General features: G+C 43.6%; 47 protein-coding genes and 1 pseudogene (2 of these 48 running past the window's edge). 31 read left to right on the forward strand and 17 right to left on the reverse strand.

Annotated elements, in window-relative coordinates:
- Positions 1 to 1,198 carry the 5' portion of a Tex family protein gene (locus tag AC1EK4_RS02820; protein ID WP_480356940.1) on the reverse strand. The gene continues 932 nt to the left of window position 1, outside the view, so only the first 1,198 of its 2,130 coding nucleotides appear in the window; it begins with the start codon at positions 1,196 to 1,198; its stop codon lies beyond the left edge, outside the window.
- Positions 1,199 to 1,326: 128 nt separating this feature from the next.
- On the opposite strand from AC1EK4_RS02820, the gene abc-f reads away from it, so the two are divergent.
- Together abc-f and AC1EK4_RS02830 are read left to right on the forward strand one after the other, a co-directional pair.
- Complete coding sequence (gene abc-f / locus AC1EK4_RS02825) at positions 1,327 to 3,282, forward strand: ribosomal protection-like ABC-F family protein (RefSeq protein WP_036895808.1); 1,956 nt, start codon at positions 1,327 to 1,329, stop codon at positions 3,280 to 3,282.
- Positions 3,283 to 3,320: 38 nt separating this feature from the next.
- Positions 3,321 to 5,354 carry a M13 family metallopeptidase gene (locus AC1EK4_RS02830; protein WP_036895982.1) on the forward strand — a complete coding sequence of 678 codons (2,034 nt, stop codon included), beginning with the start codon at positions 3,321 to 3,323 and terminating at the stop codon, positions 5,352 to 5,354.
- Between the two features lie 254 nt (positions 5,355 to 5,608).
- Here the strand turns inward: AC1EK4_RS02830 and AC1EK4_RS02835 are convergent, their stop codons facing one another.
- Complete coding sequence (locus tag AC1EK4_RS02835; protein WP_480356941.1) at positions 5,609 to 7,087, reverse strand: alkaline phosphatase family protein; 1,479 nt, start codon at positions 7,085 to 7,087, stop codon at positions 5,609 to 5,611.
- A 542-nt stretch (positions 7,088 to 7,629) separates the two neighbouring features.
- On the opposite strand from AC1EK4_RS02835, the gene metA reads away from it, so the two are divergent.
- The 3 genes from metA to AC1EK4_RS02850 are packed head-to-tail and all read left to right on the forward strand — an operon-like array spanning position 7,630 to position 11,403.
- Entirely contained in the window at positions 7,630 to 8,547 is a 918-nt protein-coding gene (metA, locus tag AC1EK4_RS02840; RefSeq protein ID WP_480356943.1) for a homoserine O-acetyltransferase MetA, read from the forward strand.
- An 8-nt stretch (positions 8,548 to 8,555) separates the two neighbouring features.
- The gene (locus AC1EK4_RS02845) at positions 8,556 to 10,406 is read left to right on the forward strand and encodes a peptidase U32 family protein (protein WP_036895980.1); all 1,851 of its coding nucleotides are present in this window, start codon (positions 8,556 to 8,558) and stop codon (positions 10,404 to 10,406) included.
- A complete protein-coding gene (locus tag AC1EK4_RS02850) occupies positions 10,396 to 11,403 on the forward strand; it encodes a hypothetical protein (RefSeq protein ID WP_036895801.1) in 1,008 nt (335 codons plus the stop codon). The genes AC1EK4_RS02845 and AC1EK4_RS02850 overlap by 11 nt, the downstream gene beginning before the upstream one ends.
- Positions 11,404 to 11,416: 13 nt before the next feature.
- Here the strand turns inward: AC1EK4_RS02850 and AC1EK4_RS02855 are convergent, their stop codons facing one another.
- Entirely contained in the window at positions 11,417 to 12,070 is a 654-nt protein-coding gene (locus AC1EK4_RS02855) for a hypothetical protein (RefSeq protein ID WP_052052700.1), read from the reverse strand.
- A gap of 191 nt (positions 12,071 to 12,261) precedes the next feature.
- Between AC1EK4_RS02855 and AC1EK4_RS02860 the strand changes: the two genes are divergently transcribed.
- Together AC1EK4_RS02860 and AC1EK4_RS02865 are read left to right on the forward strand one after the other, a co-directional pair.
- Positions 12,262 to 13,710, forward strand: a complete 1,449-nt coding sequence (locus AC1EK4_RS02860) for a hypothetical protein (RefSeq protein WP_197421713.1) — start codon at positions 12,262 to 12,264, stop codon at positions 13,708 to 13,710.
- The gene (locus AC1EK4_RS02865; RefSeq protein WP_036895794.1) at positions 13,707 to 14,222 is read left to right on the forward strand and encodes a DUF6646 family protein; all 516 of its coding nucleotides are present in this window, start codon (positions 13,707 to 13,709) and stop codon (positions 14,220 to 14,222) included. The genes AC1EK4_RS02860 and AC1EK4_RS02865 overlap by 4 nt, the downstream gene beginning before the upstream one ends.
- 276 nt (positions 14,223 to 14,498) lie before the next feature.
- Here AC1EK4_RS02865 and AC1EK4_RS02870 read toward each other — a convergent pair whose 3' ends face one another.
- Positions 14,499 to 16,022, reverse strand: coding sequence for a DUF438 domain-containing protein (locus AC1EK4_RS02870; protein ID WP_036895977.1), 1,524 nt, complete (start codon positions 16,020 to 16,022; stop codon positions 14,499 to 14,501).
- A 197-nt stretch (positions 16,023 to 16,219) separates the two neighbouring features.
- Here AC1EK4_RS02870 and AC1EK4_RS02875 point away from each other — a divergent pair, with 197 nt between their 5' ends.
- The 9 genes from AC1EK4_RS02875 to folD all read left to right on the forward strand — a co-directional run bounded on the left by AC1EK4_RS02875 (position 16,220) and on the right by folD (position 25,555).
- Complete coding sequence (locus AC1EK4_RS02875) at positions 16,220 to 16,810, forward strand: Tat pathway signal sequence (protein WP_480356945.1); 591 nt, start codon at positions 16,220 to 16,222, stop codon at positions 16,808 to 16,810.
- Position 16,811: 1 nt separating this feature from the next.
- Positions 16,812 to 17,693, forward strand: coding sequence for a tetratricopeptide repeat protein (locus AC1EK4_RS02880; protein ID WP_036895791.1), 882 nt, complete (start codon positions 16,812 to 16,814; stop codon positions 17,691 to 17,693).
- Positions 17,694 to 17,997: 304 nt separating this feature from the next.
- Positions 17,998 to 18,828, forward strand: coding sequence for a prephenate dehydratase (locus AC1EK4_RS02885; protein ID WP_036895789.1), 831 nt, complete (start codon positions 17,998 to 18,000; stop codon positions 18,826 to 18,828).
- Between the two features lie 58 nt (positions 18,829 to 18,886).
- Positions 18,887 to 20,068, forward strand: coding sequence for a pyridoxal phosphate-dependent aminotransferase (locus AC1EK4_RS02890; protein WP_084589693.1), 1,182 nt, complete (start codon positions 18,887 to 18,889; stop codon positions 20,066 to 20,068).
- A 13-nt stretch (positions 20,069 to 20,081) separates the two neighbouring features.
- A complete protein-coding gene (locus AC1EK4_RS02895) occupies positions 20,082 to 21,149 on the forward strand; it encodes a bifunctional 3-deoxy-7-phosphoheptulonate synthase/chorismate mutase type II (protein ID WP_036895787.1) in 1,068 nt (355 codons plus the stop codon).
- Entirely contained in the window at positions 21,146 to 21,931 is a 786-nt protein-coding gene (locus tag AC1EK4_RS02900) for a prephenate dehydrogenase (protein WP_036895786.1), read from the forward strand. The genes AC1EK4_RS02895 and AC1EK4_RS02900 overlap by 4 nt, the downstream gene beginning before the upstream one ends.
- A 2-nt stretch (positions 21,932 to 21,933) precedes the next feature.
- Positions 21,934 to 22,887 (forward strand): endonuclease/exonuclease/phosphatase family protein, encoded by a 954-nt coding sequence (locus AC1EK4_RS02905; protein ID WP_036895784.1) that lies wholly within the window; start codon positions 21,934 to 21,936, stop codon positions 22,885 to 22,887.
- A 387-nt stretch (positions 22,888 to 23,274) separates the two neighbouring features.
- Positions 23,275 to 24,624: a signal recognition particle protein gene (gene ffh / locus AC1EK4_RS02910; RefSeq protein ID WP_036895782.1), complete on the forward strand. Its 1,350-nt coding sequence runs from the start codon at positions 23,275 to 23,277 to the stop codon at positions 24,622 to 24,624.
- A 52-nt stretch (positions 24,625 to 24,676) separates the two neighbouring features.
- Positions 24,677 to 25,555: a bifunctional methylenetetrahydrofolate dehydrogenase/methenyltetrahydrofolate cyclohydrolase FolD gene (folD, locus tag AC1EK4_RS02915; RefSeq protein ID WP_480356947.1), complete on the forward strand. Its 879-nt coding sequence runs from the start codon at positions 24,677 to 24,679 to the stop codon at positions 25,553 to 25,555.
- Positions 25,556 to 25,682: 127 nt separating this feature from the next.
- Here folD and cobC read toward each other — a convergent pair whose 3' ends face one another.
- From cobC to cobU, 4 genes are read right to left on the reverse strand one after another with little or no spacing between them, the layout of a single operon-like run.
- Positions 25,683 to 26,219, reverse strand: coding sequence for an alpha-ribazole phosphatase (gene cobC, locus AC1EK4_RS02920; protein WP_036895778.1), 537 nt, complete (start codon positions 26,217 to 26,219; stop codon positions 25,683 to 25,685).
- The gene (gene cobS, locus AC1EK4_RS02925; protein ID WP_062432696.1) at positions 26,216 to 27,013 is read right to left on the reverse strand and encodes an adenosylcobinamide-GDP ribazoletransferase; all 798 of its coding nucleotides are present in this window, start codon (positions 27,011 to 27,013) and stop codon (positions 26,216 to 26,218) included. The genes cobC and cobS overlap by 4 nt, the downstream gene beginning before the upstream one ends.
- A gap of 3 nt (positions 27,014 to 27,016) precedes the next feature.
- A complete protein-coding gene (cobT, locus tag AC1EK4_RS02930; RefSeq protein ID WP_062432699.1) occupies positions 27,017 to 28,060 on the reverse strand; it encodes a nicotinate-nucleotide--dimethylbenzimidazole phosphoribosyltransferase in 1,044 nt (347 codons plus the stop codon).
- Position 28,061: 1 nt separating this feature from the next.
- The gene (cobU, locus tag AC1EK4_RS02935; protein WP_036895772.1) at positions 28,062 to 28,589 is read right to left on the reverse strand and encodes a bifunctional adenosylcobinamide kinase/adenosylcobinamide-phosphate guanylyltransferase; all 528 of its coding nucleotides are present in this window, start codon (positions 28,587 to 28,589) and stop codon (positions 28,062 to 28,064) included.
- 487 nt (positions 28,590 to 29,076) lie between these two features.
- Here cobU and AC1EK4_RS02940 point away from each other — a divergent pair, with 487 nt between their 5' ends.
- From AC1EK4_RS02940 to ilvC, 6 genes are all read left to right on the forward strand, one after another.
- Positions 29,077 to 30,252: an OmpA family protein gene (locus AC1EK4_RS02940; RefSeq protein WP_036895770.1), complete on the forward strand. Its 1,176-nt coding sequence runs from the start codon at positions 29,077 to 29,079 to the stop codon at positions 30,250 to 30,252.
- A gap of 322 nt (positions 30,253 to 30,574) precedes the next feature.
- Positions 30,575 to 32,377, forward strand: coding sequence for a dihydroxy-acid dehydratase (ilvD, locus tag AC1EK4_RS02945; protein WP_036895972.1), 1,803 nt, complete (start codon positions 30,575 to 30,577; stop codon positions 32,375 to 32,377).
- Positions 32,378 to 32,393: 16 nt separating this feature from the next.
- Positions 32,394 to 34,109, forward strand: coding sequence for a biosynthetic-type acetolactate synthase large subunit (gene ilvB / locus AC1EK4_RS02950; protein ID WP_036895767.1), 1,716 nt, complete (start codon positions 32,394 to 32,396; stop codon positions 34,107 to 34,109).
- A gap of 28 nt (positions 34,110 to 34,137) precedes the next feature.
- Entirely contained in the window at positions 34,138 to 34,680 is a 543-nt protein-coding gene (gene ilvN / locus AC1EK4_RS02955; RefSeq protein ID WP_036895970.1) for an acetolactate synthase small subunit, read from the forward strand.
- The gene (locus AC1EK4_RS02960) at positions 34,667 to 35,437 is read left to right on the forward strand and encodes an acyl-[acyl-carrier-protein] thioesterase (protein ID WP_036895764.1); all 771 of its coding nucleotides are present in this window, start codon (positions 34,667 to 34,669) and stop codon (positions 35,435 to 35,437) included. The genes ilvN and AC1EK4_RS02960 overlap by 14 nt, the downstream gene beginning before the upstream one ends.
- 123 nt (positions 35,438 to 35,560) lie before the next feature.
- The gene (ilvC, locus tag AC1EK4_RS02965) at positions 35,561 to 36,604 is read left to right on the forward strand and encodes a ketol-acid reductoisomerase (RefSeq protein ID WP_036895761.1); all 1,044 of its coding nucleotides are present in this window, start codon (positions 35,561 to 35,563) and stop codon (positions 36,602 to 36,604) included.
- Between the two features lie 73 nt (positions 36,605 to 36,677).
- Here ilvC and AC1EK4_RS02970 read toward each other — a convergent pair whose 3' ends face one another.
- Both AC1EK4_RS02970 and recJ read right to left on the reverse strand, forming a co-directional pair.
- Positions 36,678 to 38,585, reverse strand: a complete 1,908-nt coding sequence (locus AC1EK4_RS02970) for a RecQ family ATP-dependent DNA helicase (RefSeq protein ID WP_480356948.1) — start codon at positions 38,583 to 38,585, stop codon at positions 36,678 to 36,680.
- Between the two features lie 13 nt (positions 38,586 to 38,598).
- Positions 38,599 to 40,329 (reverse strand): single-stranded-DNA-specific exonuclease RecJ, encoded by a 1,731-nt coding sequence (gene recJ, locus AC1EK4_RS02975; protein WP_036899980.1) that lies wholly within the window; start codon positions 40,327 to 40,329, stop codon positions 38,599 to 38,601.
- 585 nt (positions 40,330 to 40,914) lie between these two features.
- On the opposite strand from recJ, the gene AC1EK4_RS02980 reads away from it, so the two are divergent.
- Together AC1EK4_RS02980 and AC1EK4_RS02985 are read left to right on the forward strand one after the other, a co-directional pair.
- Positions 40,915 to 43,341 carry an FAD-dependent oxidoreductase gene (locus AC1EK4_RS02980; protein ID WP_480356949.1) on the forward strand — a complete coding sequence of 809 codons (2,427 nt, stop codon included), beginning with the start codon at positions 40,915 to 40,917 and terminating at the stop codon, positions 43,339 to 43,341.
- Between the two features lie 8 nt (positions 43,342 to 43,349).
- Positions 43,350 to 43,706, forward strand: coding sequence for a MarR family winged helix-turn-helix transcriptional regulator (locus tag AC1EK4_RS02985; protein WP_036899982.1), 357 nt, complete (start codon positions 43,350 to 43,352; stop codon positions 43,704 to 43,706).
- Positions 43,707 to 43,799: 93 nt separating this feature from the next.
- Here AC1EK4_RS02985 and AC1EK4_RS02990 read toward each other — a convergent pair whose 3' ends face one another.
- Together AC1EK4_RS02990 and AC1EK4_RS02995 are read right to left on the reverse strand one after the other, a co-directional pair.
- Entirely contained in the window at positions 43,800 to 45,005 is a 1,206-nt protein-coding gene (locus AC1EK4_RS02990; protein WP_036899983.1) for a C1 family peptidase, read from the reverse strand.
- Between the two features lie 68 nt (positions 45,006 to 45,073).
- Positions 45,074 to 46,474 (reverse strand): aminopeptidase P family protein, encoded by a 1,401-nt coding sequence (locus tag AC1EK4_RS02995; protein WP_480356950.1) that lies wholly within the window; start codon positions 46,472 to 46,474, stop codon positions 45,074 to 45,076.
- Between the two features lie 108 nt (positions 46,475 to 46,582).
- Here AC1EK4_RS02995 and AC1EK4_RS03000 point away from each other — a divergent pair, with 108 nt between their 5' ends.
- Positions 46,583 to 47,425 (forward strand): patatin-like phospholipase family protein, encoded by an 843-nt coding sequence (locus AC1EK4_RS03000; protein ID WP_480356951.1) that lies wholly within the window; start codon positions 46,583 to 46,585, stop codon positions 47,423 to 47,425.
- Between the two features lie 5 nt (positions 47,426 to 47,430).
- Here the strand turns inward: AC1EK4_RS03000 and trmD are convergent, their stop codons facing one another.
- Complete coding sequence (trmD, locus tag AC1EK4_RS03005) at positions 47,431 to 48,111, reverse strand: tRNA (guanosine(37)-N1)-methyltransferase TrmD (protein ID WP_480356953.1); 681 nt, start codon at positions 48,109 to 48,111, stop codon at positions 47,431 to 47,433.
- 160 nt (positions 48,112 to 48,271) lie between these two features.
- On the opposite strand from trmD, the gene AC1EK4_RS03010 reads away from it, so the two are divergent.
- A complete protein-coding gene (locus AC1EK4_RS03010) occupies positions 48,272 to 49,015 on the forward strand; it encodes a nucleoside-specific channel-forming Tsx family protein (protein ID WP_036899990.1) in 744 nt (247 codons plus the stop codon).
- 53 nt (positions 49,016 to 49,068) lie between these two features.
- Here the strand turns inward: AC1EK4_RS03010 and ligA are convergent, their stop codons facing one another.
- The 3 genes and pseudogenes from ligA to AC1EK4_RS03025 form a co-directional block, all read right to left on the reverse strand.
- A complete protein-coding gene (gene ligA / locus AC1EK4_RS03015) occupies positions 49,069 to 51,042 on the reverse strand; it encodes an NAD-dependent DNA ligase LigA (protein ID WP_480356954.1) in 1,974 nt (657 codons plus the stop codon).
- 109 nt (positions 51,043 to 51,151) lie between these two features.
- Positions 51,152 to 51,319 (reverse strand): hypothetical protein, encoded by a 168-nt coding sequence (locus tag AC1EK4_RS03020; protein WP_156958405.1) that lies wholly within the window; start codon positions 51,317 to 51,319, stop codon positions 51,152 to 51,154.
- Between the two features lie 338 nt (positions 51,320 to 51,657).
- Positions 51,658 to 51,940 (reverse strand): annotated as a pseudogene (locus AC1EK4_RS03025) (PaaI family thioesterase).
- Positions 51,941 to 52,132: 192 nt separating this feature from the next.
- Here AC1EK4_RS03025 and AC1EK4_RS03030 point away from each other — a divergent pair.
- Positions 52,133 to 52,798 carry a B3/B4 domain-containing protein gene (locus AC1EK4_RS03030; RefSeq protein WP_480356955.1) on the forward strand — a complete coding sequence of 222 codons (666 nt, stop codon included), beginning with the start codon at positions 52,133 to 52,135 and terminating at the stop codon, positions 52,796 to 52,798.
- Here the strand turns inward: AC1EK4_RS03030 and AC1EK4_RS03035 are convergent.
- Positions 52,795 to 53,697, reverse strand: a complete 903-nt coding sequence (locus AC1EK4_RS03035) for a YitT family protein (protein WP_036900011.1) — start codon at positions 53,695 to 53,697, stop codon at positions 52,795 to 52,797. The genes AC1EK4_RS03030 and AC1EK4_RS03035 overlap by 4 nt on opposite strands.
- 395 nt (positions 53,698 to 54,092) lie before the next feature.
- Between AC1EK4_RS03035 and coaW the strand changes: the two genes are divergently transcribed.
- The 4 genes in view from coaW to cobM are tightly spaced (at most 26 nt apart) and all read left to right on the forward strand, a layout consistent with a single transcriptional unit that may run on beyond the window.
- Positions 54,093 to 54,923 (forward strand): type II pantothenate kinase, encoded by an 831-nt coding sequence (coaW, locus tag AC1EK4_RS03040; RefSeq protein ID WP_036900001.1) that lies wholly within the window; start codon positions 54,093 to 54,095, stop codon positions 54,921 to 54,923.
- 5 nt (positions 54,924 to 54,928) lie between these two features.
- Positions 54,929 to 56,338, forward strand: coding sequence for a precorrin-3B C(17)-methyltransferase (gene cobJ / locus AC1EK4_RS03045; RefSeq protein WP_480356956.1), 1,410 nt, complete (start codon positions 54,929 to 54,931; stop codon positions 56,336 to 56,338).
- 26 nt (positions 56,339 to 56,364) lie between these two features.
- Positions 56,365 to 57,570: a bifunctional cobalt-precorrin-7 (C(5))-methyltransferase/cobalt-precorrin-6B (C(15))-methyltransferase gene (locus AC1EK4_RS03050; protein ID WP_062434764.1), complete on the forward strand. Its 1,206-nt coding sequence runs from the start codon at positions 56,365 to 56,367 to the stop codon at positions 57,568 to 57,570.
- On the forward strand, positions 57,567 to 57,671 hold the start of the coding sequence (gene cobM / locus AC1EK4_RS03055; RefSeq protein ID WP_480356957.1) for a precorrin-4 C(11)-methyltransferase. The gene runs 1,656 nt beyond the window's last position; only the first 105 of its 1,761 coding nucleotides appear in the window; its start codon is at positions 57,567 to 57,569; its stop codon lies beyond the right edge, outside the window. The genes AC1EK4_RS03050 and cobM overlap by 4 nt, the downstream gene beginning before the upstream one ends.

Consider the following 57,671-nt stretch of genomic DNA (forward strand, 5'->3'; position numbering starts at 1 on the left):
CAGGCAAGTCTGAGCGATAAAACTCTGTGTGCTTAATAATATCGCTTGTCTCTCGGCTGGCCGTCCCATTACCAACAGCAATGGCCTCACATGAGAATTTCTTGGCGACTTCTGCGAACTGTTTCGAAGCCGAAAGTTGATTACCTTTGGGTGGTAATATGTCTACAACCGTGTGATAGAGAAGATTTCCTTGAGCATCTAGACAAACTACTTTACAGCCAGTCCGAAAGCCCGGATCAACTCCCATGACTTTCTTTTGCCCTAAAGGCGCAGCTAATAAAAGTTGCCTCAAGTTGCCCACAAACACCTTGATAGCCTCTTGGTCGGCCACCTCTTTGCTTAAAGCCGTAAACTCATTCTCCATAGCAGGTTTGAGTAGGCGCTTATAAGCGTCCTCTACAGCCTTCTCAACGAGCTTTTGACATGCCCCAAAACCTTTGATATATAGTCGTTTTAAACGGCTCAAACATTCTTCGTCATCGGCCGAAATGTTAACTCGCAGAATCCCTTCGTTCTCGCCTCTACGCATTGCTAACAATCTATGACTGGAACAACGCTTTAGCGGTTCTTGCCAATCGAAATAGTCACTGAACTTTTGTGCTTCCTCTATATCTTTCTTTGTTTTGACCACTTTCGATGTAATGACCGCTCCACGGCGGTAAAGTGAGCGTAGTTGTTGGCGCGAACGCTCGTCCTCATTCACTGTTTCGGCGATGATATCTTGTGCCCCTTTGATAGCTTCTATACTGTTTTTGATGTCTCCTTTGACGAATCTAGTTGCGGCATGGTGGGGATGTTGCTCTCTTTGTAACAGGATAATAGTGGCCAAAGGCTCCAATCCTTGTTCGCGAGCTATTTGGGCTTTCGTCCTACGCTTGGGTTTATAGGGTAGGTAAATATCCTCCAATTCCGTGCCATCCCAACAATTGTTGATGCGCGACAGTAGGTCGTCGGTCATCTTCCCCTGCTCTGTGATGGTCTTACTGATGGTCTCTTTGCGTTTAACGAGTTCTTTGTATTTGTCATTTAGTTCGCTGATGGCAGCTATTTGCACTTCGTCTAATGAACCGGTCTGTTCTTTACGATACCGCGAGATGAACGGGATGGTACAGCCCTCATCCAATAGTTGAAGTGTATGCTCGACACTTCTTGCAGATAAAGAAAGTGCTTGGGCTATGATATTTGTAAATAGATTCATGTCTAATTGTTTTTTATAGTATCTGCAAAGATACTTCAATGCAACAGATAAAGGGAACTTTCAAACTATTTATTTTGTAATATTATTATTTCAGCGTAACTTTGCAATATAATAAGGTGTACTAAATAATGATTTCAGTAGAAGGTTTGAAGGTTGAATTTGGTGTGAAACCGCTATTCACCGATGTTAGTTTTGTTGTGAACGATCATGATCGTATTGCCCTTGTAGGTAAGAATGGAGCAGGCAAGTCTACCATGCTTAAGATTCTATGTGGCATTCAGAAGCCCACTGACGGGACTGTCTCTGTGCCTAATGATTGCACGATAGGCTATTTACCGCAGGTTATGAAGCTGCAAGACGACACCACTGTGCGCGAAGAAACACGCAAAGCTTTCGCGAGTACGACCAATCTTCAGGCTCGTATAGAGAAGATGCAACAAGAGATGGCCGACCGCACCGACTACGAAAGTGAGAGCTATGCTGCCTTGGTTGATAAGTTTACGCAGGAGCATGAACGCTTTATGATGCTTGGAGGCGAGAACTATGAGGCTGAAATTGAGCGTACTTTAGTGGGCTTAGGCTTTGAACGTAGTGATTTCGAACGACCTACTCGCGAGTTCTCTGGGGGATGGCGAATGCGTATCGAACTTGCTAAAATCTTGTTACAGAAGCCTGATGTATTGCTATTAGACGAACCGACCAACCATCTTGATATTGATTCTATTCAGTGGCTCGAACAGTTTTTGATCCAAAGTTCAAGTGCTGTGGTACTTGTAAGTCACGATAGAGCGTTCATCAACAACGTCACTAATCGCACCATAGAGATTACATGTGGTCGTGCCGAAGACTATCGTGTTAAGTACAATGAGTACGTTACGCTCCGAGCTGAGCGCCGAGAACAGCAACTTCGTGCCTATGAGAACCAGCAAAAGGAGATAGCCGACATCAAAGACTTTATTGAAAAGTTTCGTTATAAGCCCACGAAGGCTGTACAAGTGCAGAGCCGTATCAAGCAATTAGAGAAGATTGTGCCCATCGAAGTAGACGAAGTCGACAACTCTGCGCTCCACCTCAAGTTCCCACCATGCTTACGTAGTGGTGATTTTCCCGTTATTTGTGAGGATGTACGTAAGGATTATGACGCTCATACTGTGTTTAAGCATGTTAACCTAACCATTCGACGAGGCGAGAAAGTTGCTTTTGTTGGCAAGAATGGTGAGGGCAAGTCAACGCTTGTTAAATGTATAATGGGCGAGATACCATACACAGGTAAGCTTAAGGTCGGACACAATGTGCAGATTGGTTATTTCGCTCAGAATCAGGCACAGTTGCTTGATGAGGAACTGACGGTGTACGATACGATAGAACATGTGGCTAAAGGCGAAGTGCGTCTGCGTATCAACGACATTCTTGGAGCATTCATGTTCGGTGGTGAGGCTTCTGATAAAAAGGTGAAATTCCTTAGTGGTGGCGAGCGTAGCAGATTAGCCATGATTCGCTTATTGCTCGAACCTGTCAATTTGTTGATTCTCGACGAGCCTACCAATCACCTTGATATGCCTTCTAAAGATGTGTTGAAAGAGGCTATACGTGCCTTCGACGGTACGGCTATCATTGTGAGTCACGACCGTGAATTCCTTGATGGATTGGCCGAGAAAGTATATGAATTCCGCGGTGGACAGGTGAGAGAGCATTTGGGAGGCATCTATGATTATCTGCAAGCATACCAAGCCGAGACCGTAGGAGAGGCTTTGCAAAATGCTTCGATGGCTGAACGAACGGTTTCAACTAAAGCAGATACAGCAGTTACTACCCCTATTCTGTCTAGCGGTAAAGAGAGTTACGCTGAGCGTAAAGAGCTACAAAAGCGACTTAATAAAGCAGAAAAAGCCGTTAAGGAAAGCGAGTCGAGAATAGTATCCATGGAGAAGCGTATTGCCGAGTTGGATACTTTGCTTTGCGATCCAGCTAATGCTTCCAACATGGAGTTGGTTACTGAGTACACGGCAGTGAAGCGTAAGCTCGACGAAGAGAATGAGAAATGGTTGGAACTCTCCGAGAAATTGGAGGAATTGCAAGCATGATGATTAACGAATATATCAATAATCCAAATAACGAAATGATGAATTTAAAAACGATTGTTCCCATGTTGGCTTTCGTGGCCATGCCCGAATTGAGTATGGCACAGAATGCTACGGGACTTAAAGCAGCCAATCTTGACAAGACCGTGCGTCCTGCCGACGATTTCTATGAGTTTGCAACAGGTGGTTGGCAGAAGAATAATCCACTGCCGGCAGCCTATAGTCGTTACGGAAGTTTCGACAAGTTGCAAGAAGATAACAACAAACGTATCAACTCTATCTTGGATGAACTCCTCAAGAAAAAGTTCAAGCAGGGTACTACTGAGCAGAAGTTGAGCGATCTTTATAAGCTGGCTATGGACTCTGTTCGTCGTAACAAAGAGGGCGTTAGTCCTGTGATGCCCCGTATGAAGGAGTTTGAAAGTGCCAAGACTATTGCCGATTTGAAGGCTTTGCAACTCAAGTATGCTACTTTCGGATATGGTGTTCCATTCAGTACATGGTTTGGTGCTGATGACAAAAATGCCAAGATGAATATTCTGAGCATCTATCAGGGTGGTCTTACTTTGGGTCAGAAAGATTATTATGTAGACAACGATGCGGCCACAGCCGATATTCGTGAAGCTTATAAGAAGCACATTGTGCGTATGTTCCAGCTCTTCGGATTCTCTCAGACAGAAGCCGAAAGTCGCCGAGATGCTATCATGCGTTTTGAAACGGCAGTGGCTTTGATATCCAAAAGTAATACAGAACTGCGCGATCCACAGGCTAATTACAATAAGATGACATTAGCCGAGTTCAAGGAAAACTATCCCGGTATCGATTTGGAAGCCATGTCTAAGGCTCGTGGTGTGAAGGTCGACTATATCCAAGAGATGGTTGTAGGACAGCCAGCATTCATGGCCGGCGTCGATAAATTGACCGCAGTGCTCTCTGCCGACGACCTTCGTGCCCTCATGGAGTGGGATCTTATTCAATCGTCAGCTTCTTATTTGAGCGACGAGGTGATTGCTGCCAATTTCGATTTCTTTGGTAAAACCATGCGTGGACGTAAGGTTGATTATCCTCGTTGGAAGAAAGCTACTAATCAAGTAGAGAGTGTTCTGGGCGAGGCGTTGGGCAAAATGTATGCTGAGCGTTACTTCCCGGAATCAAGCAAGAAGCGTATGAAGGAACTTGTTCGCAACTTACAAATCTCTCTCGGACAGCGTATAGATGCACAAACTTGGATGAGCGACACAACAAAGGCTGCTGCTCATGAAAAGTTGGATGCCTTCTATGTGAAGATAGGTTATCCTGATAAGTGGGAAGATATGTCAAGATTGATCATTGATCCGGCTAAGTCTTACTACGAAAATATGATGGCTTGTACCGAATTTTGGAGTGTTCGCCATATCGAAAAGAGAGCCGGCAAACCGGTAGACCGTGACGAATGGGGTATGACTCCGCAGACAGTGAATGCTTATTACAATCCTACGACTAACGAGATTTGCTTCCCCGCTGGTATTTTGCAGTATCCGTTCTTCGATCCTAAGGCCGATGATGCCTTTAATTATGGTGCTATCGGGGTGGTTATCGGTCATGAGATGACTCACGGATTCGATGATCAGGGACGTCAATATGATAAGGATGGTAATATGAAAGACTGGTGGACAGCCAGCGATGCAGCCAATTTCAAGGAGCGTACAGATAAGTATGCCGACTTCTTTAGCAATATTAATGTGTTGCCAGACCTTAAAGGTAACGGTCGATTAACATTGGGTGAGAACCTTGCAGACCACGGAGGCCTTCAGTTAGCTTACTATGCTTACAAGAATGCTACAGCCAAGAAGCCTTTGAAAACTAAAGAAGGATTCACCGCAGATCAACGTTTCTTCATTGCTTATGCCGGTGTATGGGGACAGAATATCACTGAGAAAGAAATTCGTAACCGTGTGAAGAGCGATCCTCACTCACTGGGCGAATGGCGTGTAAATGGTGCTCTTCCTCATATTGATGCTTGGTATAAGGCTTTCGATGTGAAGCAGGGAGATAAGATGTTTATCCCTGAAAGCGAGCGTTTGCAGCTTTGGTAAGATATACCTACTATAATATAGCTCAAGTATGACATGTTCGGGAGTCATCAGGAGTTAGTAGAAGTAAAAGCCTCAAAAAGCCTTGGAGTAAACAGACAAATGTCTATTAACTCCCCTTTGTAACTCCAACGCCTGACAGGCGTTTTACTCCAAATAATGCTGAAGTTGAGCATGATAGCGAAACTTCAACAATATAATAAAACCGACATCCCTTGTTGAGATGCCGGTTTTATTCTTTATATACCGTAAGATTCTTATTCTACAATTTTCAATATAGCGTTGCCAACACAAGCATTAGGCATTTGTATGTGAAGCATCTGGCAGACAGTGGGTGCAATATCGGTGATATAGGTCGGCGTAGAGGTCTGGCCATGTTTCACGTTCCATCCCATGAATACAAGTGGAATGTGGGCATCGTAGGGATTCCATGCACTGTGTGACGTACCGATGTAGTCGGCTGCAACCTTGAAAGGTAGCATGTTAGGACGTTGGATAACTAATAGCTCACCACTTCTACCGCGGCAATAGCCATTAATAGCACGTTCGCGCACAATGGAATTGATAGGAGCTGAGGCAATGTTATCCATATCTACCACATATACAAATTGTGAATCGGCCTTCAAATAGTCTACTGCTGCAGCCTTAACAGCCTTTTCGTCAAGGCCGGCTTTCTTGGTAACATCGTGGTTTAGATACATCGCTGTGGAGTAAATGTCGTTGAAGAGGTCGGCTACACCGAATTTCTGTTGCAGATGATTGTTGAGTGCTGTCATGGTAGCTTTATAATCCCAACCACCAGCAGGAATGTTGTGACTGCGTGATACGTTTGGATTGTGAGCACCGGCATGGTCGGCCGAGAGGAAGAAGAGGTAGTTGCCACGACCAATTTTGCGGTCTAGATAATTGAAAAACTCTGCTAAATCCCTGTCTAAGCGCATATAGACATCGTGGTTTTCCTTGCCACGTGTGCCGTATTTATGCCCGATGATGTCGGTCGATGATACACTTACACAGAGCATATCGGTCTGTCCACGCATACCCATCTGCTCGTTTTTGATGATAGCTTCGGCCATTTTGAACGTACTGGTCACTCCATCGGGAATGCCGGTAATGTCTACATCCTTAGCCGGGCGGTTGGCCTTGTTGAACTTTTCTACCCATGCTGGCAGTTGCTTCATATAATAGGTGCTGGTGATATAGCCTCTAGAGCTGTGGTCCCACCAATAAGCGGCATCGGCAGCATGACCGGCTGGGAATATGGCAGCGCGGTCTTTGAGTGCTACGCCTATCACTTTCGACTTGGCATCGGTAGCCATTTTGAGCATGTCTCCGATAGTTGTAGCCCACATATTGCGTGGCGACATCATCCCTTCCTTGCTATTGCTACCCACGGTTTGCACAGTTTTGTCTTCGCAACAATACACTTTTTTATTACCTAGATGGAAGTTGTTGCCGGCAATACCATGAAGAGCAGGCACAGAACCTGTATAGATGGATGTATGGCCAATGGCTGTTACTGTCGGGATATAGTTTATCATAGTGTTTTCGCAACTAAACCCTTCGTTGAGCAAGCGCTTCAATCCGCCCTTACCATATTGGTCGTAATAATAGTAAAGGTAGTCCCACCGCATTTGATCGATAGCAAGTCCCACCACAAGTTTCGGTCGTGCAGGTTGTGCCAACGATAGAAGTGTGGCGCAACATGCTAATAATAAAATAGATAGTCTTTTCATTTGATATTGATTTTTAGAATTACTGATAATCATGATATGTTTACAAAGGAAGTGCAAACGAGCGCAATGAAAATGTATTCCCAGATTGTCGAGTGCAGTCTTTGCTTCTACAAAGATAGTTATATTTTGTTTTTGTCCAATACATAGCTTCTGTTTTTCATATTTTCAATTCTCTATTGAGGTGAAACATTGGCACGGTGCAGTCAAAGATTGTTGCTTCCAGCATATGGTGTTTGCTGTCAATCAAGGCGATGGAGCATCCAATGAGTGGCTCGAACCAGTCTCCCTCTCCTTGCGAGAGGGACGGGGTGAGGTTACTGCAAGGCTACGGCAGGACTGCTGGCAAGTCGAGGCAGTCTTGCTGTTTGGTTTTTGCAGCATCGCTGATGTGCCTCTGCAACGAAGTAATGGATAAGTTACTAAGTAGACTAGTAAATGAGTTTGGATTGTAATATGCGCTTTCAGATGCTGCAATTTTATTTGGTTATATCTATGAATAGCACTATCTTTGCGAGGAGTTTTATAGATTGAAAGGAACATAAATGCCGTTACGATTACCAGACAGACTGCCTGCGATAGAGATATTAAAGCAAGAAAATATCTTTGTGATGGATGAGACGCGTGCGCACAATCAGGAAATCAGACCTCTAAAGATTGTGGTACTCAACTTGATGCCGCTCAAGATAACGACCGAGACCGATTTAGTCAGGTTGCTATCAAACACACCTTTGCAGCTTGAAATCTACTTCATGAAGTTGAAAAGTCATACTCCGAAGAATACGCCGGTGGAACATATGATGATGTTTTATCGTGATTTTGAAGCTCTGTCTCGTGAGAAGTTCGACGGAATGATAATTACCGGAGCACCCATTGAAACCATGCCTTATGAGGAAGTAGAGTATTGGCCGGAAATAATTCGTATCTTTGATTGGGCTCGTACGCATGTTACGAGTACGCTATACCTATGTTGGGGGGCAATGGCAGGGCTATACCATTTCTACGATGTGCCCAAATATGGGTTGGATAAGAAAATGTTCGGTATCTTCAAACAGAAGACGATAGCACCGCAATTGCCTATCTTTAGAGGCTTCGATGAAGAATTTAACATGCCTCAAAGCAGACATACAGAAGTGCATCGTGAAGATATAGAGAAGTATCCCGAACTGGATATTATCGCGGAATCGGCCGAGAGTGGAGTTAGTGTGGTGATGGCGCGTGGCGGACGGGAATTCTTTATCACCGGACATTTGGAATATGCACCCGACACTTTGGACAAAGAATACAAGCGAGATAAGAATATTCGAGATGATGTAGAGTTACCCCGGAATTATTATCATGATGATAATCCGGCACTAGAGCCTATTGTGAGCTGGCGTGCACATGCCAACTTGTTCTATAACAATTGGATAAATTATTACGTATATCAGGAGACTCCTTATAATATAGACGATATTCGCTGATGGAAAAAATACGTACGTTGGAACTCTTGGCACCTGCTAAGAACTTGGAGTGTGGCTTGGCTGCCATTGCACATGGGGCCGATGCCGTCTATATCGGAGCCACTCACTTCGGTGCGAGGGTTGCTGCCGGCAATGCTATAGACGATATTGCACAATTATGTAGGTATGCCCATCAGTTTGGGGTACGTATTTATGTGACAGTCAACACCATTATTTATGAACAGGAATTAGCCGATACAAAGTCGCTTATCCGCGAATTGGCTCGTATTGGAGTAGATGCTGTCTTGGTGCAAGATATGGGAATGGTAGAGATGTTCCGACAATTACATGAGGAAGAACCCGATTTGAGGTTGCCGGCATTGCATGCCAGTACACAATGTGATACTCGTACGGCCGAGAAGGTGAAGTGGTTGCAGGCTATTGGGTTCGAGCGTGCGGTGCTAGCACGCGAACTTTCGGTGGCCGAAATAGTCTCTATTCATGAACAGAATCCCGATGTAGAGTTGGAAGTCTTTGTACATGGTGCGTTGTGTGTGAGTTATTCGGGTGTTTGTTATGCCTCTCAACATTGTTTTAATCGTAGTGCTAATCGTGGCGAATGTGCACAATTTTGTCGTATGAAGTTTGATTTGGTAGATGCGACAGGTCGTGAGATAGAGCATCAGCGGTATTTGTTGTCGCTTAAAGATATGTGCCAAATCGAGCAACTTGAACCTTTGGCTGAAGCTGGTGCATGCTCGTTTAAGATAGAAGGACGCTTGAAAGATGTGGGATATGTAAAGAATGTGGTCTCTGCCTATAGCAAACGACTCAATCAATTGGTACAGAAATATCCTGAAAAGTATTGTAGGGCGTCAAGAGGTGAGGTGAGTTACAACTTTGAGCCCAACTTACAAAAGACTTTTAATCGTGGTTTTACCAACTATTTCTTGAATGGCCGAAAGTCTGCTATAGCTAGTTTTGATACGCCCAAAGCTATGGGGGAGTTTGTCGGGACGGTGAAAGAAATACGTCATAACAGCTTCAATGTGGCTGGAACGGCCAACTTTGCCAATGGAGACGGATTCTGTTTCATCAATACGAATAGGGAATTGGAAGGTTTCCGAGTAAATCGAGCAGAGGGAAACAGGCTTTACCCGTTGAAGATGCCGACTCATTTAAAGCCCGGAATGCGGTTGTATCGCAACAACGACGTGGTATTTGAGAAGACATTATCGGGACAAACAGCCGAGCGGAAAATCAAAATAAAGATGTCGTTTGGACTTACTGAGAATGGTTTCTCGTTGATGGCCGAAGGTAAAACCGTTACAGTAGACTTCGCACATCAGGAGGCTCAGAAGCCACAACGAGATAATATTATTCGTCAACTATCCAAGTTAGGCAATACACCCTATCTTTGTGATGAGGTGACAGTGGCCGATGGAGTCGATCGTTACTTCTTGCCTTCGAGTGTATTAACTGATATGCGTAGGCAATTGGTAGAACAGTTATCAGTTGCCGAAGTGCCGATTGCTGCAAAAAATAAGAAAAAGCAAGAAGTAGGAATAGGCTCTTTGGCGTGGACACCGGAATATAAGAAGCATTTATATTTATATAATGTGAGCAACCACTTGGCTCAACAATTTTATGAAAAGCAAGGAATGACAAGGGTAGGGAAGGCCTTTGAAGTGGAGCCAAAGTCCAATGCGCTGATCATGCAATGCCGTCATTGCATTCGTTTCTCGCTTGGTTATTGTGTCAAGCATGGCGGACGAAAACCCGAATGGAAAGAACCGCTCAAGTTGGTGTTGGGAGATGGCCGACGGTTTGAGTTGGAGTTTAATTGTAAGGAATGCCAAATGAACATCTATGCAGAATAAATCGGTACATCGAATCATTGCCAGTGTATTACCATTATTATTGATAATGATGGTCTCTTCGTGCTATCATAAGAAGAGAACTAAGCCCGATGCAATGGTACAATACAGTGCGCGACAACTGGATTCGCTCTCTTTTCAGAGCACACACCACTATACCAACAACTATAACTTCGTAGTTAAGAGCGATTCTATCGTCTTGATACAGCAGCAACCTGAAGAGTCTATGTCCGATTTGATGACAGATTCAGTGGTCGTATATAAGCATGACCATTTGGTTGTAGCTGATATTCGGGTGCTGCCGAATGATTCTGTCGACTCGGTATGGGTACAGTTGGCACGTGATCAGAATACGTTTGGATGGATACATGAGTCGAAACTCATGCCAAAGGTGGTGCCCGATGATCCCATTTCACAATTTATCTCCACTTTTTCCGATGTCCATTTGCTCATATTCTTGGTCGTCATCAGTATCATCGGAGTCGTTTATTGGTTGCGGAGGATACTTCGTCAGCGAGCACGTATCGTACATTTGCGTGATATTAATTCGTTTTATCCTACATTGTTGACACTTGTTGTGGCTACAGCTGCGACTCTGTATGCAAGTATTCAACTCTTTGCGCCCGATACATGGAGGCATTTCTATTTCCATCCCACGTTGAATCCATTCTCTGTTCCGCCTATCCTTGGCATCTTTCTTGCTTTGGTTTGGGCCATGTTGATAGTGGGATTGGCTGCTTTTGACGATACTCGTCACCAGTTAAAGTTTGGAGCTGCGCTCACATATCTAAGTGGATTGGCTGCAGTTTGTGCTGCCGATTACATCGTGTTTAGCATTACTACCTTATATTATATAGGCTATCCACTGCTTGTACTATACTTCTATTTCGCCCTCAAATGCTATTTGAAGACGGGATATGTGCGTTATACGTGCGGGAATTGTGGTGCTCTGATGTCGAAGAAAGGGCGCTGTCCGTCTTGTGGAGCGATGAATAATTGATATTATTTTGGCTTTAAGGCTTGCTTAAAGGGTAGTTGTATTGGTCGAAATACTGGAAGTCTTTGTTGTTGTAATGCGCTCCTTCCACATTCACTTGGATAGAAATGTTTGGATTGATGTTGTATTTCACAGCTGCTCCAACTACATCTGCGTCACCGGTAAACATTCCCATGCCGCCCATGGGACCATGATACCAATAGCCGGGATGGTAGAATGAAGAGTAACGATTACCATAATTGTTGGCTATATTCTTCTTTGCATACACCCAAGCTTCCCAATGTTCGTTGAAACGGTAGCCTAATGCAGCATAAAGAGCCCCATCTCTATAGGAGTCGCTACCCCAGTTGATGTTCTGAACATAGCCTCCTGCTGCCAGCCAAAGTTTATTATTCTTGGTCAGCGGAGTCAGGTAAGTTGCACTCAAGCTTTGTGTGAAGCCTCCACGATGGGGTACATTTTTGCCAAAAGTAGCAAAAGCGGAAAGGCCTAATTGGACGTTCAGTCCCTTATGGAGGCCCCACCCATAATAATGATAAGGTGTCATGGCGTATGACATTGGTACAGGCGGCTGCAGCACGGTGGCTGTGGTGTCTGCGGTCTGTTGGGCTTTGCTAATAGTACAAAGTCCAAGTAGGATAGTTACTATGAGTACCTTTCTTTTCATCATGGGCAAAGTTAGACTTTTAGAAAATAAAAACCAAGACCTACAAACAACTTTAGTGATAATTTGCACTTATTTGGAACTAATCATACGACATTTAGATGAAGATGTAAATTATTGTTTTAGAATTGCTTGGATGCAATTCTTTTATTTCCTATATTTGCCAATGAAATTTATAACTAAATCAAAGTGTAGACATGAAAAAGGTTTTATTGTTGATGTGTATGGTGCTGTTTGGCTCCTTGGGCTGTAGCTTTGCGCAAATAACAGGGCGTTTGGAGTTCAGCGCAAAAGATGATTATGAAGACGAGAACATTGTCCCGATGGAGGATAAGGGATTGATGGTACAGTCTTTTGCCAAAGATTCTAAAGATGGGAAGCGATTTTTTAAGATGCAATTTTTCTCTACAGCAATGAAGCCAATCAGCACTGATTCGCTGTTGGTAGATAAGCGTATGTACATCCACTCTAATATATTTGATGCCGGAACTCTCTATACGGTGTTGAGAGAACGTAGTGGTGAATTTGCCATCTTGGCTTTTGATGCTAAAACGCGTAAGGTTAAAATGACTGAAGGTGAGTATGCTAAGAAGGGTACCATGCGTAATATACAGATTGTCGACGGCTATGCGGTGTTCAGTTCTACCGTGAAGAAACTGGAGCGTGTGGGTATTATCGATATGAAGACGGGTGATTGCAAGTATGCCGATATTCACTTTGAGGGAGTAAAAGACAAGAATGTGTTTATCTTGGAGACGCAGGTGATAGATGGAATCGTCTATGCTTTCGTGCGTGCGGAACGCGAAGTGTATCTTTCACGTATCGATATGCAAGGTAAACAGTTGGGTGCTACGCTGCTTACAAAGGATATCGACCAAGAGCTAGTGTCTGCTTCTATCTCGAAAGTCGGTAACAAATACTTTGTTACAGGAACCTATGCTACGAAGAAAGTGGGCTCGCAGGGTATCTATTTCGGTGAGCTGAAGGACTGGAATTTTAGCTTCTTGAAGTTCTATAACTATCTTGATTTGAAGCATTTTGCTGATTATATGAGTGAAAGGGCTCAGAAAAAGATAGAACGAAAGAAAGAGAAGAAAGCTAAAGAGGGTAAGGAATATACGCGGAACTACTTCATGGCATCGCACAAGATTATGAGCGATGGGAAGGATTATTTCTATCTTGGTGAGGCTTATTACCCCACTTATCGAATGGTGATGATTGGTAGGACATGGGTTCGAGAGTTCGATGGCTATGCCTATACGCATGCTATTCTTGTGAAATTCAATCCTCAAGGTGATGTGGTGTGGGATAATAGCTTTGAGATGGCACCTCGTACCAAACCATATTACGTCAAGAGATTTATTTCGACTAGTCTGAGTGATGCCGGAGCTAAGATGCTATTTGCTGATAAGAAACGCATTGTGATGAAGCTGTTTAATAACCAAACCGGTGCGGTAGTCAAAGATCGTACGGAGGAAGTCATCGAAACCGACAATGAAGACGAAAAAGTAAAGAAGGGCAAATATGCTAATTCGAGTCACTGGTATGGCGACAACTTCTTGGTATACGGCACACATGTGGTTAAAAATACGCAGACCGGGGATCGTCGTAAGGTTGTTTACGTGAATAAATACACCATCAAATGAGAACTTGGTATAGATATATAGCTTTCATCATACTGCTTTTAGGAATCTCGATTTCTGCATCTGCCCAAGCCTATGATGGCGATTTGGACAGAAAGATTTCGGCCGGTTATCTCAATGTAGGTGGCCGTTCGGGTGTAGAATTGTGCTATGATTGGGGCATGAGTGATTGGGTATCAGTGGGTATGAAAGGCTCTGTGTTGTTTATAGGAAAGTCTGAATCTGACGACGAACCAGACTTTGTTAATGGTGTTGACCTGTCTTTTCCTGTCGATATACATTGGGACGATGCACTCAAGCTGCCTTCCACAATAGATTTCTATACCGGTGTGGGCATAGGGTCTCGTGTATTTGATGTGCACAGTGGGCTTCGTTATAGTCTCAATGAAACTTTTGGACTGTATGCACAAGCGCAATATAATATACTAAGAACGTTTGAGCGCATAACTGATTTTCCAAGTTTATATACGCGTAAGATACAAGTTTCTTTGGGATTGACTATCAATATAGATTAAGAAGAATAAGGACTGAATGTCCAAAAACAGTGAGGGAGCTATGCCGGATGCTTGGTAGCAAATGGCAAAGCCCCCTCTTTTTGTTTTTATCATTTCTTATATCGTAATCTCGGCTAGGTCGTCTTGTTGCCCCGAATCGTTAATTCGTCAGCTTGTCAGCGCGTCTGTTAATTCTCTGCAGAGCCTTGGCAGCATCGCCGTCTAGCCTTGGCGGCATTGCTGTCAGGCTCTTGCAATGACGCTGCATGGCCTTTGCAGCCGACCAAGTGTGAGAAACTATTGTTTCAATTCGCTTGTGAGACGTTCCAATTGGGCTATCAAGTAGTCTAGTTTCAGACCCGAACGGTCGCTCATCATCTGTACATCGGCCTTGGCGGCGATAATCTTTCCGAGCGGCGAACTGAGCATTTTGAACTCCGGTGCAATCTCCGGTAAGCGTTTTTTCAAGCCGGGATACTGTTTCAGCAGGTCTTTGAGTCTGGTTTTGCGAGTGATTTCGTCCACCCCTTCTGTGTCGTCTGCCTCATCTTCCACGGTTTGTGTAGTAGGTTCAGGCGTCTCTCCGGCCCATGTAAGCAGTGTCTGAGAACCCTCGAGCGAGCGTATGTGCGTGCAGTCTTGCATCATCTCTAGCACGCCACGAAACATTCCTTCTTTGTCTCTCACAGCTATGTATATGATGTAGATAAACAAATCGGGCTTGTTAATCCAAAACTCTGCGCGGTCTTGCTCGCCGCTCCGCAACTTGTCTATCACCTCTCTTACGATGTGGGCACTCTTGCGTGGATGGCAATTCATCACTTCTCGGCCTATCACATTCTTACTTCTAGGGAATATGCGGTGGTCGGTGTCCGAGTAGAAACAAACCAATTCGTTCTCGTCGACAAACGATATGTCGATGGGCAAATGCTTATAGATGAGGTTGATTTGGTCGAGTGTGAGCTTTCCGGTAGTCACGTCAAGCTTGTCATTACTCCCCGAATTGTAGCCATATTTGCCCAAGAGTTGCTGTAACTCGGCTGCGAATCCGTCGGCAGCGGCGTGTCTCGGCTCTGCTTTTGCAGTAGGATGTTCCACTTGGAAGAATGCAAACCCAATCTCTTGGTCGCCCTCTTTCATCTCTTCGAACTCTGTTTCGGTAATCAGAGCCTGCGAAGTGGGGTAGAGGATGGCCTCTTCTTTCTCCATCAAGTCGCGACAATGGTCGATGAGCGTGCGCTGCAGTGCGATGAATTTATCCTCGTCTGTTTCGTTAAGGAGCTTCTGTGAGTCGCGTATCTCGTCTCTTACGATATCGTCGAAGTTCCACATGGTGGTTGTAGGGCGTGTGAATCCCTTCTTCTCCAACATCGGGTAGAGCTGGTTTTGTTTACGTTTGTAGTGAATAGGGTACTGCCCTATCCGGTCGTAAAGTTCCAGCCATTGGTTCTTAATCATCGGATATTGAATCAAATCTTCTACAGCCAAGAGTAGTTTGCGCATCTCGTCGTTCTCCCGATAGTAGTGCATGAGCGGATGAGAAGGTGGAAGTTTGGGGCGCGAAGTGTCAAGGATGCCATCTAGTAGTTGCAGTGTCATGCGCATATCCACGCGTACGCATTCGTCATCGTCGGCTTCCATCATGTTCTGTTCTACGAAGGCGATGTGGTAAGGGCGTATTTTACCCACGCGCAAAGCCAGTTCTTTTCTAGCCTCTTCGAGCGATAATGCACCGGTTTCGTATTTCTCCTCGATGTCGAGCAACGCCTTCATCCTTTCTTGTTCAATCTCCGGAAGATGTTCTTTCATTGAATTTGCCATACGGTTATATTCCTTTTTTTGACGTTTATGATGTTTGATGATGCAAATATAAGTATAAAGTTGGATAGGAATGAGTAACAAATGTGACTCCGAGGTGTTAAATTTATACAAATGAAGTTTTTCCTAATAAAATTGAATAAGTTTGGTGTATCAGGTGGATTTTGCTATTTTTGCCCAACTAACTAATAAGCATAACAATGATGAAGAAAACAGTGATGGAATTTTTAGCAGCACTTTTACTGATTGGTATGCCGGTGCATGCACAGAATACGACGCAGAAGGAGAACTTTGGTAAGAAGGTTTCAAAGTTCTGGAAGAAAACAAAGACGACAATGGTAAATGCCGGACACGAGTTGGGTGACGCCATTGGATTTGATGATAGAGTGGATAAAGATGCTGATTTGAAGGAAATTGATGGCGTAAAATATATGCCAATCTATACCACCGACCTCTTTGCGAAGGGTAATCCCAGTGATGATAAGACCTTGATAGACTTGTCAACGGCTGCCTTTAAGAAGAAATATCCCAATGCAACAATTGTTAGCGCTGTCGTTCCACAGATGGAATGGTTGAATACGGCGGTAAAAGAAGGAGGCAAGATAACGGGATATCGCAAGCGTGCTTATTGTTATGTACTGGCTAAGGATGGCACTGATGGCTATATCAATGCACGTTTCTTCTTTATGTCGTACCGTAAAGCAGGTGAAAAATATATTGAGAGTAGCAGTTGGCCTAAGTGGGAACGCACCGATATTGTGCCTGTAAGTGCTTATGAAAAACTAAAATAGAATGAATTTTTTAAGGGCTTTGTTCGGTGGAAAGACCGAAGATAGTGAGGAAGAAAAGAAGCACCAAGAAGAGAAAGATTTCGAGGTGCTGAAGTATGATGGTGTTCGTGCTATGAAGACAGGGAATGCTTCGTATGCCATTCGTTGTTTCGAGCATGCGCTGGAGAGACAGGAAGACTTGGAGATAAGGGATTACCTGTCGCAGACTTTCATGATGGTCAATGAGCCATTACAGGCTTATGAGCAATTGCAAAAGATGGCTGAGAAGGCGCCCGACAACCAAAAGATTCTTTTGAGAATGGCAAATGTGGCCTATATGATGGACGATTATCAGGCTATGGGTGATGCCTGTGAGAAGGCATTGTTGATAGATAACGACAGTGCAGAGGTACATTATCTCTATGGACAGGCTTGTATGGGACAGGGAGATAGCTCAAACGCGGTGGCTATGTTGACCAAGGCTATTGGTCTGAACGATAAATATGGCGATGCTTACTTGCTTCGTGGCGAAATACATTTGAAAGAAGATGCACTCACCGAAGCCGATGAAGACGTGCAATGGTTGCTGGAGCATGTGGCTGAAAATGAAGATGTGTTGCTCTTGAAAGCTAGAATAGAGGCAAAGCGAGAAAATACCGAGGATGCTATTATTTATTATAATAAGGTAATAGGAGTTAATCCTTTCTGTCAAGCAGCATTCCAAGAACGTGCAGGTATGTTTCGATTGGTAGGTAAGATAGCTGAGGCTGAAGCCGACGAACAGCAGGCTCAGGAACTGGCAGTAGCATCGGGAATATCCCAGCAAGCTGATGAAAATGAGCCGGGAACACTTCAACAGAAGATGGAAAATAAATATCGGGCGAACAATCCGTATGGCTTCTAAATATCGAATTGTAGTTTGTGTGCCATATTTTTGAGCATTTTTCTTGGATAGATAAAATTATTATTCTACTTTTGTAGGCAAATATAAACACAACAGAATAAAGAAATAAAGCATGAATAAGTCTTATGCATCTTTTTATTACTTTTATTTTTACTTTGCAAGAATTTGTGAAGCGGGAAGTTGCGTGTAGATTTTAACTTAAGAAAAAAGACAAACGAAATAACGAAACGGTCCCGCTTATCAGAGTGAGGACCGTTTTTGTTTTACCGGAATAAACTTATCCGGAGTATAGAGAAAACCAGATATGAAGAGAATAGCAATACAAGGAGAGCGTGGTTCGTTTCATGACATTGCCGCACATCAATACTTTGAAGGCGAACAGATACAATTAATATGTTGTGGAACGTTTGAAGAAGTGTTTGAAAACATTCGTCGTGACCCTACTGTTATTGGTATGTTGGCTATCGAAAATACCATTGCCGGCAGTTTGCTACATAATTATGAACTTCTTCGTAACTCAGGTGTGACGGTTGTTGGTGAGCATAAGCTGCACATAGAACATGCTATATGTTGTTTGCCTGACGACGATTGGAGCAGCATAACAGAGGTTCATTCCCACCCGGTTGCCCTTGCTCAGTGTCGACAATTCCTTGCTAATCATCCTGAAATGAAAGCTGTTGAGGCGGAAGATACCGCAGGCTCGGCTGAATATATAGCCAAGCATCAAGTCCATGGATGGGCTGCTATCTGTTCAACGTATGCTGCCAAGCTGTACGGAATGCGTATCTTACAAGAAGATATTCACGATAATAAGCACAACTATACGCGCTTTTTGGTTGTGAGTACGCCACAGAAGGCTGATTTCCTACGCTCTTTGGAGAAGTCGAACAAGTCGAACTTGGTATTCTCTCTGCCTCATGAAGAAGGTAGTCTGAGTAAGATACTGACGATATTGAGTTTCTATAACATCAATCTTACGAAGATACAGTCGTTGCCAATTATCGGTCATGAGTGGGAATATTTGTTCTATATAGACCTCACATTCAACAATTTGACACGATACCGACAGTCGATAGATGCCATAACTCCCTTGGTAAAAGAACTCACCGTGCTGGGAGAATATTGTGAAAGTTAGGAGTTAAGAGTGAGTAGTGAGAAGTTTTATGTGATAAAAGAATAAAAATATAGAGACAATGATACAACTGGCAGATAGATTAAACGAAGTACAAGAATACTATTTCAGTCGTAAACTGAAAGAAGTTGCAAAGATGAATGCCAATGGTGAGGATGTTATCAGTTTGGCAATCGGTTCTCCCGACATGCCACCATCGAAGCAAACGGTGGATAAACTGATAGAGGTAGCACAACAACCATCGGCACATGGTTATCAACCTACGGTGGGAATACCGGAGCTACGCAACGCTATGGCTGCCTTTTATCGCAAATGGTATCATGTAGAATTAGACCCAGTAACCGAGATTCAGCCTTTGATAGGTAGTAAAGAGGGGATACTTCATACCACGTTGGCGTTTGTCAATCCAGGTGATTCGGTGCTCGTTCCCGATCCGGGATATCCCACTTATACCTCATTGAGCAAACTGTTGGGTGCCAACGTCATCAATTATAATCTGCGAGAAGATAATGGTTGGCAGCCCGACTTTAATGAGTTGGAGCAGATGAACCTTGAAAGTGTTAAGTTGATGTGGGTGAATTATCCGCACATGCCGACAGGTGGAAATGCTCGTCGGGAAACTTTTGAGCGTTTGGTCGCTTTTGCTAAGAAGCATAATATCGTCATTGTGAACGACAATCCTTATTCTTTTATCTTGAATGAGGGTGAGAAGTTGTCCATACTTCAGGTTCCCGGAGCAAAGGATTATTGCATAGAATTCAACTCTATGAGTAAAAGTTTCAACATGCCGGGGTGGCGTGTAGGGCTCTGTGCAAGCAATTCTACGTTCATCAATTGGATACTTAAGGTGAAAAGCAATATCGATAGCGGCACCTTTCGAGGCATTCAAATGGCAGCAGCCGAGGCTTATCAGACTAACGATGAGGCTTGGCATCAAGAATATAATATAGATGTTTACCGTCGCCGTCGCCATATTGCCGAGCAAATCATGACCACGTTAGGTTGTGAGTTCGATTCTCAACAGGTGGGAATGTTTCTTTGGGGCAAGATACCTGAGACGTATCAGGATGTCGAAGAACTCACTGAAAGAGTACTACATGAGGTAAAGGTGTTTATCACTCCGGGCTTTATCTTTGGCAACAACGGTAAACGTTATATTCGAATCAGCCTTTGTGCGAAGGACGAAAAGATACAGGAAGCATTGGAAAGAATCCAAAGAATATCATTATCAACAACGAATTAAAATACAATAGAATATGGAATTAGAATTAGAACCCCTTACATTGCCTAGTGATCAAGAACGTCCGATAGTGATGGCTGGTCCTTGTTCGGCCGAGACAGAGGAACAAGTGATGACCACTGCCAAGCAGTTGGCTGCCAAAGGTTGCCACATGTTCCGTGCCGGAGTATGGAAACCTCGTACCAAACCGGGTGGTTTCGAAGGATGTGGAGAGCAAGCTTTGCCTTGGTTGAAGGCTGCTAAGGAAGAAACCGGTATGTTGATAGCAACCGAAGTTGCTACACCTGAACATGTAGAATTGTGTTTGAAGTATGGTGTAGACATTTTGTGGGTAGGCGCACGAACCAGTGCCAATCCTTTCGCTGTGCAAGCTTTGGCCGACAGTTTGAAAGGTATTGATATCCCGGTGTTTGTTAAGAATCCCGTAAACCCCGACTTAGAACTATGGATAGGAGCTTTACAGCGTATCAATCAAGCTGGTATTAAACGGTTGGGAGCTATCCATCGTGGTTTTTCCAGCTATGATAAGAAGATTTATCGCAATCTTCCGATGTGGCAAATCCCCATCGAACTCCATCGTCGCATACCTGCATTGCCAATCGTTTGCGACCCCAGTCACATCGGAGGACGCCGCGATTTGATTGCTCCTTTGTGCCAACAAGCTATGGATTTGGGCTTCGACGGCTTGATAATAGAAAGCCATTGCACGCCGGATACGGCTTGGAGCGATGCATTGCAACAGGTTACGCCCGATGTACTCGACTATATTCTGAACTTGTTGGTTATCCGTGACGAGCATACTACGACCGAAGGAATACGCCAACTACGTAGTCAGATAGACGATTTGGACAACCAATTGATGGAACTTTTGGCCAAACGACTTCGTGTTTGTCGCGAGATAGGACAGTATAAGAAGGAACACAACATGACAGTATTGCAGTCTAATCGTTACAACGAAATCTTAGAGAAGCGTGGAGCACAGGGTGTTTTGTGTGGATTGAGCGCTGAAAGTGTGGCTCATATCTTTGAAGAGATACATGAAGAGAGTGTTCGTCAGCAACTTGAAATAGTCAATCAGAAATGAGAATATTAGTCATGGGTGCAGGTAAGATGGGGAGTTTCTTCATCGACCTGCTTAGTTTTGAGCACGAGGTTGCTGTATATGAGCGCGATGCGCAACGTATGCGCTTCACTTATAACTGTCAACGGTTCACTCAACTGGATGAGGTGAAGGCGTTTAATCCCGAACTTGTCATCAATGCGGTGACCGTAAAGTATACCATCAGTGCTTTTAAAGAGATATTACCTTACCTGAATGATGACTGTATCATTAGTGATATAGCTAGTGTTAAGACCGGACTGAAAGAGTTTTATGAGCAGTGTGGGCGCCCGTATGTGAGCACTCACCCGATGTTCGGACCTACTTTCGCCAACCTTAATCAACTGAGTGAGGAGAACGCCATCATCATTAGCGAGGGCGATTACATGGGACGTATCTTCTTTAAGGATATGTATCAGCGACTGGGACTCAATATCTACGAGTACACTTTCCAAGAACATGACGAGACGGTAGCCTATTCTTTGAGTATTCCTTTTGTGAGTACGTTTGTCTTTGCGGCTGTGATGAAGCATCAAGATGCACCGGGTACTACCTTTAAACGCCACATGCGCATAGCTCGTGGAGTGCTCTCTGAGGACGATTATCTATTACAAGAGATTCTTTTCAACCCTTATACACACGACCAAGTGTCGCAAATTCGCACGGAATTAAAGGAATTATTGGAGATAATAGATAAGAAAGATGCGAGTGGAATGAAGTCCTATCTCACCAAGATTCGTAAAAATCTGAAGCAAGATTTAGCATAAAGATGGCGTTGTTGACCCTCTTACTGAGCATTTTCACATTTGTAGAGCTGAATACGGAGAATCTTTTCGATACGCAACACGATTCTCTCAAGAACGACACGGAGTTTTTGCCGGATAGTTATCATTATTGGAACAATGCTCGATACTGGCGTAAACTTAATCACATTGGGCAGGAAATCATTGCTTGTGGAGGCGATTCGGCAGGTTGGACGTTGCCCGATATGGTGGCATTGTGCGAAGTTGAGAACGATACGGTGATGCGCGACCTCACCAAACGGTCACTTTTGCGCAAAGCACGCTACGAATATATTATGACCAATTCGCCCGATGAGCGAGGTATTGATGTGGCTTTGATGTATTCACCTTTTGCGTTTCGTCCCATCAATCACCATTCTATCCGCATCCAACCAATAAAGAATATGCGTCCGACACGCGACATTCTTTATGTTTCGGGGCTATTGATAGACGATGATACGCTCCATGTGTTCGTAGTACATGCACCTAGTCGGTCGGGTGGTGAGGTGCATTCTCGTCCGTTTCGCATGGCTGTAGCTGAGCGATTGATGGCTTCTGTAGATTCCATTCGCGTTCTGTCTCCTCGTGCACGTATCATTGTGGCAGGCGACTTCAATGACTATGTGGGTGATAAAAGTCTGATGTATATCGGTGAACGAGGGTTACAAGACGTGTCAGAGAATGTTATCGGCATGCACGGAGCAAAAGGAACATACCGTTATAAAGGCAAGTGGGGGAGTCTAGACCATATATTTTGTAGCCTCTCGATGCAGTTGTTGTTGGATAGTTGTTATATCTTTGATGCCCCGTTTTTATTGACCGATGATGAGAAGTATGGCGGACTGCAACCTCGACGTAATTTCAATGGGGGCCAATATAACAATGGTTTCAGCGACCATCTGCCTTTGATAGCTCGCTTTAGAGTCGGAGTTGAAGAATAAAGTAAATATAATAGCTGTAACGTATTGGTAATATGGATTTAATGCAAAGTCTCTGCAGTGTTACTGCAGGGCTTTTTCAGTTTTACTGCAGAGGCTTTACAGCAATGTTGCCTCGCCTTTGCAGTCAGTTGAGAGTAATTCTTTTATCTCATCAGATGAATATGATGAACTTATAAAATAATTCTTATTTAAATACGCTCAAAATAGGGGTGTATGCGCAGAATGTCGCTTTTAGTGTTTTAAAATAATTTAAAACATTGTTTTTTATTCTTTTTTTGCCTATTAATAAGGTAATTTTGCAGTGAATTTTATAAAGAATCCTTGTTATCACTCTGCAAATAAGACAGATTGAGAGTTATAACATGTAGTTGCAGTCTATAAGAAATTATGTTTGAAAATCTAAGCGACAGACTTGAGCGCTCGTTTAAAATACTAAAAGGTGAAGGCAAAATCACAGAGATAAATGTGGCCGAAACCTTGAAGGATGTGCGTCGTGCATTGCTTGATGCTGACGTAAACTATAAGGTAGCTAAGACATTCACCGACACGGTAAAGACCAAGGCGATGGGTATGAATGTACTCACAGCTGTGAAGCCAAGCCAGTTGATGGTGAAGATAGTGCACGATGAATTGGCTGATTTGATGGGAGGTGAGGCCTCTGAATTGAATTTGTCCGGTCATCCGGCTATCATATTGATGAGCGGTTTGCAAGGTTCCGGTAAGACAACGTTCAGTGGAAAGTTGGCCAACTTGTTGAAAAACAAGCAGCATAAGAAACCTTTGCTCGTGGCTTGTGACGTATATCGTCCGGCAGCTATCGAACAGTTGAAGGTCGTTGGAGAGCAGGTGGGCGTACCTGTATATACAGAATCGGAGAACAAAAATGTCGTTGAGATTGCCAACAATGCCATCAAGGAGGCAAAAGCTAAGAGCTATGATGTTGTCATTGTGGATACTGCGGGTCGCTTGGCGGTCGATGAGGAGATGATGAACGAAATCTCTAATTTGAAACAAGCGTTGAATCCGGATGAGACTTTGTTTGTAGTTGACTCCATGACTGGTCAGGATGCTGTGAATACGGCAAAAGAATTCAACGACCGTTTGGACTTCAATGGCGTCGTATTGACGAAGCTCGATGGTGATACTCGTGGTGGTGCGGCTCTCTCTATCCGCACGGTTGTGACGAAACCTATCAAGTTTGTCGGTACAGGAGAGAAGATGGAAGCTATTGATGTGTTCCATCCTTCGCGTATGGCCGATCGTATCTTGGGCATGGGTGACATCGTTTCGCTTGTTGAACGTGCTCAGGAACAGTTCGATGAAGAGGAAGCTCGCAGGCTCCAGAAGAAGATTCAAAAGAACAAATTCGACTTCAATGATTTCCTCGGACAGATAGAGCAAATCAAGAAGATGGGTAATCTAAAGGATTTGGCAGGCATGATTCCGGGTGTAGGCAAGGCTATCAAGGATGTAGATATAGACGATAATGCTTTCAAAGGTATTGAAGCTATCATCAAGAGTATGACTCCTAAGGAGCGTACCAACCCCGAAATACTGAACCAAAGTCGTCGTCAACGTATTGCAAAAGGCTCCGGTACTGATATACAAGAAGTAAACCGACTGATTAAACAGTTCGACCAGACTCGCAAGATGATGAAGATGGTAACAGGAAATGGTATGGCAGGCATGATGAGCAGAATGAAAGGAATGAATATTCCGGGTATGCCTAAGATGTAAGACGGAAGTTAAGAGATTATAGTAAAAAGCTAATAGAACAATAATTGACGATATGCAGCTGATTGACGGAAAGGCTACGGCTACGGCTATAAAGGCTGAAATAGCAGAAGAAGTAAAGAGAATTGTTGCCGAAGGTGACAAACAACCTCACTTAGCTGCTGTTTTGGTAGGACATGATGGTGGTTCTGAGACTTATGTAAAGAACAAAGTTATCGCCTGTGAGCAGTGTGGTTTCAAGTCAACCCTGATTCGTTTTGAAGATACAGTGACAGAGGATGAACTACTGGCAACAGTAGATAAGCTGAATAAAGATGCCGATGTAGACGGCTTTATCGTTCAGTTGCCTCTGCCGAAACATATTGATGAGCAGAAGATAATCATGGCTATAGACTATCGCAAAGACGTGGATGGATTCCATCCTGTTAATGTGGGGCGTATGGCTATTGGTCTTCCATGTTTCATCAGTGCCACTCCGCTTGGCATCATCACGCTATTGAAGCACTATAACATAGAGACTAGCGGTAAGAAGTGTGTGGTGTTGGGACGCAGTAATATCGTGGGTAAACCCATGGCACAGTTGATGATGCAGAAACAATATGGTGATGCAACAGTGACAGTCTGCCACAGTCACTCGGCTAACTTGAAAGAGGAATGTCGAGAAGCAGATATTATCATTGCTGCAATTGGTCGTCCTAACTTTGTGACGGCCGACATGGTAAAAGACGGTGCAGTTATCGTTGATGTGGGAACAACCCGCGTTCCTGATGCTACTCGCAAGAGTGGATTCCGCCTGAATGGGGATGTGAAGTTCGACGAAGTATCCCCCAAGTGTTCATTCATTACTCCCGTACCGGGTGGCGTTGGTCCTATGACCATTTGTTCATTGATGAAGAACACCTTGGCAGCAGGCAAAAAAGAATTCTACCGTTAAGCCATTACAAACAAAGAAAACTTGATTTTTTTTATAACTCTCTAATTTTTGGGGGACCATTTCTCAGTGATGAGAGATGGTCCTATTTTCTTTTAGAGAGTTATAGCGTTGTAGATAGATGATGGTATTATATTTCTATGCGCTCAATACCTCCATAATCCGTCAGGTTTTCAAAAGCATTTTCTTTTTCAAAGAGGCCGCCATAGATGCCGGCACAGATGAGTACACCACCATGCGCAAAGATAGCTACGCGCTCATAGGGCTTCTTTCGCAACTCATCTAAGAATGCTGCGACGCGTGCATACATCATTGGGAAACTCTCACCACCCGTTGCTGCCAAGTTCATATAGTCTTGATACCATGCTTCTATATGTGGATCGACCTTGGCAATATCATCATATAACCTCATTTCCCAGTCTCCCATGTTCATCTCTTTAAGTCTTTCGTCTACTATAGGAGAGGTGTAACCGCAGTATGCTGCCAACTTTCTAGCACGTGTTAATGGTGACGAATACACGGCGTCAAAAGGTGCGTCGGCTTGCAGGTTGCCCTTTGTAATAGTAGCTTCTTGCTCGAAAGTGTCGGCTAGAGGTACGTCGCTCCAACCATAGCAAGTGCCTTTGGGCACTCCGACACGCGTATGTCTGATGAGTGTTATTTTCATATTGTATGTAGAATGATGTTGAGTGTTAGGTAAAAACTGAGTTCGATGAGCAGGAAGATAGCGCCACAGCAGTCGCCGGTATACCCCTTGATGCGGCTCCACAAGAGTCGATAGAGTGCATACATCACCAAGCATGGGACGAAAACGAGTAAGTCCCACTTCATAAAGTTGAGGTAATAGAGCAGTAAAGCGAGTGGCAGAATGCCTTGAATGAACAGACTAATGCCGGCCGGAATGCTGAATTTGCGGTAGACTACACCGTTCTTGGCCGTTTCAGAACTACGCGCGTAGGCTAGTATCTGTACTATTTGGGCTGCCAACATCTTGGCGTATGTATCACCGGCAAAGATGGCCAAGGCACCTATTACGGGTGGAAGACTATGCAAACAGGCTGTTAATAGCAAGGCATAAAAGACGAGACCGAGTACTCCATAAGACCCTATACGGCTGTCTTTCATAATTTCCAAAATGCGCTCGCGGTCTCTTCCGCCACCTCCAAATCCATCCATGAAGTCGGCTAATCCGTCTTCGTGCAATGCTCCCGTTATCAGTAAGCGAACGATAACGGCCACGATAACGGCCGCCATATAGGGCATGATGAATGAACAACCATAGAGCGTGAGAGCCATGATGCCTCCCGTGAGCCACCCAGTCAGCGGCCAATGCTCCACAACTGTTTCGTATGCAGTCTTTGGCGGTTGGTAGATTCGCCAGAAAGGAAGCCGCGTAAAGAAGATGAGAGCAGCCCAAACTTTGTCGTACCATTTGAGGTTGTGGTCAATGGAAACTTTCATTTGTTAGAAGTATTTAGTGATATGAGCACGGTCGAAGTCGTTCATTTCGTTTATCATTCTTATTGCCGACTCTATAATCGGGTATGCACAAAGTGCTCCGGTGCCTTCTCCCAACCTCATACCGAGCAATAATATAGGCTTTGCATTCATGAGTAGCAACAGTCGTTTATGCCCGTTTTCATCGCCGCAATGCCCGAATACGGCATAGTCTAACACATTTGGATATAGCTGTGAAGCCGCCAACATACAAGCAGTCATAATAAAACCATCTACCAAAATGACCATGTGGAGTTCGGCTGCACGCAACATGGCTCCGATGGCTCCCACCATTTCAAAACCGCCAAAGTATCTGATGGCATTAAGAGGAGTATTCCGGTTGTTCTCGAGATAAAGATCTACTGCCGCTTTTAGTACTTTGTATTTATGTGAAATGCCTTCGTTGTTGAGTCCGGCACCAGCTCCGATACACTCTTCCAAAGGTATTTGGCCAAACAGACTCATCCAGATACTCGATGGAGATGTATTGGCTATACCCATCTCGCCAAGGCAAATGATGTTGCATTCCTTTTCTTTACACTCGTCTACAAGTTGCACAGCCGTCTCAATACACAGATTGAATTGCTCTTCAGTCATGGCTGCCGCATGCAAGAAATTACTTGTTCCCCAAGCTATTTTGCGATTGGTAATTTGTGGGCATGCCGATAGGTCATGGTCGACACCCATGTCTATGATACTAAGGTCGAACCCGTGCTGGCGGCAAAATAGGTTGACACCACCGCCACCATTGGCAAAGTTCAGCATTTGTTGCCATGTTACATCGCGTGGAGATACCGATACGCCCTCGTGCTCAATGCCGTGGTCGGCTCCTAATAAGAGGTGACAAGGATGTGAGAGAGTGGGAGTGAACGTGTGCTGGATGAGACTTATCTGCATGGCCAAGTCTTCAAGCATGCCCAGCGAACCTTTTGGTTTGTTCAGATTGTCTATTTTTTGTTGGATAGCTTGGCGCATATCCTTATCTGTTGGGAGTATATTGAATGTCCTCATCTTATTTGATTTTAACGGGAATACCTGATACCATCATGATTACTTCGTCGGCTTTGGATGCTACGTATTGGTTCATCCATCCCTGAAGGTCGGTGAATCTGCGTTGTATCTCGTTGTTACTGACTCCGCCACTGCCTATTTCGTTTGTCACAAAGATAAAGGTGGCATCTTGCGAAGTGAAGCGGTTGAACTCATCTTGTAATTCTTTCAGTGCACTATCTACTGTCGGTTGTTCTTTCACCTTCTTGTCGCTGTCGTAGAAAAAGTTGGTACACCACAGCGTAATACAGTCAATGACCACCACCTTATTATATAGTTGATGGTGCGATAGATATTTTTCCTCTTCGATATTGGTCCAATTATCGCCCCGCCGTTGTTGGTGTCTATTTACTCGTTCACGGAATTCCTCGTCCCATATATGGGCAGTTGCCAAATATACAGGGGTAGGTGAAAGGCTTAAAGCCAACTGTTCGGCATGCATACTTTTGCCCGATCGTTGTCCGCCGGTAATAAGAATAATGCGTTTCATGTTGCGAAGATACTAAAAAACAACCATATATTGATAGAGCCTTTAGCCCAATTTAGAGCGTTTGTCCTATTATTTAACGTCGTAAAGAGCTTTGTTTTCCGCTCATAACTCTTTACTTCTCATTACTAAGTTCTTCACTCTTAATATTCTGCAGCGGCTTGGCAACATTGCTGTCTCAACTTTGCACAATTGCTGAAGAGGCGAAGCAGCGATACTGTTGGCCCTTTGCAGTCTGCGAATAAATATGTTTACAGGTAGATGGGTAGATGAGTTTAGAGTGCTTGAATATCTAGATTAAACTTTTGTATAGTTTGGTTGACTATTGTATTTTAAGTATTTGAATGAGACTTTTGGGTATTTTTATGTTCTAAAACATGGAAAATATACGAAAACTTTGGAAGTTACAATATTTTTTAATAACTTTGCATGCGTATTCGAGAGGATAAATAAAGAAACATAAAATATAATTATTAAATTTTAGAGAGAAATGAAAAAAATCGCATTACTATTTGCAGCTGCCGCTATGGCAGTATCTGTTTCAGCACAGACTGTAACAGAAAGCAAAACATTCGACAACTTCTACATTGGTATTAATGGTGGTGTTGCAACAAAGACAACTGGCCATTCATGGATGAAAGGTTTGGATCCAAACTTCGGTGTACGCTTGGGTCGTAACTTTACTCCTGTATTTGGCTTGGCTCTTGAGAGCAATGCTTACTTCTCTAATAAGCCTTTTGCTTCTACCGGAACAGCAGTTCGTTTCTTGAACACTAGCGTGTTGGGAACTGTAAACTTGAGCAATTGGTTTGGTGGTTATCAAGGTGAGCCTCGTGCTTTTGAGGTTATCGCTTTGTACGGACTTGGTTGGGGACACCTTTTTGGCAATACTGCACAGTATAAGGCTTCTCATTATCACAACAACTTGACCTCTAAGGCTGCTATCGACTTCGCATTTAACTTCGGTGCTTCAAAGGCTTGGCAGTTTTATATCGAGCCTGCTATGGTTTGGGGACTTAACGATAAGACCAATGCTGCTAACTATAACTTGTCTAACAGCGGCATCAAGTACAATATCAACCACAGCTTTGTACAGTTGAACGCAGGTTTGATTTACAAGTTTGGTAACTCTAATGGAACTCATAACTTCAAGATTGCACAGCTCCGTGACCAGTCTGAGATTGATGGTTTGAATGCTCAAATCAATAGCTTGCGTGGTGATTTGAACGATAAGGATGCTCAACTCGCAGCTAAGGATGGCCAGATTGCTGACTTGCAGAATGCCCTTGATGCTTGCAACAAGAAGCCTAAGTATGTGAAGCCTGTTACTGCTACCAACTTACAGCCTACTGTTTTGTTCCGTCAAGGTAAGAGTGTTATCGATCCAGCACAGTATGCTCCTATCGAACTGATTGCTTCTTATATGAAGAATCATCCTGAAGCAAACGTGGAGATTAAGGGTTATGCTTCTCCAGAGGGTTCTGCAGAGTTGAACCAAAAGCTTTCTGAAGCTCGTGCTGAGGCTGTTAAGACTGCACTTATTAAGAAGTATAAGATTGCAGCTAGCCGTTTGACTACCAAGGGTATGGGTGCTACCGATAAGCTTTTCGAGCAGGTAGAGTTCAACCGTGTTGCTACATTCAACGACAATGCTAAGACGAAGTAATCAACAGTAACATTACTGATTTAAGATAAAGAAGGGGTATGCCTATATAGGTATATCCCTTCTTCTTGTTGTATAGGTTCCTATGAAAGTATTGAATGACAACTTGATAGTTAAGAATATGTGTCTAATAACTTTAAAAACGAAACTATAAGCCCTGTATAACTTACGAATTAAATAATAATTCCCAAAATAAGCGTACTATTTATTGGCCGTTACACAAAAACTATTTATCTTTGTATTCAATTTTATATACCTTGTCTTCGATATAGTTGTTGGCAAGGCTTTTTTGAAATATTGGATTTATAGCGAACAAGTATATACAATGAAACATCAGTTGAGAAGTGCTGTTTGTACAGAAGGTAGAAGAATGGCGGGTGCAAGAGCGCTTTGGGTAGCTGCCGGTATGAAACACGAGCAGATAGGAAAGCCCATTATTGCTATCGTAAATAGCTTTACGCAGTTTGTTCCCGGGCATACTCATTTGCATGAGATTGGCCAGATTATCAAGCAAGAGATTGAGGCTATGGGCTGCTATGCTGCCGAATTCAATACTATTGCTATAGATGACGGAATAGCTATGGGGCATGATGGTATGTTGTATTCCTTGCCTTCGCGCGATATTATTGCCGACTCTGTAGAATATATGGTGAACGCTCACAAGGCCGATGCCATGATTTGCATTTCAAACTGTGATAAAGTGACGCCGGGAATGCTGATGGCTTCGATGCGTTTGAACATTCCTACAATTTTCTGTTCGGGCGGACCGATGGAGGCAGGACGATGGAGAGGGGAGAATGCCGACCTCATTACGGCCATGATTAATGGCGGTGATGAGAGTGTAAGCGATGCCGACTTGATGGAAATAGAGAAGTCAGCATGCCCGGGATGTGGCAGTTGTTCGGGCATGTTTACGGCCAATTCTATGAATTCATTGACCGAAGCTATCGGCTTGTCTCTACCCGGTAATGGTTCCATATTGGCTACGCATAAGAATCGTATTCGCTTGTTTAAAGACGCAGCACGTCAGATTGTGAAAAATGCAATGGCTTATTATGAGGATGGTGATGAGAGTGTTTTACCACGTAATATCGCTACTCGCCAAGCTTTCCTCAATGCTATGGCACTCGATATCGCCATGGGTGGAAGTACAAATACTGTACTTCACTTACTGGCTGTGGCTCAAGAAGGTGAAGTAGACTTCACGATGAAGGATATAGATGAGCTGAGTCGTCGTGTGCCTTGTTTGTGTAAATTGTCTCCTAACACCCAGAAATACAGTGTACAGGAGTGCAATCGTGCCGGTGGAATCCTTGGAATCTTGAACGAATTAGAGAAAGCCGGATTGATAGATGGGCAAGTGAAGCGCGTGGATGGTAAGACTTTGGCAGAGCAAATGAAGCGATATGACATTACAGGTGAGTCTGTCGATGAGGAAGCTAATCGTATTTATCGAAGTGCTCCGGGCCATCGGTTCTCTACACAAATGGGTAGTCAAGACACGCAGTGGGAGAGTTTGGATGCCGACCGTGCCAATGGTTGCATCCGCGATATAGCCCATGCTTATACAAAAGATGGTGGTCTGGCTGTCTTGTTTGGAAATATTGCACAAAATGGATGTGTGGTTAAGACTGCCGGAGTGGATGCCAGCTTGTGGCATTTTGAAGGATCGGCCGTGGTATTCGACTCTCAAGACGATGCCTGCGATGGTATCTTGGGCGGTAAGGTGAAGTCGGGAGATTGCGTGGTGATAACACATGAAGGCCCCAAAGGTGGTCCCGGAATGCAAGAGATGCTTTATCCCACCTCTTATATAAAGAGTCGGCATTTGGGCAAAGAGTGTGCGCTGATTACCGATGGACGCTTTTCGGGCGGCACATCCGGACTAAGTATCGGGCACATATCGCCTGAGGCGGCTGCCGGAGGAAACATTGGAAAGATTAAAGATGGCGATATTATTGTAATAGATATACCATCTCGCTCGATCAATGTGAAGCTTTCGGATGCAGAACTTGACGCTCGTGAACAGCAAATACTACGACGTAACCGTGTGGTTAGCAAAGCATTAAAGGCTTATGCGCAAAGTGTTAGTTCGGCAGATAAAGGCGGAGTAAGAATGATAGATTAAGTTTAGGAAATAGATTATGGCGAAAGAAGTAATAACAGGTTCTGAGGCTCTCATGCGAGCTTTGCACAATGAAGGTGTAAAGACCATATTTGGTTATCCCGGTGGAGCCATTATGCCCGTATTTGATGCTTTATATGACTATACACGTGGCGAGAAAAAGATGTTTGATCACATCCTTGTGCGTCACGAACAAGCTGCTGCTCATGCCGCAGAAGGATTTGCTCGTGTAAGCAGTGAAGTGGGTGTTTGCTTGGTAACAAGTGGTCCCGGTGCTACGAATACGCTGACAGGAGTGGCCGATGCCATGATGGATAGTACGCCAATTGTGGTGATTGCCGGACAGGTAGCAGTGGGAGCATTGGGTACAGACGCCTTTCAAGAAGTGGATTTGGTAGGTGTTGCCCAGCCAATAACGAAATGGGCGTATCAGATTCAGCGTCCCGAAGATGTGGCATGGGCTGTTAGTCGTGCCTTCTATATCGCACGTTCAGGTCGTCCCGGCCCTGTTGTTTTGGACTTCCCGAAGAATGCTCAGACCCATAAATGCGAATGGGAAGATGTTCGGGTGAACCATATTCGTTCGTATGTACCTTATCCTCATATTGACGAAGCGGCTGTATCGGCGGCAGCTGAGCTTATCAATGCAAGTAAAAGACCATTTGCGCTTGTCGGACAAGGAGTAGAATTGGGTGGCGCTCAAAGTGAATTGCTTGAGTTTATAGAGAAGGCTGATATCCCAACGGGACGTACCATGATGGGATTGTCGGCATTACCGACTGATCATCCTTTGAATATGGGTATGCTAGGTATGCATGGTAACTATGCTCCGAATATGCAAACGCAACAGTGTGATGTGCTGATTGCTATTGGAATGAGATTTAGTGACCGTGTAACAGGATTGCCATCGACTTATGCCAAGCAAGCAAAGATAATCCATTTGGATATTGATCGCACGGAGATAGACAAGAATATCAAAACAACAGTGGCTGTAGTTGGCGATTGTAAGATGTCGCTTCCCGCTATAACTAGATTGTTGAAAAAGAACTCACATGTCGAATGGAAAGAGTCATTCAAGCAGTTTGATGAAATGGAAATGACCAAAGTCATTGAGCCGGCTATTCATCCTACAGAGGGACCGTTGCTGATGGGCGAGGTTACCAATGTGGTAGCGGAGGAAACTAAAGGTGATGCTGTATTGGTAAATGATGTAGGTCAGAACCAAATGTTCTCTAGTCGATACTTCAAATACAATAAGAAGAGGTCAATAGTAACCAGTGGTGGACTTGGTACAATGGGCTTTGGACTACCCGCAGGTATTGGAGCTACGTTCGGAGCACCGCATCGTACGGTGTGCGTTTTCATGGGTGATGGTGGCTTACAGATGAGTATTCAAGAGTTTGGAACAATTATGGAGCAGGGCTCAGCGGTTAAGATGTTCTTGTTAAACAATAACTATTTGGGGAATGTTCGCCAATGGCAAGATATGTTCTTCAATCACCGTAAGAGCTTTACCAAGATGCTAAATCCACATTATGAAGACATTTGTAAGGCATATAACATCCCGTATGATGTGGTCGTCGATCGCAAAGAACTTCGTGAGAAAGTAGCTAAGGCGTTGGCAACGGACGGCCCTTATCTGCTAGAATGTGCTGTGAGGGAGGAAGATAATGTCATGCCAATGACTCCTCCGGGTAAGAGTGTCGACGAAATGATACTGGGAATAGATGAATAACCGGTTATTGATAGAAGCAAAAAGCAATATGGACAACGAAAAGAAATTATATACTTTACTGGTATATTCAGAAAATATAGCCGGTATACTAAACCAGATTACTGCTGTATTCACTCGTCGTCAGGTGAATATTGAGAGCCTTAACGTGTCGGCTTCGAGCATTAAGGGTATCCATAAATACACGATTACGGTCTGGAGTGATGATGCGCAGATTAAGAAAATTACCAAAGCAATAGAGAATAGGATTGATGTTGTCAAGGCAGACTATTATACCGATGATGATTTGTTCATTCATGAAGTGGCTTTGTTTAAGATTTCGACACCTGTATTGATGGAAAATCCGGAGGTATCTAGAACCATCCGTAAGCACAATGCACGTATGATGGAGGTGAATCCAACGTATAGTACGGTGCTATTAGCAGGTTTGACAGAAGAGATTGCAGATTTGTTTGCGATATTAGATGGCTTCAATTGTTTGCTTCAATATACTCGTTCGGGACGTATTGCAGTGACACGCAGTTTTGAAGAGCCTATTTCTGACTTTTTACAGGAGCAAGATGGACATGCTTAGTAAGGTAGGACGATACGATTTTTTGGCTGAACCCTTTCATTGTGACTTCTCTCATCACCTGTTCATGGGGCATTTGGGCAATCACATGTTGAATGCAGCAGATTTCCATAGCAATGATCGTGGCTATGGAATGACCTATCTTAACCCTATACATAAGACTTGGGTACTGTCTCGTTTAGCCATTGAAATGGAGGAAATGCCACAGGCTTATGATAAGTTTTTTGTGGAAACATGGGTCGAAAGTGCCATGAAGTTTTTTACGAGTAGAAACTTTAAGGTAGTAGGTGCCGATGATAAAGTGTATGGATATGGCCGAAGTATTTGGGCAATGATAGATACTGATACTCGACAACCGACTGATATCTTCTCCGTTCGTGATGGTTTGATAAGCCAATATATAGAATCAGAGAAGTCTTGTCCTATTGATAAGAGCTCACGAGTGAAGATGGGTAGCGACCCGGAACTAATAAGAACCGTCGATACACTGTACAGTGATGTGGACATGAACGGCCACATTAACAGTGTCAAATACATCGAACATATCCTCGATTTATTCCCTCTTGGCTACTATAAGAGTCGGCGTTTGCATCGATTGGATATTGCTTATGTGGCTGAAAGTCATCAAGGAGATCAGTTGGAACTTTATCGTGAGCAAGTGGCAGAGGGCGAGTTTAATATCAGTGTGAACAAATTGACACCGCCAGAGGATGATAGAATCGAAGTTTGTAGGTGTAAGGTTAAATTTGTGAAAGACTGAAATAAAATTTTGTAGTTTTATTATAAAATGTTACCTTTGCGTGCAATAAAGGCTCATAAAGGAACTTATTATATAAAAGATAACCGCGATAGCAGTATCCTATCGCATAAATGACAAAGTTATATGGCAGAAATGAATTTCGGTGGCGTAGTAGAAACTGTTGTCACCAACAAAGAATTCTCTTTAGAAAAAGCACGTGAAGTACTGAAGAATGAAACGATTGCCGTGATAGGTTATGGTATTCAAGGACCCGGTCAAGCTGGTAATCTTCGTGATAATGGATTCAATGTCATCGTCGGACAGCGTCAAGGTAAGACCTATGATAAGGCTGTAGCTGATGGTTGGGTTCCGGGTAAGTCTCTATTCTCTATTGAAGAGGCTGCCCAGAAAGGTACTATTATTTGCATGCTTCTTTCAGATGCCGGTCAGATTGCGATATGGCCAACAATCAAACCTTACCTGACAGCAGGCAAGACTTTGTACTATTCACATGGTTTTGCTATCAATTGGCAGGATCGTACAGGTGTTGTTCCACCTAAAGATGTCGATGTTATCATGGTTGCTCCTAAGGGGTCTGGTACCTCTTTGCGTACAATGTTCCTCGAAGGTCGCGGTTTGAACTGTTCTTATGCGGTATATCAAGATGCTTCAGGCAATGCTGAAGAGAAGACAATTGCTTTTGGTATTGGTATTGGTGCTGGTTATTTGTTCAAGACAACCTTCCAACGTGAGGCTACATCCGACCTTACCGGTGAGCGTGGCTCGCTGATGGGAGCTATTGAAGGCTTGTTGGAAGCACAGTACGAAGTGCTCCGTGAGCATGGGCATTCTCCTTCTGAAGCCTTTAACGAGACTGTAGAGGAATTGACACAGAGTCTGATGCCGCTCTTTGGTGAGAAGGGTATGGACTGGATGTATGCCAACTGTTCGACTACAGCACAGCGTGGTGCGCTCGATTGGGCGCCTCGTTTCCGTGAAGCGATCAAGCCTGTTATGGAATGGTTGTATCTCTCTGTGAAGACCGGTAACGAGGCTCAAATCTCTATCGACAGCAATTCTAAGCCCGATTATCGTGAGAAATTGAACAAGGAATTGGAGGCAATGCGTAATAAGGAGATGTGGCAAGCAGGTATGACAGTACGCAAACTTCGTCCTGAGAACGATTAATGATTACACATATATAATATGTAGAAGGAGTTTACCCACTTAGGTAAACTCCTTTTTATTTTGTATAAATGGTCTATTTTGCTTTGATTAAGAAATTTCCATCCATTCTAATATCTTCTTCGGCCAGCAAATCTTCCAATGCATTGTCCAGTTGTTGCTCTGGGATAATGAGTTTTTTGAGTTCGGTAATATGATGTTTTTCTCCATCACTAAGTAATTCCAATATACCGTTTCGAGCCAGTTGGATACTTTGTTCGGTATTATTTTTGGGGTCGTGAGCCAGACATACGTCACAATGTTCACAGTCTGAAGATCGCTTCTCACCGAAATAAGCCAGCAACTGTCTGCTTCTGCAAACTTCATCGTTCTTTGCATACGCAATGACGGCATCTATCCGTTTACTGAATTGCTCTTTCCTATCCTCGTAAATTTCCTTACTTAGTACAACTCTTTCACCATCTTCCCTGTCTCGTGTGTACACGATGAAAGGAGTCTTGCGCCTAGGGATGAAGTGTAGAATGTGTCGGTGGCTAAGATTTTTGAGTATTAAATATATTTGTTCTTGTGTGAGTCCGGCTTGTTGGGCAAGCAAACCTTCGTCTATATACATATAGTCGGAGAACAAACCACCGTAATTTCTTAGCAGTGCGGTAATGACATTCTCTTCATCCTCTGTCGTTTGTTCCAGTCGATAAAGCGAGTTTCTCTCCAATAAAAACATGACTCTGGCTCTCGCATCAGGTTCCATTTCGTATTCCAAATAGCCTGCTCGTTGTAATATATGCAAGGCGGCGTCTGTCGGAACAGGGAAATGTTTGAACGTACGGCAGAATTTATCTATCTCAAATGTAAAAGTATGGCCGGCTCCACTGCCCACTGCCAGTTGGAAATAGTAGGCAAGATGCTCGTAGACCTTGCGTACATAGTCTTTCTCGGGAAAGTTATCGTTGATGCGTTTGCTCAGTTTTCTCGTGTCACTATCGTTGTAAAGCAATACGGCATAGGCTCTTTGTCCATCTCTACCTGCACGTCCGGCTTCTTGAAAGTAGGCTTCTATTGAGTCCGGACAATCTATATGTATCACCACGCGCACATCGGGTTTGTCTATTCCCATACCGAAAGCGTTGGTCGCCACCATCACTCTGTATTCGTTGTTTTGCCATGCTGTCTGCCGAATGTCTTTGGTATAAGCTTCTAATCCTGCGTGGTAGAATGTGGCACTTAGTCCATTCGCGTCAAGCAATTCGGCAGTTTCTTTGCAGCGTTTGCGGCTTCTTACATACACGATGGCGCTTCCCTGAACCGATTTTAAGATGTGTATGAGTTCCGCATATTTGTCGGATGCTGTTCGAACAACGTAAACCAAGTTCTTCCGTTCAAAGCTCATGCGGAATACATTCGGCCTTTTAAATTCTAATTGTTGTTGAATATCGTCTACCACATTGGGTGTAGCCGTGGCTGTGAGTGCCAAGATGGGGACTTGAGGTTTCAGCTTCCGTATATCCGAAATCCGCAGATATGCCGGTCGGAAGTCGTATCCCCATTGGCTGATACAATGAGCTTCGTCTACAGTAATGAAACTTACGTTGATTCGTTTGAGCTTTGCTTGGAAGAGTTCTGAGCCTATTCGTTCGGGAGAGACGTACAGTATCTTGATTCCCCCGAAGATAGCATTCTCTAAAGTCTTGATAATTTCATGGCGGGTCATTCCCGAATAGATGGCGGCAGCTCGGATATTGCGTTCTAGCAAATGCTCCACTTGATCTTTCATGAGAGCTATAAGGGGAGTGATAACGATGCATACACCCTCCATAGCTATAGCCGGAACTTGGAATGTAAGCGATTTTCCGCCACCAGTAGGCATCAAACCAAGTGTATCCTGTCCTTCACCGATGCTTTCAATGATTTGTCGTTGAATGCCGCGAAAGTCAGGATACCCCCAGTATTGACGTAAAATATCAGTATATTTGTCTGTTGGCAAGTGACGAATATAGTTAGATTGTTTCCTTATAGTCAGGTCTGATGTCTTCTATTTGAAGCTGAACCTGATTGCGTTTAAATACATTATCCTCAATAGTATAGGCTATGTCAAAGCTCCGTTTGCTCTTGATGTAGCGTGAAGATGCACTCTGTCCGAATGCTATACCGTTGACTACGTTGCTGGATTGTGAGTCTACCAATTCCAACTTGATATGTTCCTGTTCGCGACCGACAACTTTACTCGTACCGTAGTCGTACACACCACAGGTACAGAACAATGGTTTCTGATTGCCGGGACCGAACGGAGAGAATTTCTTGAGGTCGGTATGCAGATGACGAGTGATGTCTTTGAAGTCTATTTTGGCATCAATATCGAGTATAGCCTCGGTCTGTTCCGGTTCGATATGTTCTTCTACAAACTCTTGGAAACGGCGACGGAATTCTGGAATATCATCCCATCTCATGGTCAATCCAGCCGCATATGTATGTCCTCCGAAGTTGGTCAAGAGATCTCGGCAATGCTTGATAGCTGCATAGACATCAAATCCCGCAACGCTTCGTGCCGACCCTGTGGCTAAGTCACCATCGCGTGTGAGCACCACCGTAGGGCGATAATAGATTTCTGTTAGTCGGGATGCAACGATGCCGATGACGCCTTTTTTCCAATTTTCATCATAGAGAACGATGGATGAATGATGCTTCTGACTTTCCAACTTTGACACGATTTGGTTGGCTTCTTCGGTCATTTGCTTGTCAATATCCTTGCGTTGCTCGTTGTATTCGTCTATATGTTTCGACTTTTCCAAGGCTACGCTGTAGTTCTTCTCAACCAATAAATCTACACTCTCTTTACCACTTTCCATACGCCCAGAGGCATTGATACGTGGGCCGATTTTGAAAATGATGTCGCTCATGGAGATATCTCGACCGCTCAGTCCGCATATATCTATAATGGCTTTTAACCCGATACTTGGATTTTGGTTGAGTTGTTTGAGTCCATGATAAGCCAGAATACGGTTTTCTTCGACTACGGGAACGATGTCGGCAGCTATCGAAACAGCACAGAAATCGAGTAGGGGAATGAGCATGGAGAATGGCAGGCCATTGTTTTTTGCCCATCCCTGCATAAACTTGAAGCCTACACAGCATCCGCAAAGTTCTTTAAAGGGATAGCTATCGTCTGGTCTTTTCGGATTGAGAATGGCCACTGCGTCGGGCATAGTTTCATCCGGGACGTGGTGGTCGCAAATAATGAAGTCGATACCTAGGCTTTTGGCATAGGCAATCTCCTCAATTGCCTTGATACCACAATCAAGTATGATAATAAGTTTTACACCTGTTTCCTTGGCATAGTCTATTCCCTTTTTACTCAATCCATACCCTTCGTCATAGCGATCGGGAATGTAATAGTCGATGTTAGAATAGAATTGCTGTAGAAACTTGTACACCAATGCTACGGCTGTACAGCCGTCAACGTCGTAATCACCGTATACCAAGATACGCTCTTTATGCCCCATCGCATCATTAAGACGGTCGACGGCCACGTCCATATCTTTCATGATGAAGGGATTGATTAAGTCGGCTAGTTGCGGACGGAAGAACCTTTTTGCAGCAGATTCCGTCGTTATGCCACGCTTAATCAGCAGTTGAGCTAGGATAGGGCTCATATTGAGCTTTCCCCCTAAGTCTTTAGCTGCTTGTATTTCGTCTGGTGTAGGTGATTCGTAATTCCATTTGAAATGCATTTATATCGTTTTTATTTTCTTCGTTTAAGGTGCCGTGAGAATCACGGAAGAACGGTTTTATTTTCACAAAAGGGAAAACCGTGTTCAAAGATACTAAATAATTACGAAATACATACAAAAGAATGCGAGATTATGAATGGCTTTTTGAAACTCTATAACTCATTACTTTTCATTTTTTATAGCTAACTCTTCAATTCCTGCAAGGGCTTTGCAGCATTTTTGAAGAGGCCGAACAGCGATGTTGAAGAGCCTAGGCAGTAGTTTTGCCGAGGTTGTGCAGAAAGTTGGGATTTTATGTTTTTGAGTTTGTTAGTTTATGAGTTGATGTATAAACTTGTGATATTTGGAGTTTATGAATTATTGAGTCATGGTATTATCATGCCTCATATTTACAGATAAAAGTATTATGTAGACTCATATAGAAGTAAAGTGTATGTCTGAAAAGAATGCTTATTGATATTTGGGAAAAGTTTTTTATATAGTTAATATAAATATTTTCCATAGGAAATTTGTTTTGTTGGATAATATAATTTATCTTTGCAAAAATTTCCAAAGGAAAATAATTAATAAGCAAAAGAATAAGATATGAAACATTTAATCATTGGTGGTGTTGCTGGAGGAGCGACTGCTGCAGCGCGTATCAGGCGAGCAGACGAGCTTGCAGAGATCGTTTTGATAGAAAAAGGCCCGCATATTTCGTACGCAAATTGTGGATTACCATATTATATAGGTGGTACGATAGCCGAGCGTGAGAAGTTGTTTGTACAAACGCCTGAGTCTTTTGGGCGTCGTTTTGCCATTGATGTTCGTGTGGAAAATGAAGCTGTTGGTATTGATACAGAGGGTAAGACGGTGACTATACGCCGTAAAGATGGAAGCGAATATACAGAGTCGTACGATAAGTTATTGCTTTCTCCGGGTTCTTCACCTGTGCGCCCACCATTGCAAGGTATTAATTTAGATGGTATTTTTACTTTGCGTAATGTGGAGGATACCGACCGTATTAAGCAATATATCGACTCACATTGTGTTAAACAAGTAGTGGTTGTAGGTGGCGGATTTATTGGTTTGGAGATGGCAGAAAACTTGCATCATGTCGGTGCTGAGGTCTCTATCGTAGAGATGGGGAATCAGGTAATGGCTCCTGTTGACTTCTCTATAGCTTCGCATGTGCATCGTGAATTGATGAACAAGGGTGTGAATCTCTATTTGAACAAAGGTGTGGAGCACTTTGAGAAGGAAGGTGACGGCCTGAAAGTGTTCTTTAATACCGGTGAGAGTATCTATGCCGACATCGTTTTACTGTCTATTGGGGTGCGTGCTAATACACAATTGGCTCAGCAAGCAGGTATTGAATTGGGTGAACGTGGTATTAAAGTGGACGAATATCTAGAGACTTCGGCTAAGGATGTGTATGCTGTGGGTGATGCGATTGAGTTTGTTCATCCGTTGACCGGGCAACCTTGGCTTAACTTTTTGGCTAATCCGGCCAATCGACAAGGCAGGATAGTGGCTGATAACATGGTCATGGGTAATGTGCAATCGTACGAGGGAGCCATAGGAACATCCATTGCTAAGGTATTTGATTTGGCAGTTGGTTCTACGGGATTGGCTGCCAAAAGACTGAAACAGTTGGGTATACCGTATCAGAGTAGTACAACTATTTCTGCAGCTCATGCGGGTTATTATCCTAATTCGTTCCAGTTGACTACCAAATTAACTTTTGACCCTGAGACTGGGAAGCTCTATGGGGCACAGTGTGTAGGCAGTGAGGGAGTGGATAAACGTATCGATCAGTTGTCGATTATCATTAAGAATGGGGGCACGGTGGCCGATCTTACCCGTTTGGAACATGCATATGCTCCTCCATTCTCATCGGCTAAAGACCCTATTGCCATTGCTGGTTATGCAGCAAATAATATTGTGAGTGGGGCGATGAAGGTGCTGACATGGCGTGAACTGAATGCGCTAGACCGTGATTATATAACCCTTGTTGATGTACGAACAGCTGTCGAGCACGAAATAGGAAGTATAGAAAGAGCTATCAACATCCCTGTAGACGACCTTCGTGAACGTATTAGCGAGATACCCACCAATAAACCGGTTGTTGTTTTCTGTGCTGTAGGCTTGCGTGGTTACCTAGCTCAGCGCATATTATTGGGTCGTGGATTCACGGATGTACGAAATCTGTCGGGTGGATATAAGACTTATAGTTTGGCAACACAAGAAATCAAAAATAAAAAGAAGATGGTTACTACTTCAAAAGAGACTGTGGATACAGTCGCAGATATATTACGTGTGGACGCATGTGGATTGCAATGTCCCGGTCCGATACTCAAATTAAAGAAGGCAATGGATAATTTGGAAGAAGGACAGAGCCTACAGGTGAAAGCCACCGATGCCGGTTTCCCGGCTGATGCTGAAGCTTGGTGTGCCACAACAGGCAATTCATTGGAACAAAGTGATAGCAAAGATGGCTTCCATACCATTACAATTCGTAAGGGAAGAGTATCGGCTCCTACAGCAGGTGCGCCTGTTATAGAGAAGAATAAGACGCTTATTATGTTTAGCGACGATCTAGATAAGGCTTTGGCTACATTTGTTTTGGCTAACGGTGCTGCTGCCACTGGGCATCAAGTAAGTATCTTCTTCACATTCTGGGGGCTGAATCTGCTCAAGAAAGAGCATAAACCTGCTGTCAAAAAAGATATTTTTGGTCGTATGTTCTCATGGATGTTGCCATCTAGTTCTCGCAGTTTGAGTCTGTCTAAAATGAGTCTGTTGGGTATCGGTGACCGCATGATGAGACACATCATGAAGCAGAAGAACATCTATTCTCTCGAAGAAATGAGACAGCAAGCGTTGGATAATGGAGTGGAGTTTATTGCTTGTCAGATGTCTATGGATATGATGGGCATTAAGAAAGAAGAACTCCTTGATGAAGTAAACATAGGTGGTGTGGCTACTTATATGGAGCGTGCCGAACATGCAAATGTGAACTTGTTTATCTAAAAAAACTTATGGACAAACAGAAAATTTGCCGTATTCGCAATGTTTATCGTGCAATTATGGCACTGGAAAACGAGTTTCAGGAGGCTTACAATGTAAATATCAATGAAGCGATGTTGCTTTGTACATTGCGGGATTGTAGTGGTATGACGTCGGGAGAGATTGCCGAACAGCTTGGTTTGACTCCTTCCAATACCTCAAAAGTGATAACATCGGTTGAGAAGAAAGCATTAATCAAGCGGAAACTAGACAAAGCGGATAAGCGACAAATGCACTTTGCCCTTACTTCAAAGGGTGAGACACTCATTGAATCAATGCATTGTAGCGAGATAAAGTTACCAAACGTTTTAAGCAATATCGTTAGTTAAGTTGTTGCTTTTGCTTATATAGCAAGGTGTGGGAAATAAAAAAGGAAGACCAAATGGTCTTCCTTTTTATGTTTTATAGTCTAAAATATTTTTTTAGAGTTTCAGTTTCTTACGAATATCTTGGGGTACTGCATTCTTATTTACCATGAAATCCATTGTCTTATAAGCTACGAATGCCTTAGACATATACCAGATTCCCTTGTAATCTCCAGTCTCTCCCCAAGAGTTTTTAACCATGTAATACTCCTTACCGTTTTGGTCTTTGGCGATACCGAAGATGTGCATGCCGTGGTCATCGGTCGTTTCCCAATTGTCAAATGCCTCTTGACGCATCTTTTGAGTGGGTACTACTTCGGGTGCTGAGATACCTAATGAGTCTACAACATCACGCTTCTTTGACTTAGTAAACTTCAACCAGCGGTCTGCATCGGTGCCACTCATGTCGCGAACACGCTCCATATTGTAAGCCAAACCAAGTCCGCTGCGTGTGAAACCATCCTCTGATACATCGCCACCCCAAGCTACTGTGTAGCCATTGTTGATGGCATTGTCGATGATTCTACAAAGATCATCAATAGGAACGTTCCAACTTAATGGCCAGCGCCAGTTGTCTTGAACCTCTACTGCGAACTGTGTCCACATGGGATGATGGGTATAACTGGTGAAAGTTACGTAGTCGTCCCAGTTCAATCCGAGGCTTGCTGCGAAAGATTGGGGAGTATAACTCTTGCCTTCATACATGAATTTTTCGGGGCATTTGCCTAGATATGCGTCCAAAATACCTTGCAATCCACTCTTCCAAGCAGTCGATAATTTATTGTTCTTATTCTTTGCTACACTCTCAACATAGGGAGTCATCACCGAGAAAAGCTCAGAGAAATTAGCTAAAGAGTCACCATATAGAGTGCCGGGGAGAGGCATTGCATTCTCAGGAACGATGCCGTAGTGCTGTATACAGTACAAAGGATCGAATGCACTACCACCTTGTGAGAACGATACATCGCCGTGCATTCTCACAGCCATAGTCGCTCTATCCATGTAAGTCTTATTAGCTACGAACATTTCACAGAGGTCGTAGGTCTTTCCACTCTTCTTTAATATCTCGCTTTCAAAGAAGCTTAAGGTTGAATAATCCCAACATGTGCCGCTTCGGCTTTGGTTCTTAATGCTGGTAATCTTATTTTCTTTAACTACAGTGAAGACTGGTTTGTTCTTGTTCTCTTTGCTTGTTTTGCTGTCTTCGGCATTTGCTGTTGTGCCTACCAAGGCTAACAGTGCCATTATTAATACTTTTTTCATCGAAATTAAAGTGTCTTTATTGTTGATAAAATCAATCTTATAAATTGTACTCTATATTGTTTTTATGTTTAATTCTCTGCCATAAAAGCCTCTATATCCTTTGGGTGATAGGGGATACGATCTTTTCCTAAGAAGCGACAACCGTCTTTCGTGATGAGTACATCGTCCTCAATACGGATACCACCGAAATCTTTATAGCTTTCCAACTTGTCGAAGTTGAGGAATTCTTTGCAATGTCCACTGGCCTTCCAACTATCAATAAGTGCAGGAATAAAGTAGATTCCCGGCTCATCGGTCACCACAAATCCTTCTTGTAGACGGCGTCCCATGCGTAGACAATTGGTTCCGAATTGCTCTAAATTAGGGCGTGCCTCTTCGTCAAAACCTACGTTTATTTGGTCAAGAGCTTCCATATCATGAACGTCCATGCCCATCATGTGACCTAAACCGTGGGGTAAGAACATGGCATGTGCACCTGCTGCCACCGCTTCATCAACGTCTCCTTTCATCAAACCAAGCTCTTTGAGGCGCTCGGTCATGAGTCTACATACTGCAAAATGAACATCTGCATACTTCACACCGGGCTTAGCTACTTCTAAAGTGTAGTCATGACAAGCCTCCACAATAGAATAAATCTCTAATTGTTTCTGCGTAAACTTGCCGTTAACCGGCATTGTTCGGGTGTTATCGGAGCAATAGTTGTTGATAGTTTCGGCTCCGGCGTCGCATAATGCAAGTCGTCCTGACTCCAAAATAGCCATAGATGGGCTGCCATGCATGATTTCTCCGTGCTGCGTAAATATCGTGGGAAAGCTCACCATGGCACCATGCGAGTTGGCAATACCGTCTACTTGACCGCCTACAAACTTCTCTGTGACACCCGGTTTTGTGAGTCTCATAGCCGTGGTGTGCATCTTATACCCGATGACAGCGGCACGTTCCAGTTCTTCTATCTCCTGTTCTTCCTTGGTAGAACGCATCTTTACGACTGCTTGAATCAAAGTCATGGATGCCGATTCTTTCTGTTGTACAGGATGAATACCTAACAAATCAAATATCTGAAGTTTGATGTCGTAGCGATAGGGAGGCAAGAAATGGATGGTACGATGCTGACGCATGGCCTCATTACAGATAGTCTTGAGACTTTTCATAGGTGCAGTCTGGCTGATACCTACTTGTGCTGCCATATCTGAAACACTGTCTACGCTTCCAAACCATACAATATCTTCGATGTCAATATCATTACCTACCAAGGTTTCAGTATCGTTGTCAACATCAATAACACCCACTAAACCGTCTCTATTCTGTCCGAAATAATACAGGAAAGAAGAGTCTTGGCGGAATGGATGATACCCATTGTTAGGGAAATTGCAAGGAGATTCGTTATTGCCAAATAGAATAATAATGCCCGACTTCACCAGTTTCTTAAGCTCATCACGGCGTCGTATATATGTATCTTTATTGAACATGTATCTCGAATTTTGTAGATTTGCTTGCAAAGTTACGCATTTTTTACTACAATAACGTTATCTTTGCAATGAAAATAAAGGAATAAGTAAGAAATTGAAACAGCTAGTATGTTAATTAATCGAAATACAGGACTGGTACTGGAAGGTGGTGGTATGCGTGGCGTATTTACGAGCGGAGTGCTCGATGCGTTCATGAAACACGGCTTATATTTTCATTATGTGGTGGCAGTATCGGCCGGTGCGTGCAATGGAATGTCGTATATGAGTCGTCAACCGCGTCGTGCCAGAATCTCGAATATCGATTATTTGGCTCGTTATGATTACATTGGTATTCGACATTTAGTAACACAAGGCTGCATCTTTGATAGGGATCTGCTCTATGATAGATTTCCTAAGCAACTGCTACCTTTTGATTTCGACACTTTCTTTCACTCCTCCAATATATTCGAAATGGTCACGACCAACTGTCATACTGGATTTCCCATGTATTTGAGTGAAACGCATGACCGACAAAGATTACTTGATATAGTGCGTGCTTCAAGCAGTTTGCCTTATGTGAGTAGGATAGTTTCGGTTGACGGAATCCCTATGCTTGATGGTGGAATTGTCGATTCTATCCCCGTGATGCGTGCTATGGAAACCGGACATCATACCAATGTAGCCATCCTTACGCGTAATAAAGGATGGCGAGATGATGGAAAAGACCGCAAAGTACCGAAGTTTATATACAAGAACTATCCACGTTTACGCGTGGTATTGAGCCGTAGGCATATCCTATATAATCAACAATTGGATATGGTGGATGCCTTGGAAGCATCCGGACAATTGCTTTGTATCCGTCCCGAACGGCCTTTGGAAGTGGGGCGAATTGAAAAAGATATCAATAAACTGGAGCGACTTTACGAGGAAGGATTTACGCTTGGGGAGCAGTTTTGTCAAACTTATGCTTGACAAAACTATTTCTTTTTCAGTAAATCAGGGCGTAGCTGTTTGGTTCGTTCCAGCGACATATCTAGTTCCCATTGCTTAGTTTTAGCTTCATTTCCACTGAGTAGAATCTCCGGAACCTTCCATCCTTTGTAGTTGGCAGGCCTTGTATAGATGGGCGCAGCAAGCAAATCGTCTTGGAAACAATCGTTCAATGCACTTTGGTCGTCGCTGATTGCGCCCGGCAGAAGGCGTACAATAGCATCCGTTATCACCGCAGCTGCTAGCTCACCACCCGTCAATACATAGTCTCCAATACTGATTTCGCGCGTAATCAAATGGTCACGGACACGTTGGTCAATACCTTTGTAATGACCACAGAGGATAATCAGGTTGCCTTTCATACTGAGGTCGTTAGCCACATGTTGGTTGAATTGCTCACCATCGGGGCTGGTGAAGATTACTTCATCGTAATCTCGCTCGGCTTTTAGCGCTGAGATGCAACGGTCTATGGGTTCACATTGCATTACCATACCGGCAAAACCACCGTATGGATAATCGTCTACACGCCTCCATTTATCAAGCGTATAGTCGCGCAGATTGTGCAAATGAATCTCTACGAGGTTATTCTTTTGTGCTCTGGCAAGAATAGATTCATTGACGAATCCTTCTAGCATTTCGGGTAATACGGTGATAATGTCTATTCTCATGGCTGCAAAGTTAGTGATTTTTCTTTGTTTTTTCTTTGCTATGCTCGTCGAAGTGATAGATTCATAAGGTTTTCTTATCTTTTTGATACTTTTATATCAGAAGAGTGAAATGTTTTATATAATTTTGCAAAAAATAGTAATCAAACGTATAAAACAACTTATGAAAAAGCATCTTCTTGTGGCCATTTTTTCAATGGCCGGTGTTCTTGGTGGATTTGCACAGAACGTTCAGCTCCATTATGATTTAGGTCATTCACTCTACAAGGAACTTTCTAATCGTCCAAGTGTGACTACAACGGTTGAAATGTTTAAGCCCGATAGATGGGGTAGTACCTTCTTATTCACCGATATAGACTATCAGCGAGACGGTGTTGCAGGTGCATATTGGGAGATTGCACGCGAGTTTAATGTGTCGAAAAATAAGCAGTGGGCTGCACATATAGAATATAATGGTGGCTTGTCTAGCAACGAAGACACTTGGAATGCAGTTCGTTTCCAGCATGCAGTGTTGTTTGGTGGAGCTTGGAATTGGCATAGTGCCGATTTCTCTAAGACGTTCTCTATCCAAGCCATGTACAAATATTATTTCAAGAATCGTCATTTTAATGCACGTCCGTTCAGTGGTTTTCAGTTAACAGAGGTTTGGGGACTCACCTTTGCACAAGGTCTTTGCACTTTCAGTGGCTTCTGTGATGTTTGGTACGACCCCAATGTGAAGGGTAAATTGATTTTCTTGACAGAACCACAATTCTGGTTCAATCTCAATACATTGAAAGGAATGAAAGATGTTAACTTGAGTTTGGGTTCAGAGGTAGAGGTTTCTAACAACTTTGTTTGGAACACGAAAGGGCAAAACAATAAGTTCTATGCCATCCCTACCATCGCTGCTAAGTGGACATTCTAATTAGAAAAAGATAGCAATATCCATGCCCTCCCCAATCTGGGAGGGCATTTTTATTATCCAAACTTTTCCAAAAAATCGTCCTCCGATAGGATAGGAATACCTAGTTGTTGGGCCTTTTGGTTCTTGCCCGATGTAGAATTAACGTCGTTGTTAATCAAGTAGTTGGTCGATTTGCTAATGCTTCCCGTCATCTTTCCGCCTTGACTTTCGATGTAAGCCTTCAGTTCGTTGCGAATTTTATAATGGTGTAAGTCCCCCGTAACGACGAAAGTCAAGTCCTTACATTTTTCTCCAGTGGTCTCTTGTCGTTCTTGTGTGATGGTGAGCTCGGCTATTAGATGCCTCACAATTGTCTGATTCTCTTCTTCCTTCATCCAATTTACGAACGAAGCCGACTTTTCCGGACCTATTCCATCAATACTCGCGAAGTGGTCGGTAGCCTCCGTTTCTATGGCTGTGGAGATAAGGTCGTCCAACTCGTATGCGTTGAGTAGGCGTTTACATACATCTTGTCCCACCATCGGAATGGTTAGTGCGTAGAGCAAACGACGTGCTTCTACGGTGCGAGTTCGCTCTATCGATTTCAGAATATTGTCTACCGATTTGACGCCAAATCCTTCCAATACCGACATTTCCCGCCTATGTTCAGCTAAATGATAGAGGTCGGCATACTCTTTAACCCATCCTAGATTGATGAATTTTGCCACAGTTTGTTCCGAGATACCATCAATATTCAGCCCTTCTTTTGATACTAAACGAGCAAATTTTTTGAGTTGTTTCGCCGGACATTGGGCATTGGTGCAGTGTAAAGTCTTTGTCCCGCTGCTCTCACTAGTTACCACTTCAGTGGCGTAATGGCATACCGGACAGTCGCACGGAATCTCAAATGCTCCCACAGCTTGTGACACTTGAATGACTTTCGGAATAATTTTATTGGCTTTGATGACCGAAAGTACACTCCCCGGACCGCCGATTCCCAATCTCTCGCACTCGCTGATATTGCATAGCGATGCTCTTTTCACGGTGGTACCCTCTAGCTCTACTGGTTTAAACACGGCTACCGGTGAGATTGTACTGGCCGCACACGACCATTCGATGTGGTCTAATTCTGTTGTAGCAGCTTCGTCCTGCCATTTGAAAGCATATCCGGCGCGTGTGGCATGATGGCCGGTTACCGAACCGGTTGAGGCATATTCTGTATCATCGAAAGTAATAACGAGGCCATCAACTGGATATGGGCACTGTTTGCTAGTCACCTTTTCCGTCCATTGTTCGATAACGTTCTCTACGTTTTCCAGTGTCGGTGTGTTGATGACTTCGCGCTCTACAGAGCTGAATCCCAACCGGTCGAGCATTGCCATACGTTCTCCCCACGATGTGACGTCTTTATCACAATATACTAGCGTGAACGGTTTCCACTGTATATGGCGTAGTTTTACCTCCTCCGGGTCTTTAAGTGTGAGCGAGCCGGAAGCCAGATTGCGCGGGTTGGCGTATTCCTCTTCTGCCTCCATATTGAATTGTTCGAAGTCTTCATACGAGATAACAGCTTCTCCACGAATTACGATATGTCCCCCTGCTTGAATCTTTGATGGTATCCCATTGATGGCATTGGCCAAATGAGTGATGTTGGTACCGATGTGACCATTGCCACGTGTCACCACCTTTGTGAGTTTTCCGTCATCGTATGTCACCACAAGTGTCAGGCCGTCGAGCTTCCATGAAATCCAGATAGGGCGCATCTCTGCCCATTTTACCAAGTCTTGAGGCTGTTTGGTCTTTGCCAATGACAGCGCAGAGAACTCGTGTTCTTCTTTCTGTCCGGTGATATTGTCTTCCGAAACTTTATTTGTCGGGCTGCCGGGAAGTATTTCTCCCGTCTCTTCCTCCATCTTTTTCAGTTGGTCGAACATGGCGTCCCACTCGTAATCGGTCATGAGTTCACCTTGTCCGTTGTAATATGCTTCCGATGCTTGGTTGAGTTTATCTATCAACTCCTGCATTTGTATGGTCTTGTCGTTGCTCATCTTATTGATATATGGTGGCTCAAAGATAATTGAAAACAATTAAATAAGCAAATAACCTCATTACTAATTACCATCTTCTTTGCTTTTTAACCTTAATTCCGCAACACTATTATAACTTAAAATTTTTAAGTACCTGAGCAACAAAAAGCTCTTGCTTTGGCAAGCGGCAGAGCCGAGCGGCAATAAGGGCAAGATCCTCAAGAAGGAAGGCGTCACCGAGAAGGGCTGCCTCTTCTTGCCCTTTCCCGGATGGAACCAAGGCTTTGATGGTGGCCAAGCTGCCGCTTCTCATGGAGGTGGGAGGACGGTGCGGTGGCTAGGCTCTACCCCGGCGAGGTAAAACAGCAGTGCGAAACGCAATCCGCGCCTGCGGACGGGGCAAAACAGCAGTGCGAAACGCAATCCGCGCCTGCGGACGGGGCAAAACACCGCCGCGAAATGCAATCCGCACCTGCGGACGGGGCAAGACACCGCCGCGAAACGCAATCCGCGCCTGCGGACGGGGCAAAACACCGCCGTGTAAACGCAATAAGGACGTTCAAGGGCTTAGTTGCGGATTTGAGGATAAAAATAATAAAAGGACTAATCTGTCTTGATTAGTCCTTTTGTTCGTCTTTAGAATTCTATATCTACGTCTTTTCGGTATCCACTCGATGTAAAGACGCAGAGAAGTTTATTATCTTCATTCGTAATCCTTACTTCTGCAAACGGCATACGATGATGGTTGACAAGTTCTTTAGCCTCTGCATATCCCCCCTTGACATACGCCCCCAGCATTTAAATGATTGGGCGTCACTTTCATTCTTACGCGGGCATATCCCTCCTTTAATTCAAGCAACTCTGCACCTACGAGAGCTGCAAATTTATCTTTTGCAAAGAAGCCTTTTAGTTTTTCCATTGTTTTATTTATATATAGTAGTGTGATTCAACGGTTGTGTAGAATCATTGTTGGCGAAGTTAGAAAGAAAAAGTGAGATAATTCTTTCTGTCCTGAAAATAGTATGATAAGATAGATGAGTGGCCATTTGGCTAGCCTAAAAGTTTTGATTAACATTGAGATTGTTTGATGGCTTTTCCGTAAATTTGCAGTATGAAGATAATCGTAGGGAAAGAAATAGAACAAGTATGTCCGCAGTTTGTGGGAGTATATGTCGAGGCACAGGTGGTTAACACTGCTTATTGCCAACCTCTTTGGGATGAAATCAATCAATTAGGTGAACACTTTCGAGTAACATTGACGACCGAACAACTGAAAGGTATAAGCGGCATTGCAGCCACTCGGAAAGTTTATAGAGCCTGCGGAAAGGATCCTTCGCGCTACCGTCCGGCTGCAGAAGCACTCGTTAGACGTTTATTACAGTCGAAAGAACTTTATCAAATCGATACGTTGGTCGACTTGATAAACCTTGCCAGCATGTCTTTCGGTTACAGTATAGGAGGCTTCGATGCCGATAAATTTGTAGGCGACACACTGCAATTAGGTGTCGGTCGCGAGGGCGAACCATACGAAGGAATAGGTCGCGGAATGATTAATATAGCCGGATTACCCGTTTATCGCGATGAAATAGGTGGAGTAGGTACACCCACCAGCGACCATGAACGGACGAAAATCAGCATTAATACATGTCACCTTGCCGTTATTATTAACGGTTATGATGGTGATGAGAAGCGTGTACAGGATAATGCCGAGTTCATTCAGAAACTACTGCGCAAGTATGCTGAGAGCGATGGTGGGAGTTACTTCCTTTTTCGTTAGGCTTTCGTCTTTTGAAATTTAGACATTCCGGTCTTGAATTTATCAAAACCATTTCCATATACTCCGATGACATTACTTTGTGAAACGAATGCCGATGGGTCTATCTCGTTGATGATATGGAAGATGACTCCCGACTCTCTTTTCTTGGCTAGGATAAATAACATCTTTACTTCATGACCGGAATAGAAGCCATGTGCATCTATGACTGTGGCACCACGACGGGGTGAAACATTGATACGGCTTGCTATCTCTTTGTATTTATCCGAGATAATAAAGAACTGTACGGAGCGTCGCATGCTATTGACAACTTGGTCAATACAAAATGCTGTCACCCAAAGAACCACGTAACCGTAAATCACTTGTTCGAAGTTGTGGAACACAAAATAGCTCGACGAGATGATGAAAATGTCACACATCATGATGACACGTCCCAAGGATATGTCTTTGTATTTATTGATGATGGTTGCAACAATATCTGTTCCGCCAGTGCTACCATTGAAAGAGAAGCTAAGACCAATACCACTTCCGCAGAAGATAGCTCCAATAATACTAGCCATGAAAGGCTGGTTTTCTAGCAAATGTACATGAACACAATTCCTAAAGAAAGCTGTTGAGACGGTCAAGACAAATACTGCATAGATAGTCTTCATACAAAATTTCAACCCTAATACGCGTAGTGCGATAGCTAATAAAATTGCATTTAGGGTGAAATAAGTATACTGTACTGGGATTCCAAGTCCCCAATAAAGAACAGAAGCAATACCGGGTACACCATTGGTTGTAATGTTGTTGGGGAGTAGGAAAATTGTCCATCCCATTACATAAGATACCATTCCGATTAGAATCATGAGATAGTCTTTAATCTCATTGGTAACAGCACGTCTGTCAGTTCTTAACATCATCATTTCAATATGCTATAAGTTGTTTATCTTGGCTAGTCAGTGTTTCATGCTATAAAGACGGTGCAAAGTTACACTATTTTTGATTTATCCACTCTTATGTGCCCCTTTTTTTTCTTCATTATCGGCTACTTTGTATTTTTATTGAAAATATATTGATTTACTGCAGAGGCTTGATAGTATTTCTGCCTTGTTGTTTCAGTTTTGCTGATTGGGCTTTTCAGAATTGTTGCCTCGGCTTTGCAGCGCATTAGTCGACGAATAGACCTGTTGGCAAGTAGACGAGTTTGGGGTGTGAAGTGCTGTGTTTTCCACTTCTATAGTTTATGAGTTTTGCTACCACTATAATTCATTTAAATTGTTTATCTTTGTAGCGACAACACAAATATGAAGTAATGAAGAAAATCGTAATAGGCATTGATGTAGGTATTAGTACTACAAAGATTGTTGGTGTTGATAGTAGTAGGATGGTTATCAACCCTTTTCGTATCAAAGCTACCGACCCTGTGACAAGTCTCTATGGAGCATTTGGTAAGTATCTCTACGATAATAAGATAGAACTAAACGACGTAGAACAAGTGATGCTCACCGGTGTTGGGGCAGCATATATCAACAGTCCTATTTACGGGTTGCCCACCAGTAAGAGTCAAGAGTTTATAGCCGATGGGTTGGGAGCGCGGTATGAGAGTAAGCTCGACCGCATGATAGTGGTGAGTATGGGTACAGGTACGAGTCTTGTTATGTGCGATGGCGATGATATTCGCCATATTGGCGGTATTGGTATTGGGGGGGGGACGCTTCAAGGGTTAAGTCGTATCATGCTGAAGACCGATGATATTAAGCAGGTGGCAAGCCTAGCTATGCAGGGTGATATTAGTAAAATCAATCTGTTGATAGGCGATATTAGCGCACGTCCACTTCCCGGCCTGCCTATGAATGCAACTGCATCGCTCTTCAGTAATGCCAAGGCTAATGCCAGTAGAGAAGATATTGCTATCGGACTTATTTGTATGGTACTACAGTCTATTGGTAGTGCCAGCATCCTTTCAAGCCTTGGTAGCGGTATCAAGGACTTTGTGATGATTGGCAACCTTACACTGTTGCCACAATGCAAAGAAGTGTATCCGGGGTTGGAGAAACTCTACGGAGTACATTTTAGGATTCCTAAGTACAGTGAGTTCTGTACAGCCATTGGCGCAGCACTTGATTATATGGATAAGAAGTAAGCTTTATGAGCAATGGAAAAATTATCATCGCCGGTATTGGTCCGGGTAGTAAAGACGATATAACCCCAGCTGTGCTTGATGCAGTTCATGTTTCCGATGTTATTGTAGGATACAAATACTATTTTCAGTTTATCGCTCCATATCTCCGAGAAGGTGTGTCGTGTATTGATACCGGAATGAAAAAAGAGCGCGAACGTGCTCGAATGGCTTTTGAGGAAGCCGAGAAAGGATTGACGGTTTGCGTGATTTCTAGTGGAGATGCCGGTATATATGGCATGGCTCCGCTTATTTTAGAAATGAAACGGGAGCGTAGTAGTAACGTAGAGGTGGTGTCGTGTCCGGGTGTGAGTGCCTTTCAGAAGGCAGCTTCCTTACTCGGTGCTCCTATGGGACATGACTTTTGTGTCATCTCGTTAAGCGACTTGATGACTCCATGGAATCTTATTGAGCGCCGAATCATTGCTGTGGCACAAGCTGATTTCGTTACAGCTGTATACAACCCTAAAAGTAATGGCCGTTATTGGCAGTTATATAGATTGATTGAACTGTTCCTAAAGAATGGCCGAAATGCTGATACACCGGTTGGATATGTGCGTCAAGCTGGTCGACCGGAGCAATCTGTACATCTGACAACGCTTGGTGAATTCAATCCTGAAAAGGTGGATATGTTCACTATTGTCATCATTGGCAACAGTCAAACCTATCAATGGGGAGAGAGCATGATAACCCCTCGTGGATATTATCAAGCCAATGAGGCATCTGAAGACAAACTTGGTAGGCAGATCATGATTAAAAGTTTCCAGACGATTGCTAGCGAACTTAAAGATAAGGATATACCACTTGACCATCAATGGGCATTGCTCCATGCCATCCATACCACTGCCGACTTTGATATGGAGGATATCCTTTATACCGATAAAGGAGCTGTAGAGACGCTTTATAATGGGATTGTAGATGGTCGGATTGATACGATTGTCACCGACGTGACGATGGTAAAGAGTGGCATTCGCAAAGGAGCTTTGGCTCGACTGGGCGTCAATGTACTGTGTTATTTGGACGATTCGCGTGTCAAGGAAATGGCAGAGAAAGAGGGAATAACCCGTACTCAGGCCGGTATTAGACTAGCTGTGGCCGAGCATCCGCATGCTCTTTTCGCATTTGGCAATGCACCTACGGCATTGATGGAACTTTGTTCGCTGATGCGTCATGGTAAAGCTCGGCCGTCGGGTATAGTTGCTGCCCCTGTTGGATTTGTACATGTGTGTGAGAGTAAGCACATGGTAAAGACCTTTCAAGAAGTCCCGAAACTGATAGTAGAGGGGCGAAAAGGCGGAAGTAATTTAGCTGCGACGCTTTGTAATGCTATTCTCTGCTTTGACGATGCTGCACAATTGCGACCGGGTAGAGATTTGTAGAACTTTTCAATTCATCTTATAAACGCATGAGATTCATCGTTATCGGACTTTCAGATTCGCCTAGTTTTGAGTTGCCGGTTGCTGCTTTACAAGCAATTGAAACCGCTAAAGTGTTCTCTGGGGGAAAGCGTCACCATGAGCTGGTACAACATTTGTTGCCCATGGATGCTATCTGGATAGATATTGTAGCCCCGATGACAATGGTCTTTGATGAGTATGAGAGCGTCAGCAATGAAATGCGGGTCGATGAGATAGTAGTGTTTGTTTCCAATGATCCCTTGTTTTATGGTTTTGCCAATACTATTAAGCGCTTGAAGCCTGATGCCGAAATACAGCTATATCCCTATTTTAATAGTCTACAAATGTTGGCTCATCGGCTCGTGATGCCTTATCATGACATGCGAATCGTGAGTTTGACCGGGCGCCCTTGGCATGAATTTGACCGTGCCTTGATAGAACGAAGTCTGAAAATGGGCGTGTTGACCGACCGGGAACATACACCGGCAGCGATTGCCACACGTATGTTGGAATATGGTTTTGACGGATATGTGATGTCGGTTGGGGAACATTTGGGACATCCCGATAAGGAACGAGTTCGTAGTTTTGCATTGGAAGACGCCGTAAGGCATGAGTTTGAATATCCTAATTGCCTGATACTTCATGCTGATGACGATGCTGTGCCACAGCGTGAATATGGTATTGAGGAACAACGTTTTGCCCTTTTGGATGGTCGAGTCAATATGATAACGAAGATGCCGATTCGGTTGTTGTCGCTCCAAGCACTACATCTACGTAGCCATCAGGTGTTTTGGGATATAGGGTTCTGTACAGGGAGTGTCAGCATTGAAGCCAAGTTGCAATTCCCGCATTTACATGTTGTGAGTTTCGAGATTCGCCCCAAATGTGAGAAAATATTGCAAGAAAATCAAAGGCGATTCCATTGTCCGGGCATTACGGCGGTGATGGGCGATTTCATGAAAGTGGATTTAGCCAATTTTCCTGCTCCCGATGCCGTGTTTATAGGTGGACATGGTGGACGCTTAAAGGAAATATTGAATCGTGTTTATCTGCTATTACCGGTTGGAGCACATGTTGTTATGAATAGCGTCACATCGCAAAGTTTCGATTTGTTCAATGAAGCTGCTACAGAGTTAAGGATGCATACCATATCTCCAATGCGACTCACAGTAGACAATCATAATCCAATTTATATTTTATCAGCAACGAAATGAAAATAGCTATCATCCCTATATCAGCTCAAGGTAGAGCCATTGCCGACAAGCTAAAAGTAGAGTTACAGGGCGAAATTATAGTACGTGAAAGCGTAGGACGA

The sequence above is a fragment of the Prevotella sp. C0026C3 genome, assembly GCF_056590795.1.

Excerpts from the sequence above, each read along its gene's own strand:
- AC1EK4_RS03030 (WP_480356955.1), top strand. The coding sequence starts at position 52,133 with ATGAAGATAATCGTAGGGAAAGAAATAGAACAAGTATGTCCGCAGTTT.
- ilvC (WP_036895761.1), top strand. The coding sequence starts at position 35,561 with ATGGCAGAAATGAATTTCGGTGGCGTAGTAGAAACTGTTGTCACCAAC.
- trmD (WP_480356953.1), bottom strand. The coding sequence starts at position 48,111 with ATGAGAATAGACATTATCACCGTATTACCCGAAATGCTAGAAGGATTC.
- AC1EK4_RS03035 (WP_036900011.1), bottom strand. The coding sequence starts at position 53,697 with ATGTTAAGAACTGACAGACGTGCTGTTACCAATGAGATTAAAGACTAT.
- AC1EK4_RS02980 (WP_480356949.1), top strand. The coding sequence starts at position 40,915 with ATGAAACATTTAATCATTGGTGGTGTTGCTGGAGGAGCGACTGCTGCA.
- AC1EK4_RS03000 (WP_480356951.1), top strand. The coding sequence starts at position 46,583 with ATGTTAATTAATCGAAATACAGGACTGGTACTGGAAGGTGGTGGTATG.
- abc-f (WP_036895808.1), top strand. The coding sequence starts at position 1,327 with ATGATTTCAGTAGAAGGTTTGAAGGTTGAATTTGGTGTGAAACCGCTA.
- AC1EK4_RS02960 (WP_036895764.1), top strand. The coding sequence starts at position 34,667 with ATGGACATGCTTAGTAAGGTAGGACGATACGATTTTTTGGCTGAACCC.
- coaW (WP_036900001.1), top strand. The coding sequence starts at position 54,093 with ATGAAGAAAATCGTAATAGGCATTGATGTAGGTATTAGTACTACAAAG.
- AC1EK4_RS02885 (WP_036895789.1), top strand. The coding sequence starts at position 17,998 with ATGAAGAGAATAGCAATACAAGGAGAGCGTGGTTCGTTTCATGACATT.
- AC1EK4_RS02835 (WP_480356941.1), bottom strand. The coding sequence starts at position 7,087 with ATGAAAAGACTATCTATTTTATTATTAGCATGTTGCGCCACACTTCTA.
- ligA (WP_480356954.1), bottom strand. The coding sequence starts at position 51,042 with ATGAGCAACGACAAGACCATACAAATGCAGGAGTTGATAGATAAACTC.
- cobS (WP_062432696.1), bottom strand. The coding sequence starts at position 27,013 with ATGAAAGTTTCCATTGACCACAACCTCAAATGGTACGACAAAGTTTGG.
- AC1EK4_RS03010 (WP_036899990.1), top strand. The coding sequence starts at position 48,272 with ATGAAAAAGCATCTTCTTGTGGCCATTTTTTCAATGGCCGGTGTTCTT.
- recJ (WP_036899980.1), bottom strand. The coding sequence starts at position 40,329 with ATGCATTTCAAATGGAATTACGAATCACCTACACCAGACGAAATACAA.
- cobU (WP_036895772.1), bottom strand. The coding sequence starts at position 28,589 with ATGAAACGCATTATTCTTATTACCGGCGGACAACGATCGGGCAAAAGT.
- AC1EK4_RS02990 (WP_036899983.1), bottom strand. The coding sequence starts at position 45,005 with ATGAAAAAAGTATTAATAATGGCACTGTTAGCCTTGGTAGGCACAACA.
- AC1EK4_RS02940 (WP_036895770.1), top strand. The coding sequence starts at position 29,077 with ATGAAAAAAATCGCATTACTATTTGCAGCTGCCGCTATGGCAGTATCT.
- cobT (WP_062432699.1), bottom strand. The coding sequence starts at position 28,060 with ATGAGGACATTCAATATACTCCCAACAGATAAGGATATGCGCCAAGCT.
- AC1EK4_RS02895 (WP_036895787.1), top strand. The coding sequence starts at position 20,082 with ATGGAATTAGAATTAGAACCCCTTACATTGCCTAGTGATCAAGAACGT.
- AC1EK4_RS02865 (WP_036895794.1), top strand. The coding sequence starts at position 13,707 with ATGAGAACTTGGTATAGATATATAGCTTTCATCATACTGCTTTTAGGA.
- ilvN (WP_036895970.1), top strand. The coding sequence starts at position 34,138 with ATGGACAACGAAAAGAAATTATATACTTTACTGGTATATTCAGAAAAT.
- AC1EK4_RS02905 (WP_036895784.1), top strand. The coding sequence starts at position 21,934 with ATGGCGTTGTTGACCCTCTTACTGAGCATTTTCACATTTGTAGAGCTG.
- metA (WP_480356943.1), top strand. The coding sequence starts at position 7,630 with ATGCCGTTACGATTACCAGACAGACTGCCTGCGATAGAGATATTAAAG.
- AC1EK4_RS02870 (WP_036895977.1), bottom strand. The coding sequence starts at position 16,022 with ATGGCAAATTCAATGAAAGAACATCTTCCGGAGATTGAACAAGAAAGG.
- ilvD (WP_036895972.1), top strand. The coding sequence starts at position 30,575 with ATGAAACATCAGTTGAGAAGTGCTGTTTGTACAGAAGGTAGAAGAATG.
- ffh (WP_036895782.1), top strand. The coding sequence starts at position 23,275 with ATGTTTGAAAATCTAAGCGACAGACTTGAGCGCTCGTTTAAAATACTA.
- AC1EK4_RS02900 (WP_036895786.1), top strand. The coding sequence starts at position 21,146 with ATGAGAATATTAGTCATGGGTGCAGGTAAGATGGGGAGTTTCTTCATC.
- AC1EK4_RS02855 (WP_052052700.1), bottom strand. The coding sequence starts at position 12,070 with ATGATGAAAAGAAAGGTACTCATAGTAACTATCCTACTTGGACTTTGT.
- AC1EK4_RS02860 (WP_197421713.1), top strand. The coding sequence starts at position 12,262 with ATGAAAAAGGTTTTATTGTTGATGTGTATGGTGCTGTTTGGCTCCTTG.
- AC1EK4_RS02995 (WP_480356950.1), bottom strand. The coding sequence starts at position 46,474 with ATGTTCAATAAAGATACATATATACGACGCCGTGATGAGCTTAAGAAA.
- AC1EK4_RS02830 (WP_036895982.1), top strand. The coding sequence starts at position 3,321 with ATGAATTTAAAAACGATTGTTCCCATGTTGGCTTTCGTGGCCATGCCC.
- folD (WP_480356947.1), top strand. The coding sequence starts at position 24,677 with ATGCAGCTGATTGACGGAAAGGCTACGGCTACGGCTATAAAGGCTGAA.
- AC1EK4_RS02880 (WP_036895791.1), top strand. The coding sequence starts at position 16,812 with ATGAATTTTTTAAGGGCTTTGTTCGGTGGAAAGACCGAAGATAGTGAG.
- cobJ (WP_480356956.1), top strand. The coding sequence starts at position 54,929 with ATGAGCAATGGAAAAATTATCATCGCCGGTATTGGTCCGGGTAGTAAA.
- AC1EK4_RS02890 (WP_084589693.1), top strand. The coding sequence starts at position 18,887 with ATGATACAACTGGCAGATAGATTAAACGAAGTACAAGAATACTATTTC.
- AC1EK4_RS02875 (WP_480356945.1), top strand. The coding sequence starts at position 16,220 with ATGATGAAGAAAACAGTGATGGAATTTTTAGCAGCACTTTTACTGATT.
- AC1EK4_RS02985 (WP_036899982.1), top strand. The coding sequence starts at position 43,350 with ATGGACAAACAGAAAATTTGCCGTATTCGCAATGTTTATCGTGCAATT.
- cobC (WP_036895778.1), bottom strand. The coding sequence starts at position 26,219 with ATGAAAATAACACTCATCAGACATACGCGTGTCGGAGTGCCCAAAGGC.
- AC1EK4_RS03050 (WP_062434764.1), top strand. The coding sequence starts at position 56,365 with ATGAGATTCATCGTTATCGGACTTTCAGATTCGCCTAGTTTTGAGTTG.
- AC1EK4_RS02850 (WP_036895801.1), top strand. The coding sequence starts at position 10,396 with ATGCAGAATAAATCGGTACATCGAATCATTGCCAGTGTATTACCATTA.
- ilvB (WP_036895767.1), top strand. The coding sequence starts at position 32,394 with ATGGCGAAAGAAGTAATAACAGGTTCTGAGGCTCTCATGCGAGCTTTG.